This window comes from Ochrobactrum sp. 19YEA23 (assembly GCF_029909865.1).
GTDB lineage: Bacteria > Pseudomonadota > Alphaproteobacteria > Rhizobiales > Rhizobiaceae > Brucella > Brucella gambitense.
This window is the reverse complement of record NZ_JASAMQ010000018.1, coordinates 1-54,462: the sequence shown is the minus strand read 5'-3', so window position 1 is coordinate 54,462 and position 54,462 is coordinate 1. Positions and strand designations below refer to the sequence as shown.

Sequence of the window (54,462 nt, the reverse complement as noted above, 5' to 3'; positions counted from 1 at the left end):
ATCGGCACGCTGATCGGCCCCATCGTCGGTGCCGCCTTCGTCGTCGCCCTCCAGAACTATCTCGCAACATCCGACTTCCCAGTCACAATCGTCACTGGCCTCATCTTCATGGCATGCGTCATCCTCTTCCGTAAAGGTATCGTCGGAGAGTTCTATGCCTCACGTCTAGGAAAGAAACTGTTCGGGTAACCACCCATCAATGAGCCGCTGCATCTGCTGATCGCGGCTCCGCATTTTACTGGATATGCAATCATGACCGACACCTACGATTACATCATCGTTGGCGCGGGCACGGCAGGCTGCGCGCTCGCGAACCGACTGTCCGAGAACCCCGACCGTTCCGTCCTGCTGCTCGAAGCGGGCGGCAAGGACAATTATGCGTGGATCCACATCCCGGTCGGCTATCTCTATTGTATCGGCAATCCGCGCACCGACTGGTGCTTCACCACGGAGGCGGAACCCGGCCTGAACGGTCGTGCGCTCGGCTATCCGCGCGGCAAGGTGCTCGGCGGCTGCTCGTCGATCAACGGCATGATCTATATGCGTGGTCAGGCCCGCGACTATGATCTCTGGCGGCAGGCCGGTTGCGAAGGCTGGGGCTGGGACGATGTGCTGCCGCTATTCAAGAAATCGGAAGATTATTATGCGGGCGCGAGCGCCTTGCACGGCACCGGCGGCGAATGGCGTGTCGAAAACGCCCGCCTGCATTGGGATATTCTCGATGCTTTCCGCGATGCCGCCGTTGCCGCTGGCATCCCCGCCACCGACGACTTCAATCGCGGTGACAATGAAGGCGTGTCCTATTTCAAGGTCAATCAGAAGCGCGGCATTCGCTGGAATACCGCCAAGGCCTTTTTGCGCCCGGCGCTGGAACGCAAAAACCTGCGCGTTGAAACCGGCGCACATGTACGCCGCATCGAGATTGCAGAACTCCGCGCCAACGGCGTGACCTTCGACCAGAACGGCGCGGCCCGCACTGTTAGGGCAAGGCGCGAGGTCATTCTCGCTGCCGGTTCCGTCGGCTCGCCGCATGTGCTGGAACTGTCGGGCATCGGGCGCGGTGACGTGCTGCAGCAGGCAGGCATTCCGGTCACGCTGGAACGCAGCCAGGTTGGCGAGAACCTTCAGGATCATTTGCAACTGCGCTGCGCCTATAAGGTCACCGGAATTCCGACCCTCAATGAGAAGGCCAACAAGCTTTTCGGCAAGGCGATGATCGGGCTGGAATATCTGCTGCGCCAGTCCGGCCCCATGTCGATGGCCCCAAGCCAGCTTGGCGTCTTCACCCGTTCAGACCCGTCTTACGAAACCGCCAATCTGCAATATCATGTGCAGCCGCTGAGCCTCGAAAAATTCGGCGAAAACGTTCACCCCTTCCCCGCTTTCACGGCCAGCGTATGCAATCTGCGCCCGGACAGTCGCGGCTCGATCCACGCCAAATCGCCGGATCACCGTGCCCAACCGGCCATCCGGCCGAACTATCTGGCGGAAGAAAGCGATCGCCGCGTCGCCGCCGATGCAATCCGCCTCACCCGTCATATCGTTGCGCAGGCGCCTTTGCAGCAATACCGCCCGGAGGAATTCAAACCCGGTCCGAGTTATGAAACGCAGGAACAGCTGGAAAAAGCCGCAGGCGATATCGGCACGACCATTTTCCATCCGGTCGGCACCTGCCGCATGGGACAGGACGCGGAAGCGATTGTCGATCCACGCCTGCGGGTCAACGGCATTGCAGGATTGCGTATCGCCGATGCTTCCATCATGCCGACCATCACCTCCGGCAACACCAATTCGCCGACGCTGATGATCGCCGAGAAGGCCGCACAGATGATTATCGCCGACAATAGATAGAACCAGATTCCTGAGAGAACCGTGAGCGGAAATGGCAATCCGCTCACGCGTCTGTGAACGCAATTTCAGATTTGCTGCGGCTCGATTTTCAGAAAAAATTTTCCTTGTTTAATTCCATGCAAACGGGAATTATCGGCATCAGGGAGGGCTGGGGAGAATGATCATCTAATGATCGCAATCCGGGACCGGCTTTCCAAAATGTTCAGCTAAGGAAAACAAAAATGTCGTCAGCCCTTTCCCGTTACGCTTTGAGCCGTCGCGCCGGTCTGAAAGCCCTTCTCTTCACCGCTGCAGCGCTGACCGTTGGCTTTGCCTCGGCTCCGAGCCATGCAGAAGACAAGACCATCAAGGTCGGCATCATGGGCGGCGAAGACGAAGACGTCTGGAAAGTTGTCGCCGAAGAAGGCAAAAAGCACGGCCTCAACATCGAGCGCGTGACCTTCAACGACTATAACCAGCCGAATGAAGCGCTGGAGCGCAAGGAAATCGACGCCAACGCTTTCCAGCACAAGCCTTATCTCGATGAGCAGATCAAGCAGCACGGCTACAAGATCAGCGTTGCCGGTTACACGGCTGTCTGGCCGATTGGCATCTATTCGCGCAAGCTCAAGAGCCTCGACGAAGTCAAGGAAGGCGGCGTCATCGGCGTGCCGAACGATCCGTCGAACGAAGGCCGCGCGCTTCGCGTTCTCGAAGAAAAGGGCCTGATCAAGCTGAAGCCGGATGCAGGCATTCTCGCAACGCCGATCGACATCGTCGAAAACCCGAAGAAGCTTGAAATCAAGGAACTCGACGCCGGTGTCGTTGGTCGTTCCATCGACGATCTCGATGCAGCCATCGTCAACAATGACTGGGCTGCCAAGGCAGGTCTGAAGAAGGAAGAAGCCATCGGTTGGGAATCGAAGGAAAACAATCCTTACAACAACTTCATCGCGGTCCGCACCGAAGATGAAAATGCTGAATGGGTGAAGAATCTGGTCGCGTCGTTCCAGAACGACGCCGTGAAGGCCGAACTTGACCGTGCCTATAAGGGCACCGGAATTCCGGCCTGGAAATAGGTTTTTCATCCGCAAAACACCGCGCCGGAAAGTGTTTCCGGCGCGGCTTTTATTGACGTATGAAAAAAAATTGCCCAAAAGCATCGGCGTTGAGCATTAGCTCCATGGCTTAGCCAGGCCTCATCATTCCTTGAAGCCTTATCCGATTGCAGTTTGCCGCTGTGCGCAGCGGCGCTTCAAACTATAGAAGAAACGAACGTGACCCCCGTGACCCCCACGCTCATTGAACCGCCATCCACCGCAACAGCGCCCATCGTCGAGATGAAAGACGTGCGCCGAATGTTTGGTAACACGGCAGCCATCAATGGCGTGTCGCTCTCCGTTTCGCGCGGCGAAATTCTTGGCATTATTGGTCGAAGCGGCGCGGGCAAGTCCACGCTGATCCGCTGCGTCAACGGCCTCGAAAAGCCCGACTCAGGCTCGATCCAAATCGAAGGTCGCGAAATCAGCGGCCTCGGCGAAACCGAATTACGCCCTTTGCGCCGCCGCATCGGCATGGTGTTCCAGCATTTCAATCTGCTCTCGGCCAAGACCGTTACGGATAACATCGCCCTGCCGCTCAAGATCGCAGGCAAATCCAGGACCGAGCGTGCGCGCCGTGTCGCCGAGTTGCTCGAACTGGTCGGCCTGTCCGACAAGGCAAACCATTATCCGGCCCAGCTTTCCGGCGGCCAGAAGCAGCGCGTCGGCATCGCACGCGCACTTGCCGCCGAGCCTGCCCTTCTGCTGTCCGACGAAGCGACGTCGGCGCTCGACCCGGAAACCACCCAGTCCATTCTGGCGCTGTTGAAAGACATCAACACCAAGCTTGGCCTGACCATCCTGCTCATCACCCATGAGATGGATGTCATTCGCCGCATCGCAGACCGCGTTATCGTGCTCGATCATGGTGCGATTGCCGAAGAAGGCCCGGTCTGGAAGGTCTTCGCCAACCCGCAATCGCCGGTCACGCAGAGCATGTTGCAGGTGCTGACACCGGAACTGCCCGCCTCGTGGCGTGCGCGCCTGACGGATAAGGCAGGTGATCGCGCCATCCTCCGCGTCAAGCTTTCAGGTGAAGCCGCACGCGGCGCTTTCTTCAACGATGTGGCAACGGCCACCGGCCTTGTGCCGCAGCTGATCCATGGCGGTATGGACACGATCCAGGGCGAGCCGGTCGGCACGCTCTTCATCAGCCTGCCCGCTCAGGACAAAGCGAAATTCGAAGCCGCCATCTTCTATCTCAACACCCATGCAGACGCCACGGAGGTACTCGGCTATGTCTCAGGCGATGCTTGATCTTCTCTGGCGCTCCTTCTGGGAGACCATCATCATGACCGGCTTTTCGAGCCTGATTTCGCTCGTGGTCGGTCTGCCGCTCGCCCTCATCATGATCCTGACCGAACGCGGCGGCCTTGCGCAGAACCTGACGGTCAACACCCTTTTGGGCGCGATCATCAATGGCTTCCGTTCAGTGCCGTTCATCATTCTTCTGGTGGCGCTGATCCCCGTAACCCGCTTCATTGTCGGCACGTCGATCGGCACATGGGCCTCCATCGTCCCGCTGTCGATTGCGGCTATCCCCTATTATGCGCGCATCGCGGAAGTATCGCTGCGTGAGGTGGATCACGGTCTGGTCGAAGCGGCGCGCTCGATGGGCGCAAGCCGCTGGACAATCGTGCGTGAAGTGCTGGTGCCGGAAGCCCTGCCCGGCATCATTGCCGGTTTCACCGTGACGATCATCACGCTGGTGGGTGCTTCGGCCATGGCTGGCGCCATCGGCGCAGGCGGTCTGGGCGATCTCGCCATCCGCTACGGTTATCAGCGTTTCGAAACGCAGATCATGATCGCCGTTGTGATCATTCTGATCATCATGGTCTGCGGCATCCAGTGGATCGGCGACCGTCTGGTCAGCCGCCTCGACAAGCGCAACCTGCGCGCCTGATCAGGCTCGCTTACCGCTTCCTCTCACGGAAACCCGCTTCCAGCGTGTTTCCGTCGGGATCGAAGACCAGCGCCGCGTAATAGCCCATCTCTTCCGGGCCCTGATAAGCGGGTTGGCCGCTATTGCTGCCACCGGCGTTGAGCGCTACCCGGTGAAAGGCGTCCACCGCATCGCGGCTCCCGGCAGTGAACATAAGGTGCAGATGCTCGCCCGGCTTCGCCTCGGCTGCGTCCATGGCCGCCCCGTCTTCAGGTCCTCCAGAGCCATGAATCCAGAGGAAAGGCACAGGCGCCCTCTCCCCGCCGCTGACGAAGAAGCCACTGCCCGAACGTGCAATAACTTCCAGTCCAAGCTCAGGCATACAGCTTTCATAGAATGAAAGGCTGCGGCGAATATCTTTGGCTTTGAAGCCAATATGATCGAAGAGCGACATAGATACCAATATATCGCAGGCTAGAATAAAGAAAAGCGGCACGCCCGATTTTGGAGCGCGCCGCTTTTCATGTGGAAATGTTTTCGCAAATTATCCGCGTGTGCGTGAAAGACCGTCCTTGGCAGGCTGGTATCGCGGATCAAGCTGCACAGCCTTCGAATAAGAGCTGGCGGCTTTCGCCTTCTCACCGCGATGCTCGTAAACCAGCGCCTGATTGGCCCAGCTTTCCGCAACGCCCTGATCCAGCGTGATGGCCGTGTTGAAATCGTCGAAAGCGTTGTCGTAGTCGTTCAGCGCCACATAGGAAAGGCCGCGGCCGTTATAAGGCTCCGGCGCTGTGGAGTTGAGCGAAATCGCCTTGGAGAAATCCTCGATGGCCTGCTTGTGCTGGCCCTTGGCCTGATAGATCAGGCCGCGATTGTGATAGGCGCGACCATCAGTCGTCTGCAAGGCGATAGCCTGATTGAAATCGTTCAGAGCCTGATCGAGACGGCCCGCCTGGCGGTAGACATTCCCGCGACCGATATAGGCGGCGTCATACTGTCCATTGAGCTGGATGGCCTTGCTGTAGTCCTGCGCAGCCTTGTTGGTATCGCCCATATAGCGATAGACCAGCGCGCGGTTGGAATAGGCCTGATAGAAATTCGGATTGAGCGCAATCGCCTGATCGAAATCGCGGATCGCTTCCTTGTAACGCCCGGCCTTGCCATAGGCAGAGCCGCGAACATTATAGCCTTCCGGATCACGCGGATTGGACTGGATCACGCTGGTGAGCGAACTGATATTCTCGCTCGAACCCTGCGCCCGATCAACAGTACTCAGCGCCGTCGTGGTCGAGCTTTGGCAACCGGCCACGGTCAGAGCCAAAAGCGTGGCGGCAATCAAAAAACCGTGACGACCGATTCCAGCCCGGTTTCCACCGAATGTCTCAACTCCCGAAATCCTGGTTTCGGACGATTGCATCACCTTGAAGCGTGTTGGCAACGACAGTGTTCCTTTTAGTTCCATCGAAACCGGGCATTTATGACCCGTTTCTTCTCCACCCCGCCCCGGCTTTCGTTCAACGCACGGGCGCTTCAGAGCCGAAGAGTCTTGCGGGACCGCCTTGTTCATTTCAGTCCGCGCCAGCCCGGCAAGGGCTCACTGGAACTGTCAGATAAAAACAGCGAAAAGGCGGCAGCAAAAAGCCTGTATCGCCTTCCAATATCCGGCCCGAAAGCTGAATATCCTAATCATTTGTTTTTACACATAACTCGCCCGGCAAAGTCTAGAAACTTTTTTAGAGCCAACGCTAAACTTTAATAAAAAGATGAAACCGAGCTGTTTCGGCAACAAAAACTCTGAAATCAGGACATGCAAAAACCGGCGCAACCGAAGGAAGCACCGGATAGCAAAAAGGCGCCACAAAAGCGGCGCCTGTTTTGAGGTCGATCAGCGAGCGCCGCGGGCGCCGCCAACGAGGCCTTCACGCTGTGCACGCTTGCGAGCGAGCTTACGGGCGCGACGAACGGCTTCTGCCTTTTCGCGAGCGCGCTTTTCAGATGGCTTTTCGTAGTGGCCGCGCATCTTCATTTCGCGGAAGATACCTTCGCGCTGCATCTTTTTCTTGAGAGCGCGGAGAGCCTGATCAACATTATTATCGCGGACGAGTACCTGCACGTGTATTCCCGTATCGGTTAGAATTTCGGTTAAGCCTGAGGCCGTTCGGGGGTCTTTTAACGATTTCAGCCGGTCTGACCGGCCGAGCAACGCCCTAAGGCTCCCAAGCTTCGCAACGGAAACGCTGCAAATTGGTGCTGGCTATTACCAGATCGAGCCCGGGCTGTCCACCTCAACATGCAAATTTGGCCATCTCCCCCTGTGAAATACCGTCTTTACACCAATTGACTATAGTTCCGGTCAGACAAATGCGTTAATGAGCCGCTCGTTTCCCGCATAATTCGGCCTCAATAGCCGTCCAATGGGGATGCCCCACCCCGCTACCGGCTCCCTACGGGATTATCCGGCGCGTTTCCTGTTTTTTGATTCCATTTGTTTGTTTCATGTCCCTCCGCAAGCGACTCGTTATCCAGTTCACAGGCTATGAAGGCCTGCACCCCAAAGCCGTCCGCGTGCGCCACGCGCAAGTCCTGAAAGACTTCGACAAGCTCTGGAACGCCAAGACCAAGCTGCCGCCCATGACGGACGAGCCGGACAATAGCGGCACGACGTTGGCTGTCACTGAGGGCAATGGCTGGCGAACGGAGACCGAGTTTTGCCAGTTCGGCACTGCGGACATTTTTGACGATTATGCCGCGCGCTCGACGCCCAGGCGGATGCTGACCGGCTTCTTCGCCTTCATGAACATCCTGTTCACCGGCACGCTGTGGCGCTATCTCACGACGAGCTGGCGCTTCGTGCTGTTCTTCCTGTGGCCATTCCTGCTGTCGCTCGCCATTTTGGGCGTTGCAGCCCTTGTCGCCACTGCGCCGATGCTGGCCGGTTTTTCAGCGCTGCATCTTCTCTGGTCCGCGCCGCTCGCAGCCTTCCTTGCAACGCTTCTCGTGCGCAAGCCCGGCGACAAGTTCTTCATGTCCTATCTGCTCGACGACTGGTCGGCAGCCTATGACCGCATTCATGACCGCAACGCCAAGCTGAACCAGCGCCGGGCGGCTTTCGCCGAAGCGCTGATGCGCAAGATCGAAGAAAGCCATGCGGATGAAGTCATCATTGTTGCGCATAGTCTCGGCACTGTGCCGGCTGTCGAGGCGCTTGCCACCGTTCAGCGTCAGCGCCCCGACCTTCTGAAGCGGCAGCCGGTATCACTGCTGGCCGTGGGCTCCTGCCTGATGATGATCGCCCTGCATCCACGAGCGAAAGCGCTCCGCGAGGATGTGCGCGTGGTGCTTGAAGACAGCCCGGTCCTATGGTCGGAATTCCAGGTGCTGACGGATATAATCCATTTCTACGGTTCCGACCCAGCCAGCGCCCTGAAGATCAAGGCGGCCAATCCGCCACTCATTCATCGCATCCGCTTCAAGAACGTCCACAGCGAAAACCGTTACAAGCGCTCCAAGGGCAACTTCTTCCTGATGCACCTTCTCTATGTGCGCGGGGCGGAAAAGAAGAACTTCTACGATTTCGGCATGTTCCTGCATGGCCCGTTTTTCTTCCGCGAGCTGATGACCACGCATAAAGGAAAAGCCGCCCCTCTCGATGAAGAAGGGCGGCTTCCGGTATCCTATCGCGAAGCGGCTTGATGCCGTTCAGCCTTAGAGCCTGAATCAAAAAGCGACATGTGTGTGCGAAAATGGTGATTTTCGAGTACCGGAGCGGAGCGTACTTTTGGGTACGTGAGCACCGGAATGAAGGAAATTGCCATTTGCAGCCACACAGGGCGACTTTTGGAACAGGCTCTTAGTCTTTTGGCGGCTCTACAACGGCAATCGTCAGCCAGGTGGCCGTCAAGGCCGGCTTCAGCGAGTTCTCGATTTCGAGCGTCACATCGTAATAATTCACGACGCGGCCCGATGGGCGAATATCGGCATCGGCCAGCTTGAAGCGCGCACGCACCCGCGCGCCGGTCTTGACCGGCGATTGGAAACGCAGCTTGTCGAAGCCGTAATTGATGCCCATCGTTGCGCCTTCCAGCATGGGAAGCGCTTCATAGGCCAGCGTGGACAAAAGCGACAGCGTCAGAAAGCCATGCGCAATGGTGCCGCCAAAAGGCGTTTCCTTGGCAGCGCGGTCCGGATCGACATGGATGAACTGATGATCGTCCGTCGCATCCGCGAACTGGTTGATCATTTCCTGTGTGACTTCGCGCCACTCGGAACATCCGATTTCCGTGCCGATTGCGTCGCGCAACTGATCGAGCGTGATTGCGTCTTTCATTCGCTGGCCATTCCTGCTGAACTGATTTGCCCTTTGTTTACCTTATAAACTTTAGGCGGCAACCAGAATTTCCCGGGCAATATCATCCCAATGCATGAAAACCTGATGCGCGCCCTTGGACGAAAGGCGCTCGGCATGGCCGTCATAGGTATGCGCGCCGCCGGTGTAACCAAAAGCGGTCATGCCTGCGGCAATCGCGCCTTCGACACCGAAGGGCGAATCTTCGATCACCACGCAACGCGACGGGTCGACGCCCATCTTGTCGGCAGCGAACAGAAACAGATCCGGTGCAGGCTTGCCGCGCTTGACCATGGTGGACGAATAAACGGCATCGCCGAAATAATGATTGATGCCGGTCTTTTCCAGACTGAAGGCAATGCGCTCCGGATGCGAGGACGAGGCCACGCAACGCTTCTGCGGCAGTTCACGCAGGAAGCTCGCGATGCCGATTGTCGGCTCCAGCGCTTCGGCAAACAAGGTTCGGGTGGCGGGCCAGAATTCGCCATCCACGCCATCCGGCAGGCGATGGCCGGTCATATCCTCGATCATCTTCATGATATCGGCCTGTTTCATGCCGATGCCCTTGGCCACCGTGCCCTGCGGCAGTTCCATGCCGTGATTGGCATAAACGCGCTCGAAAGCGAGGCAGGACAGAACTTCGCTATCGACGAGAACGCCGTCACAATCGAAGATCACAAGATCAAAGGGGGATACACTGCTCATTTTGGCTCCAGTGGCCCTATAAAGGGATGCATATTTTGTCGCGCAGATTGGGGATGCGCGCCTGTCGGTGTTGATATAGAGACTGTTGGTCTATTACGCACGTAATTCAACACGAACGTGACAATATTACCGATTACCTGCCAGGCATTCCCAGTAAAAGTGTGAAGCGATTTTGCTTTCGGGAATGCGTAGATACAAAATTGCGGCCATTAGCTTTGCGGAGAGTTTCATGACGACAAATGTGGCATTGGTTGGACTGGCACGCGATCTTGCAGCGCGAGCTGAAACCGGCAAGCCTATCCGCATCGGTCTGATTGGCGCTGGCGAGATGGGCACGGACATCGTCACGCAGGTGGCGCGGATGCAGGGCATCGAAGTCGGCGCACTTTCCGCACGCACGCTGCCAAACACGTTCAAAGCTGTGCGCACCGCCTATGGCGACGAAGAAAACGCGCAGGAAGCCAATAGCGAAGCGGCGATGACCCGCGCCATCGAGAATGGCAAGATCGCCGTCACCGGCGACAACGACCTGATCCTCTCCAACCCGCTGATAGACGTTGTGATCGATGCCACCGGCATTCCGGAAGTGGGCGCGGAAACCGGCATCAAGGCGATCCGCAATGGCAAGCATCTCGTGATGATGAATGTCGAAGCCGATGTCACCATCGGCCCCTATCTCAAGGCCGAGGCCGACAAGCAGGGCGTGATTTATTCGCTGGGCGCTGGCGATGAGCCTTCATCCTGCATGGAGCTGATCGAATTCGTGTCCGCCATGGGCCACAAGGTTGTGGCCGCAGGCAAAGGCAAGAACAATCCGCTCAATTTCGATGCGATCCCCGACGATTATCAGGAAGAGGCGGATCGGCGGAACATGAATGTCCGCCTGCTGGTGGAATTCATCGACGGCTCCAAGACCATGGTTGAAATGGCGGCCATCGCCAATGCTACCGGGCTTGTGCCGGATATAGCAGGCATGCATGGCCCTAGAGCCGCAATCGACGAACTGAGCCGCACCCTGATCCCGAAGGAAGATGGCGGCGTTCTCAATAAATCGGGCGTGGTCGATTATTCCATCGGGCGCGGCGTATCGCCGGGCGTCTTCGTCATCGCCAAGATGGAACATCCCCGCCTTGTCGAGCGTCTGGAAGACCTGAAGATGGGCAAAGGCCCCTATTTCACCTTCCACCGCCCCTTCCACCTCACCTCGCTGGAAGTGCCGTTGACCGTGGCGCGCGTGGTGCTGCACGGCAAGTCCGATATGGTGCCGCTGCCGAAGCCGGTGGCGGAAGTTTGCGCCGTGGCCAAGAAGGATTTGCAGCCCGGCGACCATCTCGATGCCATCGGCCAATATTGCTATCGCTCATGGATCATGACGACGCCGGAAGCCCGTGCAGCCAAGGCTATTCCCTGTGGCCTACTCCAGAACGGCTCGGTCATCGCGCCGATCAAGAAGGGTGAACTCATCACCTACGCCAATGCTGCGCCGCAGCCCGGCTCGAAGATCGCCGAACTACGCGCTCTGCAGGACTATATGATTTACGGCTGATCCTGCTCCATGGGATCAGGCGAAAGTCAGTCTGAAAATTCAACTGAACTGAACGAGGGTGTCATTGACCCGAAATGCAATTCTGATTCTGAGCCAGAAAACTAGTTGCTGGTTTCCTTGTCGAGAATGAAAATTGAAATATCTGGCTGCGGGATCGCTTCCACCGTTTGATTGCTGAGCTTGATATCCGACGCCTGTTGATCATCCAGAAATTTGGCAAAATATTCGGTTTTAAATATTGTTTCTATCTCATCATCACTCATGGACGTGCATTTACTATACACATCCTTCCCAAATTTATGAAGATGTTCCAACGTTGCCAGCACTCGCATTATCTCGTCAGGCTTGCCTCCCATTGCATCGGAGGCTGCAGCATGTAGCAGAAACAAAGAACCCGGCAAGGCTTGACGCTCTCCTGCGGCACAATAGATAAACGTTGCGGCTGAAGCTGTCATACCACCGTTGATGGCCCTGACGGGAACAGATGAACCCTTCACAATCGTATAAGCTAGCAATCCGTCAAAAGCACTTCCACCCGGGCTGTTGATGACGAGATTTATGCCTCTCAAAGAAGGATATTTTGTACTGAGCTGATTGAACGCGTCCCCCAGTTCTGCAACACTCTTTTGCGTCACTGTAGCAGTAAAATAAACATTAGCCGTAACCGCATTTTTACCGTCGCCCTGAGGGAAAGTAGCGATAACTTCGGCTTGTGCGTAAGAAAAATTAAAAATATACATCATAATAAAAATAATGAAGTTTTTCATAAAACCTCCAAAGAAATAAATAAAGGACGGGAAGTTCCCGCCCTTTATTTCAATCACAAAGATATTTAGTGATCAAGCGCCTTCACAATACTTTCTACCATCTTCTTCGCGTCGGCGAAGAGCATCATGGTGTTGTCGCGGAAGAACAGTTCGTTTTCCACGCCCGCATAGCCTGAGCCCATGCCGCGCTTGATGAACAGAACCGTGCCGGCCTTGTCGACATCGAGGATCGGCATGCCGAAAATCGGTGACTTCGGATCGGTCTTCGCGGCTGGATTGGTGACGTCATTCGCGCCGATCACGAAAGCCACATCGGCTTGCGCGAATTCCGAATTGATGTCTTCCAGCTCGAACACTTCATCGTAAGGCACGTTGGCCTCGGCCAAAAGCACGTTCATATGGCCCGGCATACGACCGGCCACCGGATGGATGGCGTATTTGACTTCGACGCCTTCCGCCTTGAGCTTGTCGGCCATTTCACGCAGCGCGTGCTGCGCCTGCGCCACCGCCATGCCGTAGCCCGGCACGATGATGACCTTAGAAGCGTTCTTCATGATGAAGGCCGCATCGTCGGCAGAACCCTGCTTGACCGGACGCTGTTCAACCTCGCCCGCCGGACCGCCAGACGTATCGCCGCCAAAGCCGCCGAGAATGACCGAGATGAACGAACGATTCATGCCCTTACACATGATATAGGACAGGATCGCGCCCGACGAACCGACCAGCGCGCCGGTGATGATCAGCGCCAGATTGCCAAGCGTGAAGCCGATGCCTGCCGCTGCCCAGCCCGAATAGGAGTTGAGCATGGAGACCACGACCGGCATGTCCGCACCGCCGATTGGCACGATGATCAGCACGCCGAATACCAGCGACAGAAGCACGATCAGCCAGAACACGAAATGGCTTTCGGTGTTCACCAGCACAACAACCAGCACCACGATGGCAGCTGCCAGCGCGGCATTGATGACATGACGTCCCGGCAGCATGATCGGCTTGCCCGACATGCGACCGTCAAGCTTGAGGAAGGCGATGATCGAGCCGGTGAAAGTGATCGCGCCGATGGCGACGCCCAGCGACATTTCGATCAGCGCCTGACCATGAATCTGGCCCACTTCGCCGATACCGAAGGAATGTGGCGAGTAAATTGCGGCAGCGGCCACCAGAACGGCAGCAAGGCCGATCAACGAGTGGAACGCGGCCACGAGCTGCGGCATGGCCGTCATGGCGATGCGGCGCGCGATAACGGCACCGATGCCGCCACCGATGGCGATGCCGATGACGATCAGCGACAGGCCGCCGAAGCTTGGACGCGCCAGCAGAAGCGTGGTGACGATGGAAATCGCCATACCGATCATGCCGTACATATTGCCCTGACGGCTGGTCGTCGGATGCGACAGGCCGCGCAGCGCCAGAATGAACAGCACGCCAGAGACGAGGTAAAGGAAGGCTGCGAGATTAACGCTCATAATGGTTCAGCCTCACTTTTCTTTTTTCTTGTACATGGCAAGCATGCGCTGGGTGACCAGGAAGCCGCCGAAAATGTTGACACTCGCCAGAATGAGCGCAATGAAACCGAAGCCGGTTGCCCAGCCCGAAAGCGAAAGGCCGACGGCCAGAAGCGCACCCACCACGATCACCGATGAAATGGCGTTGGTAACAGCCATCAGCGGCGTGTGCAGCGCAGGCGTAACCGACCACACGACATAATAGCCGACGAAAATCGCCAGAATGAAAATCGCAAAGCGGAACACGAACGGATCGATCGCGCCGCCCGATGCGGCATGCGCGGCAGCCGCCGCAGCATCACCCAGACCACCGGCGTTTTCCGCAGCCTGACGGACAGCATCTGCGGCCTGGTTCAGGCTCTCAAGAGCTTTATCGAGACTAGTTTCGGCCATTATGCCTCTCCTCCATCAACAGGAGACTTGGGGGAAGACGAAGACTTTGCAGCAGTCTTCGGTGCTTTTGCAGGCGCTTTTTTCGCTGCTTTCGGTGCCGGTTTGGCGTCGCCGACTACTTCCGCCTTTGCCACTTTCGGCTTCGGTGCCGCTTTCGGCTTGGCAGCAGGCTTCGCTGGCTTTTCGGCTGCAGGCGCGGCTGCGGCAGGCGCTGCATCAGCCTTGGCGAAGGCCGGGTGCAAGATCGCGCCCTGATGGGTCAGAAGCGTCGCCTTGACCAGTTCTTCCTGCGGATCGATCTTGAGAAGCTTGGTTTCCTTGTCGACGAGCGTTTCAAGGAAAGCAATCAGGTTGCGGGCATAGAGCTGCGACGCGCTCGCAGCAATACGGCCCGACATGTTGAGATGGCCGACGATTCTGACGCCATTCACTTCGGCAACTTGACCGGGGATAGCGCCTTCGACATTGCCGCCGCGCTCGACGGCGAGATCGACCAGAACGGAACCCGGACGCATGGAAGCGACCATTTCCTTGGACACCAGACGCGGGGCCGGACGGCCCGGAATGAGCGCCGTGGTAATGACGATGTCTTGCTTGGCGATGTGGTCGGCAACGAGTGCTGCCTGCTTCGCCTGATATTCCTTCGACATTTCCTTGGCGTAACCGCCAGAGGTTTCGGCAGCCTTGAACTCATCATCCTCGACGGCGATGAATTTCGCACCGAGCGAGGCGACCTGTTCCTTTGCAGCAGGGCGAACGTCGGTTGCCGTCACGACAGCACCGAGACGACGCGCCGTTGCGATGGCCTGAAGACCGGCAACGCCTGCACCCATCACGAAGACCTTGGCGGCAGGAACCGTACCGGCTGCCGTCATCATCATCGGCATGGCGCGGTCATAGACTTCCGCCGCGTCGATTACGGCCTGATAACCGGCAAGGTTTGCCTGCGACGACAGCACGTCCATCACCTGCGCACGGGTGATGCGCGGCATGAATTCCATGGTGAAAGCCGAAATTCCGGCCTTTGCGAGCGCCGCCACCGCATCTTCATGACCATAGGGATCAAGCATGGCAAACAATGCTGCGCCCGATTTATACCCTTTGAGTTCCGTTTCCGTGGGACGGCGCACTTTCAAAATAACGTCTGCCGTTTTGGAGTCAGCCGTCGTGCCTATGCGGGCACCGGCGGCAGCAAAATCGGCATCGGGAATGCGCGATTTCTCACCGGCGTTTTTTTCCACGACGACATCGAAGCCGAGCGCGATGAATTTCTTCACCGTCTCCGCCGATGCCGCAACGCGTGTCTCGTTGGGGGCACTCTCTAGCGGGATAAATAACGTCTGGGCCAAGCTGGTTTCCCTTTCATGGTCGTAATCCGGGCTTGATCCGGCCTTGCGGTCGGGCAGAATTGCGAGCCTCTCAAATGAGACCCTTTGAAATAAACTGAGATACAGACATGCATAAAACCTCGGCACGGTAACCCATGCCAAGGCATTCGATCAAATCATGCGGGGTTAATCCCGGTTCGGTCTTGGATCTTGCAACATTTTCGCAAGACCGGATGTCGCCATCCGGCCAGCGTCAATGCGCTAGAGGATGAACCAGGCAGCGACGCAGACTAGGACAAAAAGAATGGTCGCGGAAAAGAAACCACCAGCGAAAAAGCCGAACGCCATGGCAATCATAAGGGCGACGACCGCCACTGTGCCCCATTTAAACAGGCCCGTGAAACCGGCATAAGTTTTCTCATGCTCAGCATAGTCCATCGGTGCGCCAAGTTCAGCCGGAGCCGTCGTATGATGTTCTGCCATTTTCGTTCCACCCATTCAGATTTTCCACCCAACATCGATGATGTTAAGCGAAAACACCTGCGATCTTCAATCTGCACACAACAAAAGCCCGGCACGAACGCCAAGTCTTTTCGTCGCAGCAACCCTCTCTCTCCGCGTAAAGCGGTTCCGCAGTCTTCGTAAATCGGATTCGCGCGATGCGCTACATCTAATTATTTAGAACACTGCCTATGGAGCATTTCCAGCAAAAGTACGAAGCGCCTACGCGGGGAAATCAGTTCACCGGACTGATTTCTGATCCCGCTTCGATGCGTCGGATAATGCGTAAAAACAAATGGATAGAGCGGCTCCGGCGATTCCGTTAAAATGGGAACCGCTCTAGAAAGCATAGTAATCGCTTATACGCCCAGTCCCGTATATTTCGCAGTCGGCAATATCGTCAGCGGCACAACAGTGCTGCGGCTATCGGCAAAGATCGCCTGCCGCTCGCGCGGCAATGACTTGAAGAACGGAAAACGCACCGCAACCGCGTCGCGAATATTGCGGATCGGCGCGGCACCCAGCCCGACCTTGATGCCATAGCCCGCATGTTCACGCGCATCGGCCATCATCGACGTGCCGAAAATACGTTTGTAAAACGCCATATGCTCCGGCTTGACCGAGGCAAGGCATTGATCGGCCACGAAGAATTCCGACGCCATCGCGGCAATGCGCAACGTGATATAGGGGATGGCCGGATATTCGCTCAGCAACTCTGGATCGGCGGCAAAGCGGGTCGGATCGACGAAATGCATGCCGCTATTGAGCAACGGATCGAGGATATCGGGAAACAGCGCATAGCTTGTTCCCTTGCGATGATCGGGCGTGATGTGATGAATGCGCAATGTGCTGACGAGCTGCCCGTCAACATGCACCCCATAGACGAAAGCGTGGCTGTCCCGATCGATATCGTCGACAATGGACGGCACTTCGGCCTCATCCATCACATTGCGGGTACGATAGGAGCGGTAGCGAAGCCGACCGATCTCTTCCAAATCTTCCGCATGGACGATCCGTCGATACTCGACACGATCCAGAAAATGCAGCAGCTGTCGCGCAAAATTGGATAGCGGCGGTTTCTCCCCCGAGACAGCTGAATCAGTCATATAAGCGATTTCCGCACCACCAAATCATGCACTTCAATTTAGCGCGCAGAATAAGCAGGTTTACCTTCATGTAAAGGTATAAGTTCAACCGCATATACGCCCCCGCGCCTTTTTCCCGGCATAGTATTGCCACAGATTCGCCACATCGAAACAGCGTTTTTTCAATGCGTGGCATCCGAAATGCGCGATGAACCGCATTTCAGGGCATTTTGCCGTCTTTGCCATAATTACTCGACCTGCGCGGAGCGACATCTTCCTTGTCGAAACGAAGTTCAGCCCGCCCTCGCCCGCATCCGTCGCGCGCAATTGTCACGGGGCATGGTTCCGTCCAAAAATTGGATCAGGCCGATGGTCAGGCGACGGTACGACCGCCTTCGCGCCATGTGACGGATTTTGTCGTCATGGAGCCGATTGTATCCGCTGGCAGCGGCATGCCGAGAAGATAGCCCTGCACCAGATCGGCACCGGCGGCAACGCGAATAAGCGCGAGCTGCTCTTCGGTCTCCACACCTTCGACGGTGACGCCAAGACCCAGCTCATGCGAGAGCTGCGTTACCCCGCGCAACAACATCAGCGACCGGCGGTCGGTAGTGATATCGCGGACAAAGGAACGGTCCACCTTCACCTTGGTCAGCGGCAGCGTGTTGAGATAGCTGAGGCTGGAATAGCCCGTACCGAAATCGTCGAGCGCGATATTGATGCCGGCATTTTTCAGCCGCTGCAAAACCATCGACGTCTTGTTGCGGTCGGCGATGATTGCGCTTTCCGTCACTTCGACTTCCAGACGATGGGCGGGAAGACCGGACTTCTGCAAGGCAGAGGCGATATCGCGGGCAATCTCGCTGCTCTTCAGATCGATGGCCGACAGATTGACGGAAACACCAATGCGATCACCCCAGGTCAGGCAGTCCATGCAGGCCTGTTCCAGCATGAAACGGGTGATATCTGTGATGATGCCCATTTCCTCGGCCAGCGGAATGAATTCGGCAGGCGGCACGTTGCCCAATTCTGGATGCACCCAGCGCGCCAGCGCTTCACAGGCAACAATGCGCAGAGATTGCGCACTGACGATCGGCTGATAGACGACCTTGATTTCATTATTGCCGATGGCCTGCCGGAGGTCGGCCTTGAGCTTCTGGCGGCTGCGATATTTGGTATCCATCGCGCCGACGAAAACCGCCCATTGCCGGTCTTCGTCACCTTTCGCTTCATAAAGCGCCAGATCGGCATTGATATGCATATTGCCGACATCGCAATTGGCAATGTTCTCCATCGCAATACCGGCGCTGATATCGATATGGACGTGATCGCCGTCGAGATCATAGACGCCGGACACAACCGACGTGATGTGATCCATGACACCGGTAATTTCGGCCTGTGTCTTGAGATTGAAAACAAACACGACGAATTCGTCGCCGCCAAACCGTGAGACCACAAAGCGCTGCTGGTCGAGCGAATAGAGCCGCTGCGCAAACAGCCGCAACAACACGTCGCCCGTATGGTGGCCGAGCGTGTCGTTGACATGCTTGAAGTGGTTGATATCGATGACCACCAAAGCAGCAAGGCTTTCCGGCGACTGTTGAGCGCGCAGCGTGCGCACCATGGTCTCAAAATAGTTACGATTGGGAAGACTGGTCAGACCGTCGAACCGCGCCATGTGCTGAATGCGGGCTTCCGCCTCGACGCGCTGCGTCACGTCCTCAAACATGAGAACCGCGCCGTCGCCGACTGTCTGGTTACCGATACATTCTATATAGCGATCGCCGGAAAGCTGGAAAATGTCGCGCGTCTTGCGTCCGGCGACAAGGTCGGTCATGCGGGCGCGGACATTCGCCATATCATTATGCGGAAACAGCCCTTCCCGTGCGCAATAGCGCAGCAGCACTTCCAGCCGACGCCCGTGCAACTTGGTGTGCTCGGCGATCCGCAGCATCGCCTTGGCCTTGTTGTTGATCACCGCAATCCGCTGCTGGCCGTCGAGCATAAGAAGGCCCTGCGGCATGTTATTGAGCGCGGCATCGAACCGGCCCGCCACAATCGACAAACGCCGCTTGCCCATGACGGCTGCAAAGAGAAACTCACGCAGTCCGTTGGCCATCTCGATATTGGACAGGAAATACGGGATCAGCAGCAGGCCGATGATGATGTGAAAGGGAGTCCCCGCAAGCACAAGCCCGGCCAGCACCGGGATAAGCGTGCAAATCGACATCAAGACGACAGCCTTCGCCGAGGCATAATTGCGCCCGACGATGGAAACGACCGAAGCCAGCAGAATGGTCAGGCTGGCCAGTTCGGCAAAGGGATCCCGCAGCACGAAGATCGAGAAGAAGCACAACATGCCAAGCGTCGCGCAAACCAGCGAAGCGCCGACGAGATAGCGCAGTTCCCAGCGGTCGAGATCGGCGGATGTGAGATGGGTAAGCCTGGCGCGATCGAACTGCCGCATGTCGTAGAGACGACCGAGAGCGACAACGGCAAAAAGCCCGGCAAAGCCAATGAAATGCCAGTCGACAGTTTTTACATAGATGACGACACAGGCCACCACATGGGCCAACAAGCCAAACCAGAGCGTAGTGCGATTACCATACAGTGATCGCATGAAAGAAAGCCGCACGTCTGCAGGTATGTCAGGTTTACGGCTCCGCCACATGTCCTTGCTTGTGTCCCTATCGTGGGGGCAATTATTGCACTAATGACTTAAAAATATCTTTCGCGAAATGAAACCACAAGCTGTTACCCCCGCCACCATAAGATGTATCCCAATTATTCACAGAAGAACAACTTAACCGCAACCTATCAAATAGCAATACAACCAGAGGCTTTTAAAGCGAACGCCTTCAAGTAATTTACCCTTGAAAGCAGAGTGGCAAAACGAGCTGTATTACGCCTCCCGGCGTGTGCGCTCTTCACAGGTATTCTACAATAAAACTAGAGAATATCCCCGGATAATGGTAACCGACGGGGAAAACCCGGAGGAAACCACGCTGGTGCGGAATAAATCCCTATCCCGCACTAAGGCCCTCAGAGGCTGTGACCACCGTCCACATTGACGATGGTGCCGGTCATGTAGCGGCTGGCTTCAGAGGCCAGCATCAGCACCACACCGTCCAGATCCTGCGGTTCGCCGAGACGGCGCAGCGGATTACGTCCTTTGAAGTAGCCCGCGGCCGGTCCATTGAGCTGTTCTTCATTGATTCGGGTCGGAAACCAGCCCGGCGAAATCGCATTGACGCGAATATCATGCGCGGCCCATTCGAGTGCAAGCGCGCGTGTCATCTGCGTGATGCAGGCCTTCGACATGGAATAGGCGGCTGCGCCTTTCTGCGGCCTGTCGCCCAGAATGCTGGTGGTATTGATAATGGAGCCGCCTGCGCCCTGCGCGATCATACGGCGTGCAGCTTCCTGCGCCACGAAGAAAGCACCCGCCACATTGACCTCGAAAATATGTTCGAGCATGTCGCGCGTCGTGTCGAGCGCCCGCGCCATATGGGCGACGCCAGCATTGTTGAACAGGGTCGAGATCGGCCCGAAACGCTGCTCGGCTTCGTCGAAGGCGCGCATGATTTCATCCGGATGGGTGACATCCGCCATGATTTCAAGAACCTCACCGCCCGATGGGCACAGGCTTTCACCTGCATGCGTGCGTGAAATAGAGATCACCCGCGCCCCGTGCCCTGCCAGCACATGCACCATGCGCAAGCCCAGACCCGAGGAGCCTCCCGTCACGGCAATGACCTTGCCCCGGACGGAGAACAGCTGATCGTCAGTCATACATCCCCTCAACTGCCAATCCATCTTTGCCCCTGGTAGAGCGCACCCCGAAAAGTGTGAAACAATTTTCGGGGTGCGCCTCATTGCAAAATTCTAGAGCACATTCATAGCGGCATTTGAACCGCACACAGACGCAAATTTAGCCTTAAATCGGGACAATACACAAAAGGCGCGCGAGCGTGATGAAAAGACGACACTTCCCGCCAATCGCGTGAGGTTATGCTGATGCACATCCTACCTGAAAATTGTTTCACTCTTTTCGGGATGTGTTCTATTGCAGAAGGCTGAATGCCGCTCCAGATAAGAGCCAAATCAACGGATCCGAGTGCTATGTCGAAGTCCCGCCCCCTGATTGCTGTCCCAACTGACGTCAAACCTTTCGAGAATTACACCTGGCATGCAGCACCGGATCAATATCTGGCTGCGGCAATCGATGTCGCGCAAGTGACGCCGCTTCTCGTGCCAAGCTTTGGCGACAAGATGGATCTCGACGCCATTCTCGACGCGGTGGACGGCGTGTTGATCACCGGCTCGAAATCGAACGTCAATCCGTCGCTTTATGGCGTGGAACCGAGCGCCGCTTTCGAACCCTATGACAATGCCCGTGACGCGACCTCGCTGCCGCTGATCCGTGCCGCCATTGAAAAAGGCGTGCCGGTGCTGGCGATCTGCCGCGGCATTCAGGAGCTGAATGTGGCGCTGGGCGGTACGCTCGCTACCGAGATTCAGCAGTTACAGGGGCGCATGGACCACCGCGCGCCGGAATCTGAAAGTCAGGCAGAGCGTTTCGCAATCCAGCACCCGATCCAGATCAAGCCGGATTCATGCCTTGGCGCAATTTTGAAGGAAGACAGCGTGTGCGTGAATTCGGTTCATCGTCAGGCTATCGACCGGCTTGCGCCGCGCCTTGAAGTGGAAGCTGTGGCTGAAGACGGCACCGTGGAAGCCGTTTCCGTCAAGGACGCAAAGGGCTTTGTTGTCGGCGTCCAGTGGCATCCGGAATATTGGGTCCAGTCCGACGCTCCCTCGCGGAAGATATTCGAGGCGTTTGGCGATGCGGTGCGGAAACATAGGGGAATAGGGGAATAGGGGAATAGGGGAATAGGGGAATAGGGGAATAGGGGAATAGGGTGATTGACGCAGAGGCGTCTATCAAGCTCCTTCTTCACTTACTCCCCTACTGCCTTATTCCCCTACTCCCTTAACGAATTCCGTTTCCGGCACAGGCGTGATCGCCTTGCCGGTGTCGAACCATGCAATGAGATTGTCGATCACCAGATCCGCCATGGCCTGACGGGTCTTATGTGATGCAGATGCGATATGCGGCAGCAAAACCGTGTTTGGGGCGTCGAGCAGGCCTTGCGGCACTGACGGTTCATTCGAGAAAACGTCCAGTCCCGCAGCGGCGATGGTGCCATTGTTCAGCGCCGCAGCCAGCGCATCCTCATCGACCAGCGAACCGCGACCGACATTGATCAACACGCCATCGGGGCCGAGCGCTTGCAGCACTTCTGCATTCACCGCCTTGGCAGTTTCCGCGCCGCCCGGGGCAACCAGAATTAGCGTGTCGACCGCCTTGGCCAGTTCAAGCAGGCTTGGATAGTAATCGTATGCGACGCCTTCAGCCTTGCGGCGATTGTGATAGGAAACCGGCAGGCCGAAAGCCTCCACACGATGGGCGACCGCCTTGCCAATACGGCCAAGGCCGAAAATACCGACCTTGCGTCCGCGCAGCGACAGCTTCGACAGCGGATAACGGCCTTCCTTTTCCCAGCGACCCGCGCGCAGGAATTCCTGCGATTTCGACAATTCGCGCACCGTATCGATCAGAAGACCAAGCGCCGTATCCGCCACTTCGTCGGTCAGTACGTCTGGCGTGTTGGTGACCATCACATTGCGGGCAGCGGCATGTTTGGCGTCAACCGCATCATAACCAACGCCAAAATTGCCGATGATTTTCAGGTTGGGCAAAGCGTCGATCAGCGCCGCATCAACGGTGGACATGCTGGCAATACCACGCACATCCTTCGCCCAGGCGGCATCAACCAGCGCCGCATCACCGTGCGGGATACGGCGGACGGAAAACTCACCGGACAGACGGTCGACGGCATAATCGTTGAAGTTTCCGAGCACCAGAACGGTTGCGTCGCGCTTGGTCATGACAATATTCCTCTGGGAAGCATTTCGCAGTTCACGGGGAGACCGGCGACCGGTCAGGGTACACCGGACCCGGAGCGGGGGAATCAGGGGTGTTTGGGCTTGGACGTCGATTGCCTTATATGCAGTTCCGGCTTGATGAGTTCCTGCGTCGAGGCAACCTCGACACCGTTCAACTGATCGAGCAGAGCGCGGGCGGCGCGGCGGCCCACTTCGCGCTGGCCGTTCCAGACGGTTGTAAGCGCGGGCGTGGCAATGGCCGCCTCTTCCAGATCGTCATAGCCGGTGACGGAAATATCGTCGCCCGGCACCAGTCCGGCCCGCGCGATCCCGTTCATCAGGCCAATTGCGGTCAGATCGTTCCAGCAGACGGCAGCGGTCGGCTTGTCCTTCAAGGCGAGAAACTGCGGCGCGACTTCGAACCCGCCCTGCTTGGTGCGCGGGCCTGCGATGCGCCAGTCGTCGCGAATCTCCAGCCCGGCCTTGTCCATCGCCTGCACATAGCCGCGATAACGGTCACGGCCGGTCGAGGTCTGGTCAGTGCCGCCGATCATCGCAATGCGCTTATGACCGAGTGAAATCAGGTGGTTGGTGGCAAGGCCGACGCCATAGGCATCGTCGCCACGAAACACAGGCGCGTGAACGCCCTCGACACTGCGCGCGATGAACACGACCGGCAGGCCGTTATCCTCGGCAATCTGGATATCTTCCGGTGGCGTGCCGATGGCGGGCGACATGATCACCCCGTCGGCGCCGAGCTGCAAAAGCGTATCCATGAAGGTGCGCTGCTTTTCCAGCTGGTCGTAGTGATTGGACAGAATGAAGGTCTGGCGCGACCGGTCGAGTTCCGATTCGATGGATTTCAGAATTTCCGCGAAGAACGGGTTCATGATGTCATGCACCACGACACCGACGATCCCTGACCGTGATGTGCGCAGGCTCGCTGCCCGACGGTTATAGATATAACCGATGGCGCGGGCATGTTCCTTGATCTTCTCACGGGTCTGGTCGGCAACAAGCGGACTGTCGCGCAGCGCAAGCGAAACGGTAGCTGTCGAAACACCCAGCGCATCAGCGATGGTCGAAAGCTTGATTTTCTGGGCCAAGTCGCCTCCCCCAACGGTCCATGCCACGAACACCCCTATGTCTCACGTCACACGGGCGTCATCATTAAAACGGTTATGCCATTGCAATTATTGAATTGAAAGTTTTTTTGGCAGTAACCCGTAGCCGGATTTGCTTATTCGGCTTCGTCGTCGTCGCTGGCATCGGAAGACGGTTCTTCAACAATACGCGAGAGACCGCGCAGCGCAAGATTGCCTTCCATACGGCCAAGCATTTTCAGGAAAGTCTTGCGTTCCTTCTTGTCGAGGCCCTTCAGCATGTCCTTGTCGGTCTTGCGGATGGATTTCTCGATCGCCTTGATCGTCTCAAGCCCGGTCTGGGTGAGATAGACATGCGACTGGCGCTGATCTGTTTCGGACGCACGCTTGGCGACAAAGCCCTGCCCTTGCAGGCGCGCAATCGTCTTGGTGATGGTTGGCGGACGCACACCGAGGCGCTGCGCAAGCACGCCGGGCGTCAGCCCGTCTTCGGCAGCCAGTTGCAGCATCACTGCGTCCTGCCCGGCATAAAGTCCCTGTTCCAGAAGCCGTGTGGCCAGAACTGTTCTTGAAAGACGCGCGACGGATTGTAACCGGTAAAGTACAACCGCTTTATTGTCCTTGTTCATTGCCACCTCACCCTTTGTTGCGACTTCATTTTGTCGCTCGATCGACATTGCCCGAGATGTTTATAGCGTAAAATATTGTCCGACTTATGAAACAACAAGGTTAAAAACGTTCCGCTAAATCAAAAGCCAGTCTTGTCGCCGCTCGGCTTGCCCCCCCGGCGAACCGAGTTTAGGTTCAGGGCCCAATAAACAAAGTGAGGAAAACATGACGGAACTGCGCGATCAGAACAGCGATATGATTGTCGTCCTGCCCCTTGGCGCACACGAACAGCATGGCCCTCATCTGCCATTCGAGACGGATACGATTATCGCGGAAGGTATTGTCGCGCGGGTTGGCGAGGCGATTCCGGCTGGTCTGAACGTCAATTTCCTGCCGGTACAGCCCGTCGGCTATTCCATCGAACATATGGATACGGAAGGCACCCAGAGCCTCGCCTTTTCGGAAGCGGTCAACCAGTGGATCGGCATTGGCGAAAATCTGCATGCGGGCGGTATCCGCAAGCTGGTCATGCTCAATGCCCATGGCGGCAATTCGCCCCTGATGACCATCGTTGCCACCGAATTGCGTGTCCGCCTTGGCATGCTTGCGGTCGCAACCAGCTGGACGCGCTTTGGCCTTCCTGAAGGACTGATCACCCCGGAAGAGAAGGCGCTCGACATCCATGGCGGCTTTATCGAAACCTCAGTGATGCTGGCCCTGCGACCCGACCTCGTGGATATGTCGAAAGCACGCAATTTCGGCAATGCACAATCCGGCTTTGCCCAGGAGTTCAAATATCTGCGCGCTTATGGCCCGCATGCGTTCGGCTGGAAAATGCACGATCTCAACCCGGAAGGCGTTGCAGGCGATGCTGCCGCCGCAACGGCCGAGGCTGGCGAAAAACTGATCACCAATGCCGTGTCGGGCTTTATCGATCTGCTGGGCGATGTCGACCGTTTCGATCTTTCCCGCTTCGCATCGCAACAATTGGCCGGCCAGACCAGCTGATCGGAAATTTGGGCAGTGCTTGATGCATATGATTATCGCAGAGGCCGGACATGCACAGCTTTGGGCGCAGTTGCGCCACGCACTTTGGCCAGATACGAGCCTCGAAAGCCACCTGAAGGATATTCATGATTGGCTCAACGAGCAAAATCCGGAAGCCGTCACCCTTCTGGCTGAAAGCCCGTCGGGCGAGATCGTCGGCTTTGCGGAAGCCGCAATCCGGCACGACTATGTCAATGGCTGCTCAACCTCGCCGGTTCTTTATCTGGAGGGCATCTATGTATCCCCCGACTATCGCCAGCACGGCGTGGCGCGATTGCTTTGCGAAGCAATCGCCAATTGGGGTCGCACACGAAGCTGCAAGGAATTTGCCTCCGATGTTTCACTGGCAAATACTGAAAGCCAGCGCTTTCACGCGGCGCTCGGATTTGACGAAACGGAGAGGGTCATTTTCTATCGTAAAGCGCTTTAGCAGATTGAATTTGAACACTGTTTCAAGCGTCTAACTCCGCGGAAACCGTCCGCCTATCATCAAAAGGGAAGCTGCCGAAATCGTGAAGCATGCCAACGTAATAATATAGCATTGCATATGGCATTCACGCCGCCCTTCCCTTATATGAAGTGTCAAAATCTAAACCTCGGCACTATCGTTTTGCACGAACTGGTGCGAGGTTAGCTCCTATGTTTATGGGCATAGTCTTGTCAGAAAAATCGAATATCTTTTCGGGATTATGCTTTAACTTCAAGAGGCAAGACCATGAGCCAGGCTGAAGCCCAAACCACAGCAGAGGCGACCACCGAAGCTGGCCGCATTCCCGTTACCGTTCTGACCGGCTATCTGGGCTCGGGCAAGACCACCCTTCTCAACCGTATTCTGACCGAGAATCACGGCAAGCGTTATGCCGTGATCGTCAATGAATTCGGCGAGATCGGCATCGACAACGACCTGATCGTCGAGTCGGATGAAGAAATCTACGAAATGAACAATGGCTGCATCTGCTGCACCGTGCGTGGCGACCTGATCCGCGTGGTGGAAGGCCTGATGCGCCGCCCGGGCCGTTTCGACGCCATTGTCGTGGAAACCACCGGCCTTGCCGATCCGGTTCCGGTCGCACAGACCTTCTTCATGGATGACGATGTGCGCGCCAAGACCGGCCTCGACGCCGTTGTCGCGCTGGTCGATGCCAAGCATCTGCCGCTGCGCCTCAAGGACAGCCGCGAAGCCGAAGACCAGATTGCCTTTGCCGATGTGGTGCTGATCAACAAGACCGATCTGGTAACGCCGCAGGAACTGGCCACCATTGAAGCGACCGTGCGCGCCATCAATCCGCATGCCGTGATTCACCGCACCGAGCGCGCTTCGATCCCGCTTGAGCGCGTGCTCGACCGTGGCGCTTTCGACCTGAAGCGCGTGCTGGAAAACGATCCGCATTTCCTCGACCATGATCATCCGGATCATGTCTGCGGTCCGGATTGCGACCACGATCATGGGCATGACCACCATCATCATGATCATCATGGGCACGACCACCACGCGCATGATCATCATCACCATGACCACGATCATGTCTGTGGCCCGGACTGCGACCACGATCATCACCATCATGACCACGCCTCGCCGATCCATGATGTCACCGTTAAGTCCGTTTCATTGCGGGCCGGTGAAATCGATCCGGCAAAATTCTTCCCGTGGATTCAGAACATTACCCAGACCCAAGGACCGAATATTCTGCGCCTTAAGGGCATCATCGCTTTCAAGGACGATCCGGACCGCTATGTGGTTCAAGGCGTTCACATGATCATCGAAGGCGATCACCAGCGCGCATGGAAGCCGGAAGAAAAGCGGGAAAGCCGCCTTGTGTTCATCGGACGCGAACTCGACCCGGCTGAATTGAAAGCCGGTTTCGAAAACTGCCAAGTTAAATAAGAAATACTGGACACTGATGCCTACAGTTGCCCCGCTTGACCTCGAAGGTCATTGCCTCCATGCACGCTTCATTGGCGGCGTTCCATTTTTTGCCATGGCCGATGGGACGATCCATCGGCTCGATAACGGCAACCAGAGTTCAACGGCCCATGACGGGCTGTTGAGCGCTGCGGTTGCTGTTGACGGCAAATCGCTCATCACCGGCGGCGAAGACGGTCGCGTCTGCCGCACCGATGCCAGCGGCACGGTGACCGAACTTGCCAAAGTTCCGCGCAAGTGGATGACGGCGGTTGCTTCCGGTCCCGGCGGCACGGTCGGCTTTGCATCGGGCCGCTCGGCCTGGGTGCGCAGTTCTGATGGCAAATTGCAGGAATTCCCGCAGGAACGCAGTGTTGAAGGCATTGCCTTTGCGCCAAAGGGCCAGCGGCTTGCGATTGCCCGTTACAACGGCGCAACGCTGATCTGGACCGGCACGGCAGCCAAGCCTGCCGAACTGGAATGGAAAGGCGCGCATATCGGCGTCATTTTCTCGCCCGACGGCCGCTTTCTCATCACCTCGATGCAGGAAAATGCCCTGCATGGCTGGCGTCTCGAAGACACCAAGCACATGCGCATGACTGGCTATCCGGCAAAGGTGAAGGACTGGTCGTGGAGCGTGAAGGCCAAGTGGCTTGCAACGTCCGGTGCGCCAGCGGCCATCGTCTGGCCTTTTGCAGGCAAGGACGGTCCGATGGGCAAGGCCCCGCTTGAGCTTGGCCTGCGCGGCGACAGCATGGTGACGGCGGTTGCCTGCCATCCTGTCGAGGATATCGTCGCCATTGGTTATAATGACGGCATGATCATGCTGGTTCGTTTTGCCGATCAGAAGGAAGTTCTGCTGCGCCGCCCCGGCAAGGGCGCGGTCTCCAGCATGGGCTGGGACGATCAGGGCCACCGCCTCGCATTCGGTTCGGAAGCGGGGGATTGCGGCATCGTGGATATTACGAGCTGAGATATAGGGGAATAAGGGAGTAAGGCAGTAGGGGAATAGGTTTGAAGAGAGTGTCAGGCGCTTCTCGCCCAACATACTCCCCTATTCCCTTATTCCCCTACTCACCTAAAACTTCAGGGTCTCTTCATCGAAACCGCAGGCGCGCCGTCCGGTCCGAGCGATGCGACCCACTGGCTGATTGCGGCAGCATCCTTGTCGCCAAGCATATGATCGGCATCAACCGTGCGCGCATCGACACGCGCGCCGCTGGAACGCAGAAGCGCTGAGAGTGCTGGCGCAAACGGCGAATAGAGTTTGTCTTCGTCACCGGTGATCGTCAGCACGCGCGTCTTGCTCAGATTGGCGACCGGCGCATTGTCCAGCACCGGCATCGAGCGCATCAGCACAGCGCGTTTCACCAGATCAGGATGCAGCATCATGGTTGCCGCCAGCAGATTGGCGCCGTTCGAATAACCCACAAAGGTCGCGTGGGTGAGGTCGAGGTCCTTGTCGTCGGCAAGGCGCGTCAGGAACGTCACGAAAGCATTGGCTTCGAGCTTGATATCCTTCTGGTCGAACTTGACCGGCGTGATGCGCTTGTACCAGCGCGTGCCGCCGTCCTGCATGACGCGACCGCGAATGCCGAGCAGCGTCGCGCGCGGCCAGATCTTGGATGCCAGCGGAATGAGGCTGGTTTCATTGCCGCCCGAACCGTGCAGCAGGATAACCAGTTCATTGGACGCCTTTTCCGGCGTATAGAAGCGGTGAATGAACTGCTTGCTGCGGGAAAAATTCTGTTCCGGCGTGATTTCCGTATCCATCTTCTTCTCGCGTATGGTGACGCCTTCACCGAGCTTCGGGGCGCCTTCTTCTTCTTTCATCGAAGCGGCGATGCCGCTCAGTGCCTTGCCCTGACCTTTCGTGGAAACAGCCACAGGCTGCCCCTCAGCAAAAGCCGAGCCGGTCGATACCATAAGCGCAGCCGCCAAAGCGGCAATAAACATCTTCTTTACCATGATCTCTACATAGCCAACGAGACGTTAACGAAGGTTTGAAAGTGGCACTCGCAGAAAGCCCATAACGTGCCTGCCTTCGCGGCGAATGCAACTCCCTTAACAGCAGAGATTGAGCGAGAATATGGCAGAATAACGAAAAATTTCGACGTGTTACAATTCTGTTACAAGTTGAGCAAACCATCAACAATGCGTGAGCCACGAACAAGTGGCGAAAACACCATGTTTCTGACGTGTTCAGCGGCAAAATAGGGTATTATTCCAGCAGGATGGATCAACGGACATGAGCAGCTTCAAACCCGGTCGTCTTTCGCATGCCCGTCTCACGCATGATGCGGTGACACCGAAAAACATCTATCTGCATCGCCGCCAGTTTATGGCAGGTCTTGGCGCGCTTGCCACAATGGGCACAGTTGGCAGCTTTGCATCCTCGGCATTTGCAGACCCGCTCAAGGCCGCTGCCTCCGCCTATAAGGTCGATGAGAAGCTGACGCCGAAGGAAGACGTCACGACTTATAATAATTTCTATGAATTCGGCACCGACAAGAGCGATCCTTCCGCCAATTCCGCGGACTACAAGCCGCTGCCCTGGAAGCTGACCGTCGACGGACTGGTGAAACAGCCAAAAGAATTCGACATGCGCGACCTGATCGCCAAGATGCCGCTGGAAGAGCGTATCTACCGTATGCGCTGCGTCGAGGCGTGGTCGATGGTGATCCCGTGGATCGGCTTTCCGCTGGCAAGCCTGCTGTCGCAGGTCGAGCCGCTCGGTTCCGCCAAATATATCGCCTTCACCGGCGTCGTGCGCCCGGAGGAAATGCCCGGCCAAAAAGGGCTGTTTCAGGTTCTGGACTGGCCCTATGTCGAAGGGCTGCGGCTTGATGAAGCCCGGCATCCGCTGACCATTCTCGCCGTCGGGCTTTATGGCGAGACGCTGCCCAATGCCAATGGCGCGCCGATCCGCCTTGTTGTGCCGTGGAAATACGGCTTCAAGGGCATCAAGGCCATTACCCGCATCTCCTTTGTCGAAAAGCAGCCGCCCACCTCCTGGCAGCAACAGGCTGCCAATGAGTATGGCTTCTATGCCAATGTGAACCCGGCGGTCGATCATCCGCGCTGGAGCCAGGCAAGCGAACGGCGCATCGGCGAAGACAGTTTCTTCGCCTCAAGCCGCCGCCCGACCTTGCCCTTCAACGGCTATGCGGACGAAGTCGCATCGCTCTATGCCGGCATGGACCTGAAGGCGAATTACTGACATGACGGCTGAGAAGGCAGCGACAAGCGAAACGCGCAGGAAAAAGCCGACGGGTCGCAAATCTGATGGCTGGAAGGTCTGGCTGCTCTATGCAGTCGGGTTCGTTCCGGCGGTCTGGACCTTCTATCTCGGCGCGACCGGCGGTCTTGGTGCGGATCCGGTCAAGACCTTCGAACATACGCTCGGCCTCTGGGCGCTGCGCTTTCTGATCCTGACCCTGCTCGTGACCCCGATCCGCGATCTGACCGGTCTCAGCCTGCTGCGCTATCGCCGGGCGCTTGGTCTTCTCGCCTTCTATTATGCGCTCATGCATTTCGCGACCTATATGGTGCTCGATCAGGCGCTGAATTTCCCGGTGATCCTCGCCGATATTCTCCGGCGTCCTTTTATCACCATCGGCATGGTCAGCCTCGCTTTGCTGGTGCCGCTGGCGCTGACATCCAACAACTGGTCGATCCGACGGCTCGGACGCCGCTGGATCAGCCTGCACAGACTGGTCTATGTCGCCATCGCAGGCGGTGCGATCCATTTCATCATGTCGGTCAAAAGCTGGCCTGCAGAGCCAATCATCTATGCAGCCATCGTCGCAGCGCTGCTTCTGTGGCGAATGGTGCGTCCCTACAGACGCAGCCGCAAGACCACAGCGCCGCGTCCGCGCGGAGAGGCCGTCGCCGTCAAGAAGTAACAGCTTATAGAAGCTTCAGTTTTTAAAGCTTCCAGTCTATCGAGATAAATTTCTCCAATTTCTGGATAGGCACTGACATAGTGCCGCAAATCATGTCAGTATCGCCGCAGATTCCTCATTTATTACTGCAACCGGCGAGCACTGAGGTACATGACGTCTATTTTGAGATCGGCGCCCGTTCGCATCGCAGGCAAGTTTATCTTCGTCGTTTTTGCTCTTATCTTTGCGATCTGGGCAAGTTTTGCGATGTGGTATCAGTTGCCATTCGGCAGCGTTGTTCGCCAGGCGGTCATCGCGCTTTGGCTGCTCATCACACTTTGGATTGTCGCCGGGGAACGGCAATTCTCATGCTGGCGCAAACGACTGTTCTTCTGCCTTCTCGCCCTCATCATTATCGGCTGGTGGACGACAATCCGCCCTTCCCTCGACCGGATATGGGCTCCCGATGTTGCACGCACCGTCACCGGCAAGGTGGATGGCGACATGGTCACTTTGTTCAATGTCCGCGATTTCGAATGGCGCACGACCGAAGACTTTACGGAAAACTGGAAAGACGAAACCTACGATCTGAGCACGATCACGTCGGTGGATATCTACCTGTCCTATTGGTCGAGCCCGGCCATCGCCCACACGCTGCTTTCCTTCGGCTTTGCTGACGGACGTCATGTGGTCTTTTCCGGCGAAATCCGCCGCGAACATCATGAGGTTTTTTCGTCCATTGGCGGCTTTTTCCGCGAATTCGAGCTGGCGATGATCGCCGCCGAGGAACGGGATATCATCTATCTGCGCACCAATGTCCGCAAGGAAGACGTCTATCGCTATCAGGTCAAACTGCCGCCCGGACCGGCCAGGCAATTGTTCCTGTCCTATGTAGAACGCGGCAACCAGCTGGCCGCCAAGGCGGAGTTCTACAACACGCTGACCACAAACTGCACGACCATGATCTTCGGCATGGCGCGCCTGCTCGACCCGACATTCCCGTTCGACTACCGTATTCTGCTGTCAGGCTATCTGCCGGGTTATCTCTATGACAATCACTGGATCGAGAATGGCGGCTCTCTGGAAGAAGTACGCCAGCGCGCATCCATCGATGCAAAAGCGCAGGCGGGCGGTCGCGACGGATTTTCACAACGCATCCGCGAATAAAAAAGCCCCGCAAAAGCGGGGCTTTCTCATGCATTTACGCTGTGATCAGATCGCAGCGGTGATGATGATTTCGACTTTGTAGTCCGGCGTTGCAAGTGCTGCTTCACCGGTTGCGCGGGCTGGCGTGTTGGCCGGATCAACCCAGGCGTCCCAGACAGCGTTCATTTCGGCGAAATCCTTCATGTCGGCCATCCAGATGATCGCCTGAAGGATCTTGGACTTGTCCGAACCGGCTTCCTTGAGCAGGCGATCCACTTCAGCCAGAACGGCCTTGGTCTGATCGGTCACGCTGGCGCCCGGCAGGCCGACCTGACCGGCGAGATAAACAGTATTGCCGTGAACCACGGCCTGGCTCATGCGCGGACCAACTCCGATGCGACGGATGCTCATGGTGAACTCCTCTGAATGCTGCTGCGGAACGTGCTCCGCATTGGAAAAAATGTGCGCTCTCTTATGGAAGCCCGGGCGCTGTTTGGCAATGGCATTGCCATGCGCAATCGCTTAAATTCGAAAACAGGAGGAACGACTATGGAGAAGCCGCTTGCCGACATTTACCGGGATTACATTGCCTGCCTGAACCGACAGGATTGGGATAATCTCGGACGCTTCGTCCATCAGGCGGTCGCACATAATGACAGGCCTTTCGGACTGGCTGGCTATCGCGCCATGCTGGAGCAGGATTTCAAGGCGATCCCTGATCTCCATTTCAATATAGACCTGCTCGTCAGCGAACCACCAACTGTCGCCGCGCGCCTGGCCTTCAACTGCACACCCATCGGCGTCTTGTTCGGCCTGCCGGTCAACGGTCGCAAGATCCGGTTTGCGGAAAACGTCTTTTACACCTTCGAAAATGGCCTTGTAAAAGCGGTCTGGTCAATTATCGACAGAGCATCTATCGAAGCGCAGCTTTGATCGCATCTGCGGATTGACTCTTGGGGCCCCTCCCCCTATAAGCCGCGTCACGTTCGCCCGCGCGGGTTAACGGATGGTTTGCGCTGTCCGCCGCAAGGGAAAAGAACCAGCTCCTGTTCATGCGAGCATGATCCCGGAAACGGGAAACCGGCTTCGGGCCAGATCATGCTCAACTGAAAAACAGAATTAAGAAGGGCCGCACACCGCGGTATTAAAAAAATGAAGCGCACTTATCAGCCATCCAAGATCGTCCGCAAGCGTCGTCACGGTTTCCGTGCACGCATGGCTACCACCGGCGGCCGCAAGGTTCTCGCCGCTCGCCGTTCGCGCGGCCGTAAGCGGCTTTCCGCTTAATCTTTTCCCGCGCAGCTGCGCGGTGAACAAAGATATGAAAAAGCCGAAACAAATACTCCGCCTTCGCAAGAGAGCGGAGTTTTTGGCTTTGAGGAACGGTGAAAAGCGGCGTGGACCGCTGTTTCTTCTCGAAGTTCGCGAGCGGACGGAAGAGGAATCGGCAGTGGCCAAAATTGGCGACAAGCCCCGCGCTGGCTTCACCGTCACCAAGAAGAACGGTAACGCCGTGATACGAAATCGCATCCGCCGCAGGCTGAGAGAAGCGGTACGTTGTCACGCGGGACGTGACATGGCGCCTTCGACCGACTATGTGATCGTAGCGCGCGAGCAAGCTCTCACTGCGCCCTTTTCGCGACTGACCGAGGAACTCACCCGCCGCATCACGGCCAGGGCTGAGCGGAAGGGCGAAGGGAAACGCCGAACGGAAAGACCGGAATCAGGACCCGTCAATGGAAAATAAACGCAATTTCTTCATCACCATTGCCCTGTCCATCCTCATACTGACGCTGTGGCAAGTGTTTTATCTGGGTCCGAAAACGGAAGCCCAGCGGGAGCAGGCACGCATTGAGGAGCAGCAGCGGCAGGCCCAACAGGCAGCCCAAACGAGCCAGGCAGGCAATGGTGCAGGCGATACGCCGCAGACGCCAGCCGCCTCAGGCACAATTCCCGGCCATGGTGATGTGGCAGCCGCTGGCGGCGCACTGACCCGCGAAGCAGCAATCGCCCAGACGCAGCGCGTCCAGATCGATACGCCTTCGCTGCGCGGTTCGATCAATCTGACCGGCGCGCGTCTTGATGACCTCTTCCTCAAGAACTACCACGAGACCGTCGACGACAATTCTCCGAATATCGAACTGCTCGCGCCTTCCGCGCTGAAGCAGGGCTATTTCGTCGAACTCGGCTTTACCGGCAATGACACGACCGGCCCGGTTCCGGGTCCAAACACCGTCTGGTCCGTGGAAGGCAACGACAAGCTGACCCAGACCACGCCGGTCACGCTGACCTATACCAACGAAAAGAACATCACCTTCAAGCGCGTCATCTCGGTTGACGACGCCTATATGTTCTCCGTTGACGACACGATTACCAACAATACCGGTGCGCCGATTTCGCTGGCCTCCTATGGCCGCGTTACCCGCTTCAACCAGCCCGAACACGCCAGCGCTACCTATGTTCTGCATGAAGGCCTGATCGGCGTCATGGGTCAGGACGGCCTGCAGGAAATCAAGTATTCCAAGGTCGAAGACGACAAGGACATTTCGTTCAAGGACGTCATGGGCGGCTGGCTCGGCATTACCGACAAGTACTGGGCCGCAACGCTCGTACCGCCGCAGGACGAAAAGTTCACCGGCCGCTTCTCGCACTTCACCAATGATCGCCCGCGCTACCAGACCGATTTCCTCGGCGCGCCGATGACCATTGAGGCTGGCCAGTCGCAGACGCTGAAGAACCACGTCTTTGCCGGTGCAAAGGTCGTCACCCAGATTCAGGCTTATGAAAAGCAGCTCGGCATCAAGCAGTTCGAACTGCTGATCGACTGGGGCTGGTTCTACTTCATCACCAAGCCGATGTTCTACCTCATCGACTGGATCTACAAGTTCTCCGGCAATTTCGGCGTCGCCATTCTGGTTGTCACCGTTCTGCTCAAGGGCCTGTTCTTCCCGCTCGCCAACAAGTCGTACAAGTCGATGGCGCGCATGAAGCTGGTTCAGCCGAAGATGACGGAAATCCGCGAAAAGTACGCGGATGACAAGATGAAGCAGCAGCAGGCCATGATGCAGCTGTACAAGGAAGAGAAGATCAATCCGCTCGCGGGCTGCTGGCCGGTGCTGGTGCAGATTCCGGTGTTCTTCGCGCTCTATAAGGTTCTCTACGTCACCATCGAAATGCGCCATGCGCCGTTCTTTGGCTGGATTCAGGATCTTGCAGCGCCCGATCCAACCTCGCTCTTCAACCTGTTCGGCCTTCTGCCTTTCGCCGTGCCGCACTTCCTGATGATCGGCGTCTGGCCGCTTCTGATGGGTATCACGATGTTCCTGCAGATGCGCATGAACCCGACCCCGCCGGATCCGACGCAGGCTGCGATCTTCACCTGGATGCCGATCATCTTCACCTTCATGCTGGCTTCGTTCCCGGCTGGTCTCGTGATCTACTGGGCATGGAACAACCTGCTCTCGATCACCCAGCAGGGCATCATCATGAAGCGTCAGGGCGTCAAGATCGAGCTCTTCGATAATCTGAAGAGCCTCTTCAAGCGAAAGCCCAACGAGGCGAAGAAATAGAACTGAAAGAACCCCGCTTAGGCGGGGTTTTTCATGCCGTCATGTTGACAATGCGGCCCATACCATTGATGCGTGTGTTCTACAGAATAAAGCGACCAGGATAAAAACATTGAGCGAGCAGGATAAGAAGCAGGCGGCAATCAATGCGGCTCAGGCGGCGGCAGATGCGACCCGCGCGGCGCAGGCAGCACTGGTCGAGCAAGGCCGTGCGCTTTTCAAGAAGTCGTGGATCTTCATCCGCGGCGTGCCGTCGATGCAGTTCCTGCCACCGGAAGGCCCGGTGGAGATCGCCTTTGCCGGACGCTCCAATGTCGGCAAGTCATCGCTCATCAATGCTCTGGTCAACAAGAAGGGCCTTGCGCGCACGTCCAATACGCCGGGCCGCACGCAGGAACTGAACTATTTCGTGCCAGACGGTTATTCCGGCGAAAACGGCGACCTGCCGCCGCTGGCCCTTGTGGACATGCCCGGCTATGGCTTTGCCGAAGCGCCCAAGGCCCACGTCGATGCCTGGACGCGTCTTGTTTTCGACTATCTGCGCGGACGCACCACGCTGAAGCGCGTCTATGTGCTGATCGATGCCCGCCATGGCATCAAGAAGAACGACGCCGAAGTGCTCGACCTTCTCGACAAGGCAGCCGTGTCCTACCAGATCGTGCTGACCAAGATCGACAAGATCAAACCGGCAGGCGTGCCGCGCCTGATGGCGGATACGCACAAGCTCACCTTCCGTCGCGCAGCCTGCTTCCCCGGCATTATCGCCACCTCATCGGAAAAGGGCCTTGGCCTCGACGATTTGCGCGCCGCTATTGCTCTGGTGATCAAGGAATCCTGATTTTCGCCTGACCTGTCCTTAGAGCCTGACTCAAAAAGCGGCCTGTGTGTGCGAAAATGGTGATTTTCGAGTACCGGAGCGGAGCGTACTCAAGGTACGTGAGCACCGGAAGCCTCGCATAATCCCGAAAAGTTGCAGACTTTTCGGTTCAGATTATGCGAATGCAAATCTCAAATTGCCATTTGCAGCCACACAGGGCGACTTTTGGAACAGGCTCTCAAAGAGGACAGGTTTCCGGCAGGTGGTTCAGCCCCTGATTGCGGCGCTCGAACTGCGCGTCGGTTTTCTCCCCGTCGCGGGTGATGCGCAGCACATAGATGCTGTCGAAATCGTCGCCTGACCATTTGGGCACGTCATGTTTGTCGCCGCCATTCTCTTTGACGATATCGCGCACCAGCTTAACGATCTGCTTGTGCTCCCAGCCGACCAGAACGGTCGCATTGCGATAGGCAGGTGCTGCCAGCGCTTCTTCCAGCTTGTCGATATCTTCGAAACCAAAACGCGTATCGACCGGCAGGCCAAGCGCAATTGCGGTCGGCTCGACAGTCGCCAGCGGACGCACATAGGCATAGGTCTCGCCCTTGTCGTCCTTCTCCTCGGACGGATTGGGCGCGAAAATCGCCGACGGTTTGCCGAACTGTTTGGCGATGACCGCTGGCAGTTTCAGCGAGCGGTTCAGGCCGCGGCAGCTCAGCTGCCCCAATCCTGCTTCCGGCTTTTCGCCATGGCGGACAAAGATCACGGTTTGTGTGGAGGATGCCGCAGCAGCAGTGCTTTGGGCGGCGTTGAGGGCAAAGAGCGAAACCAGAGCGGTCAAAATCAACCGACGCATTGAAACAACTTTCTTCATCATACAGTGAAACTATAAAACCACATTTACATAGAACATTGGCGTGAGCATGCGAAGCATGTGTCCAGCCAACTATTCGTGAAAAATAAGTCGCGAGACCGTTTTCGCGGATTCCATTTGAATCAAAACCGGTCTAGAAAAGCCTGCCTCTTCTGCCCTGTCGCCAGCCATGGAGCCCGCGATGACGACTCTTGAAAATTCCGAAAAGCAAGCGCAACTCCTCTCCGCCGCCCTGCCCTATATGCAGCGCTACGAAAACAAGCACGTCGTCGTGAAATATGGCGGCCACGCCATGGGCAATCCGGAGCTTGGCAAGGCTTTTGCCCGTGATATCGCGCTTTTGAAGCAGTCCGGCATCAACCCGATTGTCGTGCACGGCGGCGGACCGCAGATTCAGGCCATGCTGACCAAGCTGGGCATCGAATCCCGTTTTGAGGGCGGATTGCGCGTCACCGACGAAAAGACCGTCGAAGTGGTGGAAATGGTTCTGGCCGGTTCCATCAACAAGGAAATCGTCGCCCTCATCAATGCCGAAGGCGAATGGGCCATCGGCCTGTGCGGCAAGGACGGCAACATGGTTTTCGCGCAGAAAGCGCACAAGACCGTCATCGATCCCGATTCCAACATCGAGAAAGTGCTCGATCTCGGCTTCGTCGGCGAACCGGCGGAAGTCGACCGCACCCTGCTCGATCTTCTGGCGCGTTCCGAAATGATCCCGGTTATCGCACCGGTCGCTCCGGGCCGCGACGGCTATACCTACAACATCAATGCAGACACCTTTGCGGGCGCCATCGCTGGAGCGCTGGCCGCAACCCGCCTTCTGTTCCTGACTGACGTCCCGGGCGTGCTGGACAAGGATAAGAAGCTGATCAAGGAACTCTCCGTGGCCGATGCGCAGGCGCTCATCAAGGACGGCACGATTTCCGGCGGCATGATCCCCAAGGTCGAAACCTGCATTGAGGCAATCCGCCGTGGTGTGGAAGGCGTCGTCATTCTCAACGGCAAGACGCCGCATTCCGTTCTGCTGGAACTCTTCACCGAACATGGTGCCGGCACGCTGATCGTGCCATAAAGACCCATGACCAACAGTTCTGATCCTTCGGCCTTCACTCCAGCTTTTGCACACGTCACTGACTGGGTGTTTGACCTCGACAACACGCTCTATCCCCATGCCGCCAATCTGTTTTCGCAGATCGACGTGAAGATGACGAGCTATGTTGAAAACCTGCTTCAATTGCCGCGCGAGGAAGCGCGCCGCATCCAGAAGCAGTTCTATCTCGACTATGGCACCACGCTGAAAGGCCTGATGGAATGCCACCAGATCGATCCGGACGACTTTCTGCAAAAGGTGCACGACATTGACTATACCTGGCTGAAGCCAGATCCAGCGCTCGGCGAAGCGATCAAATCGCTGCCGGGCCGCCGCTTCATCTTCACCAATGGCGATCGCGGACATGCCGAACGTGCGGCCCGCCAGCTCGGTATTCTGGATAATTTCGACGACATTTTCGACATCGTGGCTGCGGGGCTGATGCCGAAGCCAGAACGTGTCACCTATGACCGTTTTCTCGGCGCTTTTGGCGTCGACGCCAGCAAGGCGGTGATGTTTGAAGATCTGGCGCGCAATCTCGTCGTGCCCAAGGCGCTCGGCATGAAAACTGTTCTGGTGGTGCCGAATAATTTCGAGCCGACCTTCTCGGAAATCTGGGAAAGCGATCCGGAATTTACCGATCAGGTGGACTATGTGACGGATAATCTGACCCAGTTTCTGGAACAGATCATTGCAGGCAGATAGGCATTTCACCGGCCTCGAACAGTCTATCGATGCAGCGGCCCACCGTGTCCTCGACCGGCTGCCGCGGAACCGCCTGACCGACGGACTGATTGAATTTCTGGTTTTCGGCCTGAAACAGGCATGGGCCTGTCTGTTTGGCGGCGCCATGCTCGGCCTCATCATCCTCACCCGCTGGCTTTGGCCGGAAAGCGGTGTTGACGGTGTTGCCAATGTCGTCACCCGCTATGATTTTCTCTTCCTTTCCGCGCTGGCTATCCAGCTTGCCATGCTGGTCTTCAAGCTGGAGGCATGGGAGGAAGCCAAGGTCATCCTGATTTTCCATGTCGTCGGCACGGCCATGGAAGTGTTCAAGACCCATGCCGGTTCGTGGGTCTATCCTGAAGAGAACTTCTTCCGTATCGGCGGCGTGCCGCTTTTTTCAGGCTTCATGTATGCGGCCGTCGGCTCCTATATGGCGCGCATCAACCGGATCTTCGATATCCGGCTGAACCATTATCCGCCGCTTTGGACAACAGTGGTGCTGGCAGCTGCAATCTACGCCAATTTCTTCGCCCATCATTTCATCTGGGACATTCGCTGGCCGCTCTTTGCGCTGACATTCGCCTTGTTCTGGCGTACCAGCATGCATTATCGCGTGTTCCGTTTTCGGCACAAAATGCCCCTGCTCGTCGCCTTCCTGCTGACCTCGCTCTTTATCTGGTTTGCAGAAAATATCGGTACTTGGTCGAAAGCCTGGCTTTACCCCAACCAGCATAATGGCTGGGTGCCGGTTTCGCTCGGCAAGCTCGGCTCATGGTATCTTCTGATGATCATTTCCGTCGTGCTGGTCACGCTCGTTCACCGTCCCCGCCCCTATGAGGGGCAGGAGGATGCCCAATCGCTTCCACCTGAAAAGGCGGAAGCATAAGCCTCCAACGCTCGGTCAAAACTTGCCCGTGACGTCGATACTTGCACCATAGGCCATATCCCGGTTCACCGTTCGCACAAGATAAGGCGTGACGCCGACACTCAACACCTCACTAAATGCGTAGGACAAAGTGGTCGACAGGCTGCCGCGTGTATGCGCTGCATCGGCATCGAAGCTGAGCGCGCCGATATATTCGGCACTCGCCGTCACGCTTGGATCATCATGCAATATGTCCTGCTCGATCTCTGCATTGATCAACCAGCGCACCCTGTCGCTCAACGGCATGGCATAATTCGCCCCGAGATAAACGCCCAGACGCTGCGACTTCACATCCGAATAGCTGAACGGGAAATAGGCGTTGGTTTCCGTATAACCATCCATTTTCAGATCGCTGTAGCGCAGCCCCGCATAATAGCCGATGGCAGCATTGTCGGAGAGATCGTGCGACCGCCCAGCCTCCAGAGACGCACCCCAGCCTTTTACCGCGCTCTCGCCTGTACCCGCCTCGGTATAATCCAGAACCTGCCGCGTCCGTTCAATATCGTAGCGATTGGCGGCGACCGAACCTTGCAGATACCAGTGACCCGTTGCCGTTGGCGCGCGCCAGCGGGCATAGAAACCGCCGCCAATATTGTCATTATCCCGGTCGAAACTGTCCGGCATGTCGCGCCAGAAAGAATGCGCGACGGTGATGCCCGCCAGAAAATTATCAGTGAAAGCGTGCGCCATGGAAATCCAGCCAAGCGCATCGGTCGTCCCGCCTGCGCGCCCGACATTTGCTGAAAGCGAGTAGCAACTTTCGCCCGCTTTTGCGACGTCGCATGAGCGCTGTAAGCGCCCCAATGTTCCGCGCTGCGACTCCATGACCGAGAATGTGTCCCCGGCCAGAGCCGCAACCGTTTTCGCAGTATTGGTCACATCAATGCCAACCGATTGCATGGGTTGGGTTGATCCAGTACCCGCTTGCGACGATCCAGACGATTGCGTACCAGCGCCTGCATCCGCCCCAGATGTCTGCTGCCCGGTTCCGCCTGCACCGGGCCCTGTTGTGGACGTTTCGGTAACCGGTGGCGTCGAACCGTTGCCCACTACTGGCGGTTCTGAAGTTTCCCCACCCGAAGACGAACCCGGTTGAGCGCCAGCCCCTGCTCCCGGTGTCTGCGATTCTGCGCCGCCCGAGCCAGTCCCCGGTGCAGGCGTTCCAGTAACTGGCGGCGTTCCCATCTCCCCCGGATCGGGATCAGGGTTCGGTGTTGGCGTGCCTGTGACCGGCGGAGACGAAATCAACAGCTTCCATATGGTTGCATGCGATGCCCCGGACGCCAGTGTGGAAGTTCCGACCACAACTGTCCCATCTGCCGACATGGCATTGGCTGTTGAAGACACGCCTCCAAGTGTGCCGAGATCGGTGGGCGCGGTCGCGCCATTCGCCCAATAGACAGCATGCAGATTGCCGTCCGTTGCCGACGACGATCCGGCAATGATCGAACCATCGGCAGATATGGAGGCGACGTCAGAATAATAGCCGCCAAGTGTGCCGAGATCGGTTGGCGTCGTCGCGCCTGACTTCCACGATACGGCGTGAGTTTCGCCAAGCTCAGTATAAGATATGCCTGCCAGAACGGAGCCGTCCGCCGACAGCGTGAACACATCGGAATAGAACCCGCCGAGCGTGCCAAGATCGACCGGCGATGTTGCGCCATCGGTCCACGATGCGGCATGGATTTCGCCACCGCTCGTTTCCGACTGCCCGGCAATGACGCGCCCATTGGCAGATACGACATTAGCTGCGGAATTTGAGCCGCCAAGCGTGCCGAGGTCCGCTGGCGTCAGTGCACCGTTTGTCCAGGAAACCGCGTGAGCAGCGCCAAACGAAGAGTCTGCGTAACCGACAATCACACTGCCATCAGCGGAAACCGCCTTGGCATAAGAAGTACTGCCGTTTAGCGTGCCGAGATCGATGGGCGATGTTGCACCATCCATCCACCTGACCGCACGGTTCTTGCCGCCCGATGTGGTGGAATTCCCGACAATGACACTGCCATCGGCAGACAAAGCAACAGCGTCGGAAAAATTACCGCCCAGTGTTCCGAGATCGGTTGCCAGCGTCGCGCCACCTGCCCATGCAACAGCGTGTTGCTCGTTGCCAAATGTAGCCTGACCGACAATGAAAGTGCCGTCCGCCGAGACGGCATTGACGCCGGAACTGCCGCCGCCCGACACTGACAGAACAGTCGGCGTCGCGCTTCCCCGAGACCAGGAAACCGCCGATAATCCGCCGCCAGCCATATAGGCCCTGCCCGCTATGACGGACCCATCAGCCGACACCGCCGTCGCAGTGGCATCGCCAGCAAGTGCTCCGAAATCCAAAGCTGGACCAGACTGCTCCACATCGGCAGCACACGCAGGACAAACGAAGGACGCCATCCCGAGCAGAAACACGGGAATACTTTTGAGAATCGCTTTCATAGCGACCTCTTAATTAACAATATGAGAGAACGCGGGAATATATACGTTATTTAAGAATATATAATACATGATACCCTCACACAAACATGTGGTTTTATCATATATTTAATTTTAACTACGACAACATCTATTGTTTCATATTAGAACACATTGTGTGTATTTATAATTACTTTTAAATAATACTTACATATAAACACAATGAGTTTCAAAAGGCATTATAATTCAGATGAACCGAAGCTGCGGGCCTAGCATCTGAGCTTTCAAGCCTCTCCTCTTCACTCCGCTCAATCAGTTTGGAGAGTTCCTTAAATGACGAAGGCGGGAGGGGTCACCCTCTCCCGCCTGTCTGTGCTTATTAGATCAGCCTCCACCGACCGGAACGCCTTAGCCAAAGATCACCGGCTCTGGCTTTTCCATTCATGCGCCCCCCGCGCCTATCGTGGCAAGCCCTAGAACTTACCGGAAAGACCGATGATGGCCCCGAACGCCGTATCCTTGTTGACCGTACGGTTGACATAAGGCGTGACACCGACACTGACGGCATCGCTGAATGCATAGGACACTGTCGTAGAAAGGCTGCCGCGTGTATGCGCTGCATCGGAATCGAACTTAAGCGAACCGATATAGTCGGCGCTGGCGATCACGCTCGGGTCCTTGTGCGAAAGATCCTGCTCGATTTCCGCATTGACCGACCAACTGACCTTGTCGGTCAGCGCCATGCCGTAATTGGCGCCGAGATAGGCGGTCGAACGCTGCGACTTCACATCCGAATAGGTGAACGGGAAATAGGCATTGGTTTCCGTATAACCATCCATCTTCAGATTATCGTAGCGAAGCCCGCCGTAATAGCCTACGGTTGACTGATTGGCGAGATCGAAGGATTGACCTGCTTCCAGCTGCACGCCCCAGCCATTGATAGTGCTGTCGCCCATACCCGGCTCAGTATAGCCCAGAACCCGTCGCGTCCGCTTGACGTCGTAGCGATTGACCGCAGCAGAACCCTGCACATACCAGCTGCCATGGGCCGTCTGGTCTCTCCAGCGCGCATAAAGACCACCGCCGATGTTGTTATCGTCGTGATCAAAATCACCCGGAAGATCGCGCCACAGAGAATGCGCAATGGAAACGCCTGCTGAGAAATTATCGGTAAAGGCATGACCGAGCGTCATCCAGCCGAGCATATCCTTGGAATTGCCCGCCTTGCCGATATCTGTCAAGATGGAGTAGCAGCTCTCGCCCGCCTTCCAGACATCGCAGGACGTTTGCAGACGACCGAGCGTCGCGCGCTGCGATTCCATGACAGAGAACGTGTCGTGAGCAAGCGCCGCCACCGTTTGCACCGTGTTGGTGACATCGATACCCACGGTGGTCGGAGTTGGGTTTGGCGGTGTCGGCTTGGGATCCGGATCTAGGGCGGGGGGCGGGACGAGCTTCCAAAGAGCCACATGATCAAAGCTGTCGTCAGTCATCTGCGCAGATCCTACAATTACCGTGCCATCGTCGGACACTGCATTTGCAGTACTGCTGACCCCGCCAAGCGTGCCGAGATCCATCGCATGCGTTGATCCGTTCACCCATGCCGCCGCGTGCTGATTGCCGTCGGTATAATCCGCCCCTCCAACGATGACCACGCCATTGTTGGAAACTGCCTTTGCAATACTCGTGCCTCCACCAAGGGTGCCGAGATCTGTCGCATCAGGAGATCCGTTCACCCATGACACCGCGTGGTAGGTTGCAGAAGTTCTATCCGAAGCCTCAACAATCTCTGACCCCCCAATAATCACCTTGCCGTCGCCAGAAACCGCAACTGCACTGCTGGAGTGTCCGTCACCATACGGGTTAAGAACTGTGGGCGTGCTCGCACCATTCGCCCATGAAAGTCCGCGTTCATGATTGGAACCGAGATCTTCATTCCCGATGATCACCGCGCCGTCGTTAGAAACTGCGACTGCCTGACTACTGATCGCCTCAACAGGTGCGTCGAGTTGTGTCGGAGTCGTTGCTTCGTCCCTCCATGACGTCGCGTACTGTTTTCCTGTTCTATCCTGCGCCCAGCCAACGATGACGTTGCCGTTCCTCGAAATTGCTAGTGCATCACTGCTGTTTCCACCGAGCGTGCCTAGATCCGTCGCGTAGTTGAAGACGTCCGGATCGTCTGACACGTTCACCCATTTTGCTGCGTGATAATTGCCGTCCTCGTCCTGAGAGTTACCAACGATCACACTCCCCTCACCGGAAACCGCTGTTGCTTTGGCGTTGAACAAGAAGTCATCAGCCGAATAAACACCCACGAGAGGAACCGCGTGTGACGAACCGTTCAACCACACTTGAGCTGAGTTCCGTTGGTCGCCTATCCAACCAAGGATCACCTTGCCGTTCGCGGAAACAGCAACTGCGCCACTCGCGTCAGTATCACCACGGTCGAGATCGGTCGCTACACCACCCACCCATGATGTCGCATGGCCGGTTTTGAGATCCAAAAACGCCGTCCCTACAATCACCTTGCCATCGGCTGAAATCGCAGCTGCACCACTCCCGTAGTAATCGGTGAGATCAGGAGGAAGGTCCGACTGCCCCAGCGTCCAGTCACCTGCCATCGCCATGTTTACACATCCCACCAGCGCGGACGTGCCAAGCAATAATGCAGCTGCTCTTCTCAAAACCGTGTTCATAGAAACCCTTTAAAATAAGCTTTGCAGTATTTCGCCCCACGCACTGCAAAAGAGGCATGAGGAGAGCCCAAGAGGCGGGAGGAGCCCTCCCCACCACATTGGCGCGACCGGCGCGCAAATGTGGAAACAACCGAGAAATTCCCGGAAAGATGGCAATAATTAAGCTGAAATGAACACAGAACCCGACAGGCCCGCCGCTCCCAGGAATAAGCTTGAGGATCTGCACACGCGTGACAGCTCACTGCCGGGCAAAGACGCGAACATCGCGCATCTTATATTCAATTGAGCTTTATATTGCCCATTTTTCCATAAAAAAATCAGTTCGAAGGCTATATTGAAATCAAAACCAAACAATACATAAGAATCCCAAATGTATTTTCAGATTATTTCATTCTAAATTTCTAATTAAATACATTGTGAACAAAATTAAAACGTGCACCACCATCTGTTGAAGGGCTGAGGAATTTTGGAATACATTAAAGGAGGCACCCAATCTGCGCGCAAGTCGGGTGCACTCAATTGTATATCGATTGCGGGTTCGAGACGACACCCGAAAAGGGCGCGAACAGGGATTTGGCCCATCCGACAGAATCGGAACTCGCCCGGATGCCCCCCCCCTGCTTGGCAGCCTACAGCTTGTAAAAATCCTTGATCTGATCCCAGGCTTCGTCCGCTGTTTCGACGAAGTTCAGAAGCTCGATGTCCGCAGGCGAAATCGTGCCCTGCTCGGCCAGAAATTCGATATTGATCGCCTTGGTCCAGAACTCCTTGCCGAACAGGATCAGCGGCATGCGCTCCATACGGTTGGTCTGGATCAGCGTCATCGCTTCAAACAACTCGTCCATCGTGCCGAAGCCGCCCGGAAACACGCAGATCGCCTTGGCGCGCATCAGGAAGTGCATTTTGCGGATCGCGAAATAATGGAAGTTGAAGCAGAGCTCCGGCGTCACATAGGGGTTCGGCGCCTGCTCATGCGGCAGCACGATATTGAGGCCGATGGTCGGCGCACCGACATCAGCCGCACCGCGATTGCCCGCTTCCATCACGCCCGGTCCGCCGCCCGTCACCACGATGAACTCGCGATAATAGGTCGTGGCGGAATATTCCGAGCACAGGCGGGCAAATTTGCGCGCTTCCTCGTAATAATGTGAATTGGCTTCGAGATTCTTCTTCTGCACTTCGTTCTTGGCCGCCCATGCCTCGCCGCCCGGCTCCGGAATGCGCGCGCCGCCAAACATCACCACCGTTGATTTGATGCCGCGGTCGGCAAGGATCAGCTCTGGCTTGAGAAGTTCGAGTTGCAGGCGCACAGGGCGCAGGTCGCGGCGCGTCAGGAAGTCGTCATCCGTAAAGGCAAGGCGATAGGCAGGCGCTTCCGTCTGGGGTGTCTGCGGTACGGTTTTTGCCTGCTTGATGGCTTCTTCGGAATTCGGGAACGGCGTCCAGCCGGACTTCTCCATCGGGTTCATGCTTCTCACCTGCTCCTTACAACCTGTTACCAAATCCATTCTGGCGCTAAATGCTTAATCTGTCTCAAACATGACAGACATTGTTCGAGAATGGAGATCAAGAGAGCGCAATTGCACCCCGATCATGATTGACCCATATGGCGCCTTCGCTTAATCACTTTCATGACAATCGGCCGGACCAAGCGCCCGGCCTGCCATCCGCCGCCCATTCACGGAGACTGCACCCCATGACCAAGCCAGACCTCGCCTCCCTTGAAAAGACCATCGACAAGGCTTTTGACGAGCGCGACGGTGTCAACACGGCAACACGCGGCGAAATCCGCGATGCCGTTGAACAGTCGCTTATCCTGCTCGATCGCGGCGAGGCCCGTGTCGCAGAAAAACAGGCGGACGGCAACTGGCAAGTCAACCAATGGCTGAAGAAAGCCGTGCTGCTCTCCTTCCGTCTCAACCCGATGGAAGTCATCAAGGGCGGCCCCGGCCAGTCCTCCTGGTGGGACAAGGTGCCGTCCAAGTTCGATGGCTGGACTGCCAATGAATTCGAAAAGGCCGGCTTCCGCGCCGTGCCGAACTGCGTCGTGCGCCACTCGGCCTATATCGCACCCAACGCTATCCTGATGCCGTCTTTCGTCAATCTTGGCGCTTATGTTGACGAAGGCACCATGGTCGACACCTGGGCGACCGTCGGCTCTTGCGCACAGATCGGCAAGCACGTGCATCTTTCCGGCGGCGTCGGCATTGGCGGCGTTCTGGAACCAATGCAGGCCGGACCCACCATCATCGAAGACAATTGTTTCATTGGCGCGCGTTCGGAGGTCGTCGAAGGCTGCATCGTGCGTGAAGGTTCGGTGCTCGGCATGGGCGTGTTCATCGGCAAGTCGACCAAGATTGTCGACCGCGCAACCGGCGAAGTCTTCTATGGCGAAGTTCCGCCCTACTCGGTGGTCGTCGCGGGCACCATGCCCGGCAAGAACGTACCCGGCGAAAACTGGGGCCCGAGCCTCTATTGCGCCGTGATCGTCAAGCGCGTGGATGAAAAGACCCGCTCGAAGACCTCGATCAACGAATTGCTGCGTGACTGACGCGTTGCAGAGCTGACAGACAAGGAAAAGGCGAAGCTTGTGCTTCGCCTTTTTCATTTGAGGCATTCGTGCTTCACGATGGACTGCCCTTCGGATGGCGCAATGCCTTCAGTCCAGGACTTCGCCCAAGAGCTTCATCCTAAAGCGGCGACCGTTTGGTAGTCTGGCCGCAACGCTTCAGGACCATCATCCAATGGAACGCACTATTTTCTATGGCTGGACGGAGAAGCGTCTCCGAACCGATTGGCCGAACCGTCCCTTTGAGCCGACGATTCACGACGGATGGTTGCGGGCGCAGTGTAATCGATATTCTGTCGGGTCCCCAAGAACGGGCCCGAACCAGTCATTCTGAAAGCCTTTTCCTGAGCAACCTGATCTTCGGGCATTCCCACATAAGGATTTTCAGCATGAGCAGCACCCGCACTGAAAGCGACAGCGACGGTGACGGCAGCAAGAGCTAATTTCTTCATGTTCGTACTCCTAACAATATGTCCCTTTATCGGCATTCAGCCTCAGCCTTTCACCAGGCCGTTAGGGACAGTTCAAAAGAGCGCAGCGCTTCCCGCAATCACTCCGCTGTCGCTCAAATGAGATACAATTAGAAGAAATTCCAGTCACGAAAATGCGATATTGACCACGGATATATACCTATAACTTCTTAGAAAAATTCTGCGTTGAAAATATTATTTAGTTATTTTAATTAGTTAGAGAAAATTTATGCGATCACACCCGTGTGATGCGGCTCCAATACCCCAGACAGTGCACATCGAACATTGTATTTCAAATATGAACAATGAGAAGCTTCTTATAATCCCTCGTGCCAAATGAAGAAGGCGAAGCTTGTGCTTCGCCTTTTTCATTTGGGACTATCGGTTGCGATCGATCTCTGGATCGATCGCTCCCTTCGGATGGCACGAAGCCTCTGGTCCGGGCATAGGTCCGGGGAGGCTTCGCAGCCATCCTCCGGGGAGATTCTATTCAATCAGACCATTAGTTCTCATAGCTGGAAGGCGAAGCATCACCGAAGCGATGGGCCGAACCATCCTGATAAACCGGGGCCGAATGGCGAATGGTTGCCGTTGCGGTGTAATCGACATTGCCCTTCGTGCTGAAGAGTGGGCCGGAATTCGGCTGCTGGAATGCCTTCTCCTGGGCAACCTGAGATTCAGGCATACCGACATAAGGATTTTCGGCATAAGCAGCACCGGCGCTGAGAGCGACAGCAAGGGCGGCAAGAGCGAGCTTTTTCATTTTCGATCTCCTAGTAAAATGGAGCGGCGTATGAATTCGTCGTTCCGATACATCCTAAATGGGTGACAGTGGTGGAAAGTTCCATGCACGAAAACGTGGAGATCATCACAGCTTCGTGCGCGGCCGTTGATCAAAACGTTGCGATTGATTTGAAAAAAATAAATAAAATCAACATTGTTATCTATGATAATATGATCACGTCCACATTACAGCCTTTAATCTGTTCATAACCAGTAAACAGTCTGTTCGACTATATTGTATAATAAAAGTGAACAATTAGGGAACTACCGGCAGTTTCACATACGACGATAGCGACCCGACCAATCAGGCATACATTCCGTTGCGACAGAGCCAGCGCAACAAAAAAGCCGCATCCAAGATGCGGCCTTTCATAAACAGTTTCGGACCCGAACTTACAGTTCGCTATCAGTTATTCGCGACGGCAACCGAACGCCCGGCAATGGAAACCCACTGGCCGGAATTGGCGGGCGACTGCATCTTGATATAGCGGTAGGACGTCTTCTCGACGGGCAGAACCTCGTCACGCATATTGTCGAGAATATAATCGCCATGATCGGTACGGGCGGTAAGCACAATATGCGCCTCGCTGCCCTGCACCATGGTGATGAGCAGCTGCGACGGGCTCATGCCGCGCGCCATCAACTGCGCACGCTTCATCAGAACGTAATCCTCGCAATCACCCTTGCCATTGACCGGAATGGTCCAGTAATCGCGCTTGCCGTAATTATCCATATCGGAAACCGGCTTGATACGGTGATTGACGGAGCTGCTGACGCTCTGCAGGAGCTTCATACGCTGTGGAGTAAGCTGCATCGGCGGCAACACGCTATGGCCACGGCAATCGCGTGGATTGCGCCCGCAATAGTCCTTGTGTCCGTAAGGGATGCTTGTCACTCCGCCCGCTTCACTCCACTGTGCAGCCTTGGCTGGTACCATCGTTGCTCCGAAGAGCGCCATCATGCCTGCTACAGTTGTGGTGATTAAACGCATGCACAGTTTCCCATTATTAAAAAACGTTCCCGCTGACCGGCCCGTTTCCCGGGTCTCGTTATCAACTCTTTTTTAACTAACGATGACAGAGGCCCTCCGGTCAAGAAAATTTCGTTCTCAAATTGCAACCAAGTTGGAAAAGCGCGTGAAGAGTGAATTTTCAGACATGGTTACGGCCAACGGTTTGTGGTTCCATCCGGACGCATCCCGATCTAGTCTCACTCTCCAGACGATTCTTGAGTGAAGAAGCCGACATCATGAGCCTACCAGTCAATCCCGCCGATAATCTCGCCGCCCTCATCCGCTGCCCATCTGTTACGCCCGCCGAAGGCGGCGCGCTGACGGCGCTGGAAGCAATGCTGAAACCAATGGGCTTTTCGATCGAACGCCCCGTCTTCAGCGAAGACGGCACGCCCGACATCGAAAATCTCTATGCGCGCAAATCCGGCAACGGACCGCATCTGATGTTTGCGGGTCATACGGATGTCGTTCCGCCCGGCGATGAAAACGACTGGAAGCATCCGCCCTTCTCCGCCGCCATTGAAGATGGCGTCATGTATGGGCGCGGCGCGGTGGATATGAAAGGCGGCGTCGCCTGTTTTGTCGCCGCTGTGGCCCGCCATGTAGAAAAGCATGGCAGCCTGAAGGGCAGCGTCTCTTTCCTCATCACCGGCGACGAAGAAGGTCCTGCGGTCAACGGCACTGTAAAACTGCTCGACTGGGCAAAGCAGCGCGGCGAAAGCTGGGACGCTTCGATTGTAGGTGAGCCGACCAATCCCAATGCGCTTGGCGACATGATCAAGATCGGTCGTCGCGGCTCGCTTTCCGGCACGATTATCGTTCACGGTGTGCAGGGCCATGCAGCTTATCCGCATCTGGCGGAAAATCCGGTGCGGGGCATCACCACACTGGTGGATAGCCTGCTTTATCCGGCGTTCGATCAGGGCACTGACGATTTTCAGGCCAGCAATCTGGAAGTCACCACCATCGACGTTGGCAACAAGGCCACCAATGTCATCCCGAACAAGGCGACGGCCTCGTTCAATATCCGTTTCAACGACACATGGACGGCGGAAAGCCTGCAAGCCGAAATCCGCGCACGCCTCGAAAAGGCCGCCCGCGACAACCGCCTGCGCCCCGGTCGCGAAACGCCAATCAGCTATGAGCTGACATGGCGCGAAAGCCCAAGCCATGTCTTCCTGACCCGCGATGAAAAACTGATCGGCACGCTGACGGCTTCCGTCGAGGCTGTGACCGGCAAGCGACCGGAACTGTCGACTTCCGGCGGGACGTCGGATGCGCGTTTCATCAAGGATTATTGCCCGGTGGTGGAATTCGGCCTCGTGGGCCAGACCATGCATATGGTCGATGAGCGTGTGGCCCTTGCCGACCTTGAAGGGCTGACACAGATTTATGAGCGCTTCATCGCTGATTTCTTTGGGTAACGCAAAGGCCCGGAAAGCTGCATGACTTTTCGGACTCGATAATGCGAAACATTGGGGAGCCCATGCCGAGCCTGGACGATATTTACAGATATTTCCTGGGTGTCTGGAAAATGATGCTCGGTCGCCGCGACGGTCTCGATTATCTCGACATATCCGCCGAGGGTTTCTGGTCTTCCTTTTTCGCGATAGCGGTGGCTCTGCCACCGCTTTTTGCCAGCTGGGTAGCCTATGCCGCCGATCTCACCGCCGGGCGCGAGGAGGCGGGTATCCGCTTTGCCATCGTCCTGAGGGCGGCCTTCGTCGATATTGCAGCATGGGTGGTGCCGCTTGCCCTCATCGGCATGCTGGCCAAACGGATCGGCATCGTCAAACGCTATGCAGCCTATGTGATCGCCACCAACTGGGGCAGCGCACTTCTGGCCTGGGTCTTTGCCCCGATCACCTTGCTACAGCTGTTCTTTCCGGGACGTTTTGATGTGGCGACACTTTTCGCGTTCATCATGTTCGGCGCTTCGATTGTGCTGAGCTATCGGCTGACCTTTGTGGCGTTGCAACGCCCGCACGCTTTCGCGGCACCGTTCTTCGCCTGCGTCTTCTTCGGCTCGCTGTTCCTCACCGTGCTGCTTCAGCAGATCTTCGGCATAGGCTTCGACCCGCACGCTTACTAGGTAAACAGGTAACAACTGAGAGAAAGGCCAGCTTTATCATATAAAATTCTTCGTATTTTATATTTTTGCAAAATATTTAATGGAGAAAATATAATGACCTTAGAAAATAGAGACGACGGCTATAACAAAGTAGCCGGCAGCCACCGCATAAGTGCTGATTTTAGCGATTCACCTAATGATAAAGATGTGATCCTTGAAACGTTCAGTGCAAGTTGGCCAGTTCCTGTCATCCCGGAAGCTCCCCACAATCAAACGGGTTTTAGAATATGGGGAGGATTACGCGCTTATAAGAGTAATTCTCAAATACAGTTGGCTTTGGGCTGGGATCCAGATCTTCAGTATTATCTCAGTATTATTTACATTCATGATGATGGACGAACTCAAGTATCCGACATAAAAAAAATAGAACCAAGCGGAACAATGTCTTTTACCACTAAAGTCGTCGTTCAAGGAGCAAACTATAGGTATAAACTCTCTATAGGATCCAGTCAAAATGAATCAATTACGGCTGAATACGATTTGCCATGCGCATTAAACCAAGCTGTTCTTGGCCTAGATCTTGATTCTAGCGACTATCGTGACCTTCCGCCACAGGATAAAGTTCTAGTGAACACCATTTCTGTTGGCTTAGCTCCAACAAATGGACAACCCACCCCGCTAGATAAAATCAACTGGAAGAATGAAACCTACGGTGTTCTTATTCCATCTGGATATATCGTTCTTGTTATGGAAAATACTAACAAATATGGACAGTACTGGATTGGATTGAGATAAATCTCAATAATAAATTATTGAGATTTTTCCAATAGATTCAAAAATCAAAAGTATAAAACCATGCAAGACACATATAAAAAATACACAATTGGCAGCCATCGCGCATATGGCGACTTCTGGACTGGCGCCAGCGACGACGAAGTAATTATTGAAGGTTTCAGCGCAAAATGGACCATACCATCAGCTCCTGTGGCCCCACATAATCAAACTGATTTAATGATATGGGCTGGCTTAGGCGCCTCCAACAGTGACAACCAAATACAACTAGTATTGTGGTGGATATCAAGTGAACAAAAATGGCTGGTTACTGTAATCTACCATACATCATCGGGCGTCACTCAAAATTATGGAGGATACGATGTGCGTCCGGGATACCAAATAGAAGGCGACATAATATTAAACAAAACTGATGACGTCATCAAATATGACGTAATATTTAAATTGTGGGATGAGGGGCTTGGCGGCGTGCCGATCATCAATTTCCAAACGGACATGCCGTGCGTATTAAACAGAGCTATTCTAAGTGTTGACCAGAATACAACAACCTATTTAGACCTTCCCCCAGATGATTTCTTGAATATCTATACAAGCGCCAAAGTAGCAAATTCATCGTTCGGATTGTCTCCTGACTATAATGCTTATTGGACATTCGAAGGAAAATGGGGCGCAACCGTGCCTTCTGGAAAGATGGGATGGGTTGCCAATCCGAGCATTGAATCCGGAGAAGTAGTTTTTGGCTTTAAATAACGGAATTTTAATGTAAGCAACGCAGCGCATACAAGTCCTAAAACGGGAAAGCGTAGTCGACACCGATCAGATAAAGACCGTAAGGCGGTGCGACTTGTCCGCAGGCCTTGCGGTCGCGCGCTTCAAGCGCCGCCTGCAAATCATCCGCCGTTCAGCGGCCAACGCCCACTTCCATCAGGCTGCCCGCGAAGGATCGGTAAGCCCACGGTGAAGGCCGTCTTGCGATGACGGCCTGCTGACTGCCAGTCCTAGTGGTAACACTAGGAGTAGTCATATGACGAAGCATCCAA

At 56.2% G+C, this 54,462-nt stretch carries 52 protein-coding genes and 2 pseudogenes; 28 read left to right on the top strand and 26 right to left on the bottom strand.

Annotated features, from left to right (window positions below):
• The 5 genes and pseudogenes from QBD01_RS25235 to QBD01_RS25215 form a co-directional block, all read left to right on the top strand.
• Window positions 1–189, top strand: a pseudogene (locus tag QBD01_RS25235) (branched-chain amino acid ABC transporter permease); the annotation flags it as partial.
• A 63-nt stretch (window positions 190–252) separates the two neighbouring features.
• A complete protein-coding gene (locus tag QBD01_RS25230; RefSeq protein ID WP_280995021.1) occupies window positions 253–1,851 on the top strand; it encodes a GMC family oxidoreductase N-terminal domain-containing protein in 1,599 nt (532 codons plus the stop codon).
• A gap of 221 nt (window positions 1,852–2,072) precedes the next feature.
• Window positions 2,073–2,909 carry a MetQ/NlpA family ABC transporter substrate-binding protein gene (locus QBD01_RS25225; protein WP_280995020.1) on the top strand — a complete coding sequence of 279 codons (837 nt, stop codon included), beginning with the start codon at window positions 2,073–2,075 and terminating at the stop codon, window positions 2,907–2,909.
• Window positions 2,910–3,170: 261 nt separating this feature from the next.
• The gene (locus QBD01_RS25220; protein ID WP_280995023.1) at window positions 3,171–4,187 is read left to right on the top strand and encodes a methionine ABC transporter ATP-binding protein; all 1,017 of its coding nucleotides are present in this window, start codon (window positions 3,171–3,173) and stop codon (window positions 4,185–4,187) included.
• Complete coding sequence (locus QBD01_RS25215; RefSeq protein ID WP_151591167.1) at window positions 4,168–4,833, top strand: methionine ABC transporter permease; 666 nt, start codon at window positions 4,168–4,170, stop codon at window positions 4,831–4,833. The genes QBD01_RS25220 and QBD01_RS25215 overlap by 20 nt, the downstream gene beginning before the upstream one ends.
• A gap of 10 nt (window positions 4,834–4,843) precedes the next feature.
• Here the strand turns inward: QBD01_RS25215 and QBD01_RS25210 are convergent, their stop codons facing one another.
• From QBD01_RS25210 to rpsU, 3 genes are all read right to left on the bottom strand, one after another.
• Entirely contained in the window at window positions 4,844–5,266 is a 423-nt protein-coding gene (locus QBD01_RS25210; protein ID WP_280995019.1) for a VOC family protein, read from the bottom strand.
• Window positions 5,267–5,356: 90 nt separating this feature from the next.
• A complete protein-coding gene (locus tag QBD01_RS25205) occupies window positions 5,357–6,274 on the bottom strand; it encodes a tetratricopeptide repeat protein (RefSeq protein WP_182522273.1) in 918 nt (305 codons plus the stop codon).
• Window positions 6,275–6,697: 423 nt separating this feature from the next.
• Entirely contained in the window at window positions 6,698–6,925 is a 228-nt protein-coding gene (gene rpsU, locus QBD01_RS25200; protein ID WP_078341232.1) for a 30S ribosomal protein S21, read from the bottom strand.
• A 383-nt stretch (window positions 6,926–7,308) separates the two neighbouring features.
• On the opposite strand from rpsU, the gene QBD01_RS25195 reads away from it, so the two are divergent.
• The gene (locus tag QBD01_RS25195) at window positions 7,309–8,505 is read left to right on the top strand and encodes an alpha/beta hydrolase (RefSeq protein ID WP_280995018.1); all 1,197 of its coding nucleotides are present in this window, start codon (window positions 7,309–7,311) and stop codon (window positions 8,503–8,505) included.
• A gap of 157 nt (window positions 8,506–8,662) precedes the next feature.
• Here the strand turns inward: QBD01_RS25195 and QBD01_RS25190 are convergent, their stop codons facing one another.
• The gene (locus QBD01_RS25190) at window positions 8,663–9,139 is read right to left on the bottom strand and encodes a MaoC family dehydratase (RefSeq protein WP_280995017.1); all 477 of its coding nucleotides are present in this window, start codon (window positions 9,137–9,139) and stop codon (window positions 8,663–8,665) included.
• Window positions 9,140–9,190: 51 nt separating this feature from the next.
• A complete protein-coding gene (locus tag QBD01_RS25185; protein ID WP_280995016.1) occupies window positions 9,191–9,862 on the bottom strand; it encodes an HAD family phosphatase in 672 nt (223 codons plus the stop codon).
• A gap of 229 nt (window positions 9,863–10,091) precedes the next feature.
• Here QBD01_RS25185 and QBD01_RS25180 point away from each other — a divergent pair, with 229 nt between their 5' ends.
• A complete protein-coding gene (locus QBD01_RS25180; RefSeq protein WP_280995015.1) occupies window positions 10,092–11,408 on the top strand; it encodes a 1-deoxy-D-ribulose 5-phosphate reductoisomerase in 1,317 nt (438 codons plus the stop codon).
• Window positions 11,409–11,509: 101 nt separating this feature from the next.
• Here the strand turns inward: QBD01_RS25180 and QBD01_RS25175 are convergent, their stop codons facing one another.
• The 8 genes from QBD01_RS25175 to QBD01_RS25140 form a co-directional block, all read right to left on the bottom strand.
• The gene (locus tag QBD01_RS25175; protein WP_280995014.1) at window positions 11,510–12,175 is read right to left on the bottom strand and encodes an ATP-dependent Clp protease proteolytic subunit; all 666 of its coding nucleotides are present in this window, start codon (window positions 12,173–12,175) and stop codon (window positions 11,510–11,512) included.
• 65 nt (window positions 12,176–12,240) lie between these two features.
• Window positions 12,241–13,641, bottom strand: a complete 1,401-nt coding sequence (locus QBD01_RS25170) for an NAD(P)(+) transhydrogenase (Re/Si-specific) subunit beta (RefSeq protein ID WP_182522191.1) — start codon at window positions 13,639–13,641, stop codon at window positions 12,241–12,243.
• Window positions 13,642–13,653: 12 nt separating this feature from the next.
• A complete protein-coding gene (locus QBD01_RS25165; protein ID WP_078341226.1) occupies window positions 13,654–14,073 on the bottom strand; it encodes an NAD(P) transhydrogenase subunit alpha in 420 nt (139 codons plus the stop codon).
• Complete coding sequence (locus tag QBD01_RS25160) at window positions 14,073–15,422, bottom strand: Re/Si-specific NAD(P)(+) transhydrogenase subunit alpha (RefSeq protein ID WP_280995013.1); 1,350 nt, start codon at window positions 15,420–15,422, stop codon at window positions 14,073–14,075. The genes QBD01_RS25165 and QBD01_RS25160 overlap by 1 nt, the downstream gene beginning before the upstream one ends.
• A gap of 240 nt (window positions 15,423–15,662) precedes the next feature.
• Window positions 15,663–15,884 (bottom strand): aa3-type cytochrome c oxidase subunit IV, encoded by a 222-nt coding sequence (locus QBD01_RS25155; RefSeq protein WP_078341239.1) that lies wholly within the window; start codon window positions 15,882–15,884, stop codon window positions 15,663–15,665.
• Window positions 15,885–16,261: 377 nt separating this feature from the next.
• A complete protein-coding gene (locus QBD01_RS25150) occupies window positions 16,262–17,008 on the bottom strand; it encodes an acetyltransferase (RefSeq protein WP_280995012.1) in 747 nt (248 codons plus the stop codon).
• 352 nt (window positions 17,009–17,360) lie between these two features.
• On the bottom strand, window positions 17,361–19,658 hold the full coding sequence (locus QBD01_RS25145; protein WP_280995011.1) for an EAL domain-containing protein: 2,298 nt from the start codon (window positions 19,656–19,658) through the stop codon (window positions 17,361–17,363).
• Between the two features lie 371 nt (window positions 19,659–20,029).
• Window positions 20,030–20,779 (bottom strand): SDR family oxidoreductase, encoded by a 750-nt coding sequence (locus QBD01_RS25140; protein WP_280995010.1) that lies wholly within the window; start codon window positions 20,777–20,779, stop codon window positions 20,030–20,032.
• A 330-nt stretch (window positions 20,780–21,109) separates the two neighbouring features.
• Between QBD01_RS25140 and QBD01_RS25135 the strand changes: the two genes are divergently transcribed.
• A complete protein-coding gene (locus QBD01_RS25135; RefSeq protein WP_280995009.1) occupies window positions 21,110–21,868 on the top strand; it encodes a gamma-glutamyl-gamma-aminobutyrate hydrolase family protein in 759 nt (252 codons plus the stop codon).
• 96 nt (window positions 21,869–21,964) lie between these two features.
• Here the strand turns inward: QBD01_RS25135 and QBD01_RS25130 are convergent, their stop codons facing one another.
• From QBD01_RS25130 to QBD01_RS25120, 3 genes are all read right to left on the bottom strand, one after another.
• Window positions 21,965–22,939: a 2-hydroxyacid dehydrogenase gene (locus QBD01_RS25130; RefSeq protein WP_280995008.1), complete on the bottom strand. Its 975-nt coding sequence runs from the start codon at window positions 22,937–22,939 to the stop codon at window positions 21,965–21,967.
• A gap of 83 nt (window positions 22,940–23,022) precedes the next feature.
• On the bottom strand, window positions 23,023–24,042 hold the full coding sequence (locus tag QBD01_RS25125; RefSeq protein WP_078339941.1) for a LacI family DNA-binding transcriptional regulator: 1,020 nt from the start codon (window positions 24,040–24,042) through the stop codon (window positions 23,023–23,025).
• A gap of 134 nt (window positions 24,043–24,176) precedes the next feature.
• On the bottom strand, window positions 24,177–24,668 hold the full coding sequence (locus QBD01_RS25120) for a MarR family transcriptional regulator (RefSeq protein ID WP_280995007.1): 492 nt from the start codon (window positions 24,666–24,668) through the stop codon (window positions 24,177–24,179).
• A gap of 205 nt (window positions 24,669–24,873) precedes the next feature.
• Between QBD01_RS25120 and QBD01_RS25115 the strand changes: the two genes are divergently transcribed.
• The 4 genes from QBD01_RS25115 to QBD01_RS25100 all read left to right on the top strand — a co-directional run bounded on the left by QBD01_RS25115 (window position 24,874) and on the right by QBD01_RS25100 (window position 28,571).
• The gene (locus tag QBD01_RS25115; protein WP_280995006.1) at window positions 24,874–25,656 is read left to right on the top strand and encodes a creatininase family protein; all 783 of its coding nucleotides are present in this window, start codon (window positions 24,874–24,876) and stop codon (window positions 25,654–25,656) included.
• A gap of 28 nt (window positions 25,657–25,684) precedes the next feature.
• Window positions 25,685–26,125: an aminoglycoside 6'-N-acetyltransferase gene (gene aac(6') / locus QBD01_RS25110; RefSeq protein WP_392391481.1), complete on the top strand. Its 441-nt coding sequence runs from the start codon at window positions 25,685–25,687 to the stop codon at window positions 26,123–26,125.
• 285 nt (window positions 26,126–26,410) lie between these two features.
• A complete protein-coding gene (locus QBD01_RS25105) occupies window positions 26,411–27,580 on the top strand; it encodes a GTP-binding protein (protein ID WP_280995004.1) in 1,170 nt (389 codons plus the stop codon).
• A 16-nt stretch (window positions 27,581–27,596) separates the two neighbouring features.
• Window positions 27,597–28,571, top strand: a complete 975-nt coding sequence (locus QBD01_RS25100; RefSeq protein ID WP_280995003.1) for a WD40 repeat domain-containing protein — start codon at window positions 27,597–27,599, stop codon at window positions 28,569–28,571.
• 113 nt (window positions 28,572–28,684) lie between these two features.
• On the opposite strand, the gene QBD01_RS25095 is transcribed toward QBD01_RS25100, so the two are convergent.
• Complete coding sequence (locus QBD01_RS25095; protein ID WP_280995002.1) at window positions 28,685–29,566, bottom strand: alpha/beta hydrolase; 882 nt, start codon at window positions 29,564–29,566, stop codon at window positions 28,685–28,687.
• A 280-nt stretch (window positions 29,567–29,846) separates the two neighbouring features.
• Here QBD01_RS25095 and msrP point away from each other — a divergent pair, with 280 nt between their 5' ends.
• The 3 genes from msrP (at window position 29,847) to QBD01_RS25080 (ending at window position 32,649) form a co-directional block, all read left to right on the top strand.
• Window positions 29,847–30,818, top strand: a complete 972-nt coding sequence (gene msrP, locus QBD01_RS25090; RefSeq protein WP_280995001.1) for a protein-methionine-sulfoxide reductase catalytic subunit MsrP — start codon at window positions 29,847–29,849, stop codon at window positions 30,816–30,818.
• 1 nt (window position 30,819) lies between these two features.
• Entirely contained in the window at window positions 30,820–31,503 is a 684-nt protein-coding gene (msrQ, locus tag QBD01_RS25085) for a protein-methionine-sulfoxide reductase heme-binding subunit MsrQ (RefSeq protein ID WP_280995000.1), read from the top strand.
• A 150-nt stretch (window positions 31,504–31,653) separates the two neighbouring features.
• Window positions 31,654–32,649 carry a DUF4105 domain-containing protein gene (locus QBD01_RS25080; RefSeq protein ID WP_280994999.1) on the top strand — a complete coding sequence of 332 codons (996 nt, stop codon included), beginning with the start codon at window positions 31,654–31,656 and terminating at the stop codon, window positions 32,647–32,649.
• A gap of 45 nt (window positions 32,650–32,694) precedes the next feature.
• Here the strand turns inward: QBD01_RS25080 and QBD01_RS25075 are convergent, their stop codons facing one another.
• A complete protein-coding gene (locus tag QBD01_RS25075; RefSeq protein ID WP_280994998.1) occupies window positions 32,695–33,039 on the bottom strand; it encodes a RidA family protein in 345 nt (114 codons plus the stop codon).
• Window positions 33,040–33,177: 138 nt separating this feature from the next.
• Here QBD01_RS25075 and QBD01_RS25070 point away from each other — a divergent pair, with 138 nt between their 5' ends.
• The 5 genes from QBD01_RS25070 (at window position 33,178) to yihA (ending at window position 37,032) form a co-directional block, all read left to right on the top strand.
• Window positions 33,178–33,561: an ester cyclase gene (locus tag QBD01_RS25070; RefSeq protein WP_280994997.1), complete on the top strand. Its 384-nt coding sequence runs from the start codon at window positions 33,178–33,180 to the stop codon at window positions 33,559–33,561.
• 219 nt (window positions 33,562–33,780) lie between these two features.
• Window positions 33,781–33,915 carry a 50S ribosomal protein L34 gene (gene rpmH, locus QBD01_RS25065; protein WP_006467565.1) on the top strand — a complete coding sequence of 45 codons (135 nt, stop codon included), beginning with the start codon at window positions 33,781–33,783 and terminating at the stop codon, window positions 33,913–33,915.
• Window positions 33,916–33,949: 34 nt separating this feature from the next.
• Window positions 33,950–34,375 (top strand): ribonuclease P protein component, encoded by a 426-nt coding sequence (gene rnpA / locus QBD01_RS25060; protein WP_182522209.1) that lies wholly within the window; start codon window positions 33,950–33,952, stop codon window positions 34,373–34,375.
• Window positions 34,365–36,197 (top strand): membrane protein insertase YidC, encoded by a 1,833-nt coding sequence (gene yidC / locus QBD01_RS25055; RefSeq protein ID WP_182522210.1) that lies wholly within the window; start codon window positions 34,365–34,367, stop codon window positions 36,195–36,197. Before rnpA ends, yidC begins: the two co-directional genes overlap by 11 nt.
• Before the next feature lie 190 nt (window positions 36,198–36,387).
• Window positions 36,388–37,032 (top strand): ribosome biogenesis GTP-binding protein YihA/YsxC, encoded by a 645-nt coding sequence (yihA, locus tag QBD01_RS25050; RefSeq protein WP_247880528.1) that lies wholly within the window; start codon window positions 36,388–36,390, stop codon window positions 37,030–37,032.
• A gap of 217 nt (window positions 37,033–37,249) precedes the next feature.
• On the opposite strand, the gene QBD01_RS25045 is transcribed toward yihA, so the two are convergent.
• Entirely contained in the window at window positions 37,250–37,864 is a 615-nt protein-coding gene (locus QBD01_RS25045; RefSeq protein WP_280994996.1) for a hypothetical protein, read from the bottom strand.
• A gap of 199 nt (window positions 37,865–38,063) precedes the next feature.
• On the opposite strand from QBD01_RS25045, the gene argB reads away from it, so the two are divergent.
• The 3 genes from argB to QBD01_RS25030 are packed head-to-tail and all read left to right on the top strand — an operon-like array spanning window position 38,064 to window position 40,584.
• Window positions 38,064–38,954, top strand: a complete 891-nt coding sequence (argB, locus tag QBD01_RS25040) for an acetylglutamate kinase (protein ID WP_280994995.1) — start codon at window positions 38,064–38,066, stop codon at window positions 38,952–38,954.
• A gap of 6 nt (window positions 38,955–38,960) precedes the next feature.
• Window positions 38,961–39,677: a pyrimidine 5'-nucleotidase gene (locus tag QBD01_RS25035; RefSeq protein ID WP_280994994.1), complete on the top strand. Its 717-nt coding sequence runs from the start codon at window positions 38,961–38,963 to the stop codon at window positions 39,675–39,677.
• Window positions 39,664–40,584, top strand: a complete 921-nt coding sequence (locus tag QBD01_RS25030; protein ID WP_280994993.1) for a DUF817 domain-containing protein — start codon at window positions 39,664–39,666, stop codon at window positions 40,582–40,584. The genes QBD01_RS25035 and QBD01_RS25030 overlap by 14 nt, the downstream gene beginning before the upstream one ends.
• A 15-nt stretch (window positions 40,585–40,599) precedes the next feature.
• Here QBD01_RS25030 and QBD01_RS25025 read toward each other — a convergent pair whose 3' ends face one another.
• From QBD01_RS25025 to QBD01_RS25015, 3 genes are all read right to left on the bottom strand, one after another.
• Window positions 40,600–43,053, bottom strand: coding sequence for an autotransporter domain-containing protein (locus QBD01_RS25025; protein ID WP_280994992.1), 2,454 nt, complete (start codon window positions 43,051–43,053; stop codon window positions 40,600–40,602).
• 449 nt (window positions 43,054–43,502) lie between these two features.
• Window positions 43,503–45,656: an autotransporter domain-containing protein gene (locus QBD01_RS25020; RefSeq protein WP_280994991.1), complete on the bottom strand. Its 2,154-nt coding sequence runs from the start codon at window positions 45,654–45,656 to the stop codon at window positions 43,503–43,505.
• A gap of 698 nt (window positions 45,657–46,354) precedes the next feature.
• Entirely contained in the window at window positions 46,355–47,194 is an 840-nt protein-coding gene (locus QBD01_RS25015) for an LOG family protein (RefSeq protein WP_113534782.1), read from the bottom strand.
• 227 nt (window positions 47,195–47,421) lie between these two features.
• Between QBD01_RS25015 and dapD the strand changes: the two genes are divergently transcribed.
• Complete coding sequence (gene dapD, locus QBD01_RS25010) at window positions 47,422–48,276, top strand: 2,3,4,5-tetrahydropyridine-2,6-dicarboxylate N-succinyltransferase (protein WP_078339922.1); 855 nt, start codon at window positions 47,422–47,424, stop codon at window positions 48,274–48,276.
• Between the two features lie 203 nt (window positions 48,277–48,479).
• Here dapD and QBD01_RS25005 read toward each other — a convergent pair whose 3' ends face one another.
• From QBD01_RS25005 to QBD01_RS24995, 3 genes are all read right to left on the bottom strand, one after another.
• Window positions 48,480–48,746: a hypothetical protein gene (locus tag QBD01_RS25005; protein ID WP_280994990.1), complete on the bottom strand. Its 267-nt coding sequence runs from the start codon at window positions 48,744–48,746 to the stop codon at window positions 48,480–48,482.
• 520 nt (window positions 48,747–49,266) lie between these two features.
• Complete coding sequence (locus QBD01_RS25000) at window positions 49,267–49,527, bottom strand: hypothetical protein (protein WP_280994989.1); 261 nt, start codon at window positions 49,525–49,527, stop codon at window positions 49,267–49,269.
• A 426-nt stretch (window positions 49,528–49,953) separates the two neighbouring features.
• Window positions 49,954–50,505 carry a transglutaminase-like cysteine peptidase gene (locus QBD01_RS24995; RefSeq protein WP_280995022.1) on the bottom strand — a complete coding sequence of 184 codons (552 nt, stop codon included), beginning with the start codon at window positions 50,503–50,505 and terminating at the stop codon, window positions 49,954–49,956.
• A gap of 290 nt (window positions 50,506–50,795) precedes the next feature.
• On the opposite strand from QBD01_RS24995, the gene dapE reads away from it, so the two are divergent.
• From dapE to QBD01_RS24975, 4 genes are all read left to right on the top strand, one after another.
• Window positions 50,796–51,983: a succinyl-diaminopimelate desuccinylase gene (gene dapE, locus QBD01_RS24990; protein WP_280994988.1), complete on the top strand. Its 1,188-nt coding sequence runs from the start codon at window positions 50,796–50,798 to the stop codon at window positions 51,981–51,983.
• Between the two features lie 62 nt (window positions 51,984–52,045).
• The gene (locus QBD01_RS24985; RefSeq protein WP_280994987.1) at window positions 52,046–52,651 is read left to right on the top strand and encodes a hypothetical protein; all 606 of its coding nucleotides are present in this window, start codon (window positions 52,046–52,048) and stop codon (window positions 52,649–52,651) included.
• 93 nt (window positions 52,652–52,744) lie between these two features.
• A complete protein-coding gene (locus QBD01_RS24980; protein WP_280994986.1) occupies window positions 52,745–53,425 on the top strand; it encodes a hypothetical protein in 681 nt (226 codons plus the stop codon).
• Window positions 53,426–53,485: 60 nt separating this feature from the next.
• Entirely contained in the window at window positions 53,486–54,172 is a 687-nt protein-coding gene (locus QBD01_RS24975; protein WP_280994985.1) for a hypothetical protein, read from the top strand.
• A gap of 37 nt (window positions 54,173–54,209) precedes the next feature.
• Here the strand turns inward: QBD01_RS24975 and QBD01_RS24970 are convergent.
• Window positions 54,210–54,368 (bottom strand): annotated as a pseudogene (locus QBD01_RS24970) (tRNA pseudouridine(38-40) synthase TruA); the annotation flags it as partial.
• Between the last annotated feature and the right edge of the window lie 94 nt (window positions 54,369–54,462).

What these genes read in the sequence shown, in the direction of transcription:
- QBD01_RS25230 (WP_280995021.1), top strand. Translation starts at nt 253, where the DNA reads ATGACCGACACCTACGATTACATCATCGTTGGCGCGGGCACGGCAGGC.
- QBD01_RS25225 (WP_280995020.1), top strand. Translation starts at nt 2,073, where the DNA reads ATGTCGTCAGCCCTTTCCCGTTACGCTTTGAGCCGTCGCGCCGGTCTG.
- QBD01_RS25220 (WP_280995023.1), top strand. Translation starts at nt 3,171, where the DNA reads ATGAAAGACGTGCGCCGAATGTTTGGTAACACGGCAGCCATCAATGGC.
- QBD01_RS25215 (WP_151591167.1), top strand. Translation starts at nt 4,168, where the DNA reads ATGTCTCAGGCGATGCTTGATCTTCTCTGGCGCTCCTTCTGGGAGACC.
- QBD01_RS25210 (WP_280995019.1), bottom strand. Translation starts at nt 5,266, where the DNA reads ATGTCGCTCTTCGATCATATTGGCTTCAAAGCCAAAGATATTCGCCGC.
- QBD01_RS25205 (WP_182522273.1), bottom strand. Translation starts at nt 6,274, where the DNA reads ATGGAACTAAAAGGAACACTGTCGTTGCCAACACGCTTCAAGGTGATG.
- QBD01_RS25195 (WP_280995018.1), top strand. Translation starts at nt 7,309, where the DNA reads ATGTCCCTCCGCAAGCGACTCGTTATCCAGTTCACAGGCTATGAAGGC.
- QBD01_RS25190 (WP_280995017.1), bottom strand. Translation starts at nt 9,139, where the DNA reads ATGAAAGACGCAATCACGCTCGATCAGTTGCGCGACGCAATCGGCACG.
- QBD01_RS25185 (WP_280995016.1), bottom strand. Translation starts at nt 9,862, where the DNA reads ATGAGCAGTGTATCCCCCTTTGATCTTGTGATCTTCGATTGTGACGGC.
- QBD01_RS25180 (WP_280995015.1), top strand. Translation starts at nt 10,092, where the DNA reads ATGACGACAAATGTGGCATTGGTTGGACTGGCACGCGATCTTGCAGCG.
- QBD01_RS25175 (WP_280995014.1), bottom strand. Translation starts at nt 12,175, where the DNA reads ATGAAAAACTTCATTATTTTTATTATGATGTATATTTTTAATTTTTCT.
- QBD01_RS25170 (WP_182522191.1), bottom strand. Translation starts at nt 13,641, where the DNA reads ATGAGCGTTAATCTCGCAGCCTTCCTTTACCTCGTCTCTGGCGTGCTG.
- QBD01_RS25165 (WP_078341226.1), bottom strand. Translation starts at nt 14,073, where the DNA reads ATGGCCGAAACTAGTCTCGATAAAGCTCTTGAGAGCCTGAACCAGGCC.
- QBD01_RS25155 (WP_078341239.1), bottom strand. Translation starts at nt 15,884, where the DNA reads ATGGCAGAACATCATACGACGGCTCCGGCTGAACTTGGCGCACCGATG.
- QBD01_RS25150 (WP_280995012.1), bottom strand. Translation starts at nt 17,008, where the DNA reads ATGACTGATTCAGCTGTCTCGGGGGAGAAACCGCCGCTATCCAATTTT.
- QBD01_RS25145 (WP_280995011.1), bottom strand. Translation starts at nt 19,658, where the DNA reads ATGTGGCGGAGCCGTAAACCTGACATACCTGCAGACGTGCGGCTTTCT.
- QBD01_RS25140 (WP_280995010.1), bottom strand. Translation starts at nt 20,779, where the DNA reads ATGACTGACGATCAGCTGTTCTCCGTCCGGGGCAAGGTCATTGCCGTG.
- QBD01_RS25135 (WP_280995009.1), top strand. Translation starts at nt 21,110, where the DNA reads ATGTCGAAGTCCCGCCCCCTGATTGCTGTCCCAACTGACGTCAAACCT.
- QBD01_RS25130 (WP_280995008.1), bottom strand. Translation starts at nt 22,939, where the DNA reads ATGACCAAGCGCGACGCAACCGTTCTGGTGCTCGGAAACTTCAACGAT.
- QBD01_RS25120 (WP_280995007.1), bottom strand. Translation starts at nt 24,668, where the DNA reads ATGAACAAGGACAATAAAGCGGTTGTACTTTACCGGTTACAATCCGTC.
- QBD01_RS25115 (WP_280995006.1), top strand. Translation starts at nt 24,874, where the DNA reads ATGACGGAACTGCGCGATCAGAACAGCGATATGATTGTCGTCCTGCCC.
- QBD01_RS25105 (WP_280995004.1), top strand. Translation starts at nt 26,411, where the DNA reads ATGAGCCAGGCTGAAGCCCAAACCACAGCAGAGGCGACCACCGAAGCT.
- QBD01_RS25100 (WP_280995003.1), top strand. Translation starts at nt 27,597, where the DNA reads ATGCCTACAGTTGCCCCGCTTGACCTCGAAGGTCATTGCCTCCATGCA.
- QBD01_RS25095 (WP_280995002.1), bottom strand. Translation starts at nt 29,566, where the DNA reads ATGGTAAAGAAGATGTTTATTGCCGCTTTGGCGGCTGCGCTTATGGTA.
- msrP (WP_280995001.1), top strand. Translation starts at nt 29,847, where the DNA reads ATGAGCAGCTTCAAACCCGGTCGTCTTTCGCATGCCCGTCTCACGCAT.
- msrQ (WP_280995000.1), top strand. Translation starts at nt 30,820, where the DNA reads ATGACGGCTGAGAAGGCAGCGACAAGCGAAACGCGCAGGAAAAAGCCG.
- QBD01_RS25080 (WP_280994999.1), top strand. Translation starts at nt 31,654, where the DNA reads ATGACGTCTATTTTGAGATCGGCGCCCGTTCGCATCGCAGGCAAGTTT.
- QBD01_RS25075 (WP_280994998.1), bottom strand. Translation starts at nt 33,039, where the DNA reads ATGAGCATCCGTCGCATCGGAGTTGGTCCGCGCATGAGCCAGGCCGTG.
- QBD01_RS25070 (WP_280994997.1), top strand. Translation starts at nt 33,178, where the DNA reads ATGGAGAAGCCGCTTGCCGACATTTACCGGGATTACATTGCCTGCCTG.
- rpmH (WP_006467565.1), top strand. Translation starts at nt 33,781, where the DNA reads ATGAAGCGCACTTATCAGCCATCCAAGATCGTCCGCAAGCGTCGTCAC.
- rnpA (WP_182522209.1), top strand. Translation starts at nt 33,950, where the DNA reads ATGAAAAAGCCGAAACAAATACTCCGCCTTCGCAAGAGAGCGGAGTTT.
- yidC (WP_182522210.1), top strand. Translation starts at nt 34,365, where the DNA reads ATGGAAAATAAACGCAATTTCTTCATCACCATTGCCCTGTCCATCCTC.
- QBD01_RS25045 (WP_280994996.1), bottom strand. Translation starts at nt 37,864, where the DNA reads ATGCGTCGGTTGATTTTGACCGCTCTGGTTTCGCTCTTTGCCCTCAAC.
- argB (WP_280994995.1), top strand. Translation starts at nt 38,064, where the DNA reads ATGACGACTCTTGAAAATTCCGAAAAGCAAGCGCAACTCCTCTCCGCC.
- QBD01_RS25035 (WP_280994994.1), top strand. Translation starts at nt 38,961, where the DNA reads ATGACCAACAGTTCTGATCCTTCGGCCTTCACTCCAGCTTTTGCACAC.
- QBD01_RS25025 (WP_280994992.1), bottom strand. Translation starts at nt 43,053, where the DNA reads ATGAAAGCGATTCTCAAAAGTATTCCCGTGTTTCTGCTCGGGATGGCG.
- QBD01_RS25020 (WP_280994991.1), bottom strand. Translation starts at nt 45,656, where the DNA reads ATGGCGATGGCAGGTGACTGGACGCTGGGGCAGTCGGACCTTCCTCCT.
- QBD01_RS25015 (WP_113534782.1), bottom strand. Translation starts at nt 47,194, where the DNA reads ATGAACCCGATGGAGAAGTCCGGCTGGACGCCGTTCCCGAATTCCGAA.
- dapD (WP_078339922.1), top strand. Translation starts at nt 47,422, where the DNA reads ATGACCAAGCCAGACCTCGCCTCCCTTGAAAAGACCATCGACAAGGCT.
- QBD01_RS25005 (WP_280994990.1), bottom strand. Translation starts at nt 48,746, where the DNA reads ATGAAGAAATTAGCTCTTGCTGCCGTCACCGTCGCTGTCGCTTTCAGT.
- QBD01_RS25000 (WP_280994989.1), bottom strand. Translation starts at nt 49,527, where the DNA reads ATGAAAAAGCTCGCTCTTGCCGCCCTTGCTGTCGCTCTCAGCGCCGGT.
- QBD01_RS24995 (WP_280995022.1), bottom strand. Translation starts at nt 50,505, where the DNA reads ATGGCGCTCTTCGGAGCAACGATGGTACCAGCCAAGGCTGCACAGTGG.
- dapE (WP_280994988.1), top strand. Translation starts at nt 50,796, where the DNA reads ATGAGCCTACCAGTCAATCCCGCCGATAATCTCGCCGCCCTCATCCGC.
- QBD01_RS24985 (WP_280994987.1), top strand. Translation starts at nt 52,046, where the DNA reads ATGCCGAGCCTGGACGATATTTACAGATATTTCCTGGGTGTCTGGAAA.
- QBD01_RS24980 (WP_280994986.1), top strand. Translation starts at nt 52,745, where the DNA reads ATGACCTTAGAAAATAGAGACGACGGCTATAACAAAGTAGCCGGCAGC.
- QBD01_RS24975 (WP_280994985.1), top strand. Translation starts at nt 53,486, where the DNA reads ATGCAAGACACATATAAAAAATACACAATTGGCAGCCATCGCGCATAT.